The organism is Aquibacillus halophilus, assembly GCF_009649745.1.
In the GTDB taxonomy this organism is placed as follows: Bacteria; Bacillota; Bacilli; order Bacillales; family Amphibacillaceae; genus Aquibacillus; species Aquibacillus halophilus.
In genome coordinates, this window is record NZ_WJNG01000016.1 from 1 (window position 1) to 57671 (window position 57671).

Here is a 57671-nt window from a genome sequence, read left to right on the forward strand (position 1 = left end):
AGGTAAGGCATTGCGTATCTGTCCATTCCGAACTTGCCTGCATTTGCTCCGGCTGCTAGTAAGAATACTGTAAGTAAAATCATTTGTCCGTTGGTGCTAATTGTTCCACTGAACAAGAAAGCAAAGTTCATGGTGATTCCCATTAAGGCTGCAAAATTAGTGAATAGACCTAAAACTAGTGCGATACCAACGAGTAATTCTCCCCACATAACAAGGAAGGTAAATAGTCCTGCATTTGGAAGTGCTACTGTTTCTAAGAATGCTGCCCACCAGCCTTGAACGGCAGGATGCTCACCAGTTGCTTTTCCAATTGCGCCGTGTAAGAATCCTGTTGCATCAAATTCTCCACCAGTAATTTTCNCCCAACCACCTGTGATCCAAGCATAGCCAAGATAGATACGAATAATTGCTAACACTCCAGCTACAATAGTATTTCTTCTTAATAATTCAAACATGTTGATCCACTCCCATTTTTTAATTTTATTTGTTCAACAATTCACATATAATGTTTCAAGAAATCTTGTTTGTTGTCTTTCTATATTTGTATAATAACATGTTTAAAAAGTATAAAAAATACATATGTTCAACACTTCACAATTAAGAAACAAACCTTTGACAAATTAGTGAAAAGTATCAATTAATCTTGACAAATTTGATGCAGTGGTAATTTCCTTATGCAAAAATGGGTCAGGCACTGTAAGAAGACATTTGTCTGTCTACCTCACAGCGCCTTACTTTATTGTTGAATTTTGTAGCTATCCTTAATAATTTATTTAGTAGCGTTGCTTATATCATTCCAAGTGTTGATCATATCCCATGATAAATCTGGTAATAGTCCGGCCCATTGATGTCCTGATAATGCTCCGCTTAAAATTATTCCGCCAAAAAATAGTCCGTAAATAATTAGTGTTACAGAATAAAATTCGAGGGTTTCTTTTAAATAATCTCTGTTTTTCATATAAGAGCTCCTTTTTAGTGGGGATTTTATCATCGAAAATCAGCTGATCTATTATAAAATCACATAATTAACATGCTTCAATCCTGTAGGAGAGAAAATGTATTGTAATTTATTAAATTAGAAAAAGCTTATTTTCACGCTGCTAAATGGAGATTACATGTTAGAGGTGAGATAGTTTGCCTGATTTTGCTCGACACTAATAAAACCAAGAAAGGTTGTTGACGGGATCTCTTGGTGAATAATCCTAAAAACAGGAGATTCATCTTTTAGGAAAAATGTAAAGATAGTGGAAGGAAAAAGGGTTTTGGTTTGCCACTTGTGCGGTAATTTCAAGCCCGACTCAGTTACAGCTTCAAATTCCGAGATTGTATCCATTGTAGAAATAATTGATTCGTTCGTTGAATCATATTGACCTATTTCCTGTGATGGGCTTATTACTGCTGAGTAAGAAACAAACAGTAATAGTAAGCAAGTAAGTAGATTCTGTTTCATGACAAACCCTCCTTTCATTTTTTCCTCTTAGATCATTATATAAGAATTCATTGTTAAAGGATATTTAAATATAGTGGCCGAGTACTTTATATTTTCTAACAGACATGCGTTGGTAATACTTTATAGAATCTGCTGAGCAGTCCATATAGTTCCTCATCAGATTTTAATTAGTAACTGAGTATTTGTTTTAATTATGATGTAATCGATTGCTTCGTTACATTAACTGCTAAGAGAATGAGTTAATAAACTATTATGCCACAGGTCTAATATCAATTGTTTGGATATATGTAGCTTTAACTTTAGAGGGTAATCTTTTTTTAAATTCATCGTATGCATAACTGTTATAATCAAGCAGGGATTTACAGTGATATTTCTCAGCCATGTTTAGAGTGAATTTAATTTTCATTTGATTCTCTTTGTTTTCAGTGTGATGAGAAATAATCTCATATTTTTCGAAGCCTCGTGTTAAATGGTATTTGATATCAGAAAGGAATGTATAATCGCTATTAAAATGAATATCAGTAGTTCCAATGATTTGTATCATTATTATCACCCTCGACTATTGTACCATTTGACAGATTAATTGATAATATTTAATAGAGTTGTATACTAAGAGTTAAGGGTAAATTTATAACAATGAATATTCAAATCAATAACTTCCTTATATACAAAAGAAAAGGTGATTGTGTGAAATCAAATGAAAAGAAGTTGTTTAACTCCTTTAAGGAAGATATCCTAATTAACTATATCCAGGATTACCTTAATTTCCATCTCAATCTAGAAGCGACTGTAGAAAAAGAAACCGATGATTATTTTAGGGCCTACACTTCACAAGGGGTAACGTTAGCTATCCTTTTGGAACTTCCTAGCTACAATTTATTCATAACTAAAAGAGGAAACGAAGTAACATTTCCAGAGAGACCTCTTATATTTGATTTTCATTTATATACAAGAGGCAGAGAGATATATATTAATCGATACATACAGCTCCGATTTAACACATCATTAAACTACATGGTCTCTTCTTCTAAAGAAAATCATGTCACAGTTATAGCCGTTGATGGAAGAAGATTTGAGTTAGTACTTGATTCAAAGGGAATATTTTTGAAGGACGAAGAAACACAAGTTATTCCTAGTCTTAATATACAGAAAACTTTTAAAAAAACGCAAATGGAAGATGAAGTTGAGACAGCTGAACAAACTCATCAAATTAATTCTAAGGAAAAAGGACAGCCTGAACAGAAAAAAACTTATAGGGAATTCTTAGAAAAAGGCTATTATTTTGCTTTTGACACTAACGTCTTAATGGACTATAATCCATTCGAATATCTAAAAAAAGAGAAAATAATTATTAGTAAAATAGTCCTTTTGGAATTAGATGGTTTAAAAAGGGATAGGAATAAACGGAGTAAAGCTAGAAGGGCTCTTCGAAATATAAGAAGATCACAAGAAAATAATAAAAACATTGAAATTGCACCATATAAGCCTGAAATGATTAGTAAGTTCAGACTGAGTTCAACTTCCACAGATGATCAAATTATAGCATCATACTTGGATTTTAATGTTCAAGATAAAGAAGTAGTTTATCTATCTGGAGATAACGGGTCTTTGATCATTGCAGAAAATGCCGGATTATTAGCTAGAAACTGTAACATGCTCTTAAAAGGAAAAGAAGCGGAAAATATCTAACGACACCAGAGTTCGTTTGAATACCTCCTAAGTTAGACATACCAATGGTTAAAGGAGACTTGAATAATGTCGAACCCAAGTAATGAAAAAGAAGAACTGCTGTTACAAGCTGTTAAGACACAGCATTCTATTTTACAACTGTTAGATAGCACTCTACTGGACATTTTTCAATCTGAAAATCGATTACCAAAGGATCAACAAAATAGTGAAGTCCTCAATTTAGCGTATCTTGTTAGAAATATTGTGGCTAAGAAGCCTAAATTAAAGGACCTTTACAGAGAATTGGAAGAGGATTACGGAGTTGAGTTTAAAGGAAGGTGATGAAAAATGGGAGAATGTACGATTGATCACTCACTTGAGGATGTTCAAGTGAAGCTTCAAGCTCAAGAGGAATATTTACCTAATAATCTGAAGGATGGACTGAATCACTTTTTAAAGAGAGAATTGACACAGGTTATATTGAATGATGTCTTTCACTTACTGAAAAAATATGATCTAGCTTCAGAGGAAGAAAGAGAAGAAAGAAACAAGAAGCTAGCAGATCTTATCCAATAACTTTAGTAAATGGTTTGTTAAGCATACCGCAGGTAAATCGATGTTCGTTCATTTGTTCATATGAAAAATGGTTGGATGGAACCCCCCACACAGGCGGATGAAAAGTTAAAGCTAACCAAAAAGAAACATCAATAGCACCTTAAACAAACTAGCTGCTGATGCAGCTAGTTTTACTTTTTCTCCAAGTATGTCAACTAGCTTTAATGTACCACTTAATTGGCCATGAGACAGGGAAGTTACGCAACTTGATTGATAATCATTATCAATATCTTTATAATTGGGATGTTACATACGATAAAGTGATTAGTACAACCTTATACGGAAGGAGCTGTTAGTTTTATGGGGAAATTAAACAATTCGGAGGAAATCAATCAATCCGCTGATAATATTGAGGTTTGGGAAGACCTTGTTAGTATAAAAGATTTAGTTATCTCTTTGCTTGTGTGTAGTTTTACGACATTAGCAGCCTATTTTATTGCTCCAAACGAACCCCCGAAACCGTTATTTTATGGTTTAGTAGGGGCTTTGATTGGGTTTGCAATCTGTAGCTTCGTTGTGAAACCTAAACGAATTATTCAAGAGGAAGAGAGTGAGGGAAACTAGATGGATGTTGTATTAATTATTGAAATGATCACCGCTGCTTTACTAGGTGCAGTAATATATACTGTAATAGGGATTGCACCAGGCACAGATGAAACTGCTGTCTTGACTCCTGTTACCTTGGTATTGGTATTAACTGGAGTTGAACCAATTGTTATTTTAGCATTTTTCATTTCTTCCATTGTTGCCAAAAAAATAACCGACTCTGTTCCTGTTGCAGTAGCAGGAATCCCGGGTGGAGTGATGGCAACTCCTATGGTTGAGCATGCAATGGTCTTAAAAAAACATGGGATGGCTGATATAAGCATTCGGAAAATGGCTTCTGGTTCTGTAATTGGTACGATGGTTGCGGTTCCCGTTAGTTTAGTGTTAGCGAACGCATTAATTCCTTTTGCGGATTTGATTAAAGACTATGCCAACCCACTATTTTTCATTGGTGCAATTTTATTAGCACTCATGACCAAGAATAAATTACTTGCTCTTGCCTCTATCCTTCCCTTTGCACTATTGATTCAAGGGTTACGACATTTATACTGGGGAATAGGGGTCGTTCCTGAGGGGACAAATGTTTTCATATCCTTTTTCTTAGGAATTACGATTGGTCCAGTTATTTTAACGTTATTTGAATTGTTAAACAAAGACAAAAGAATTTCTTTACCTCGATACCGCAAGAAAAATATTACGTTTAGTAAAAAGAATCGCTATAAAGGAATACCTAATCCTTTTAAGATCCTAACGAAAAAAGAACTAGGAACTACTTCATTAACTTCATTGATTGGATCATTTACTTTCATTATGAGTCCAGTCGGAATAACAATATTTTTAGGGGAGTTATTCTCTAGTCGAATCAAAGATCCTGTAAAAAAAGCATCACGTGCGATTTCATCGATGGATGGATTAACAAATGCCGCCTATATATCAGGAACTTTAATTCCTTTGATCGCACTAGGCCTTCCGCTATCACCAATGGCAATCGGTCCTGCTCATGCGTTATTTAATGCGCCACCAGTTTTTACACCTGAGCATAATATGCATCATATTTTATCGACTTCAGATTTTGTTTGGGCAACTTTGATTGGTTCCGTTGTAGCCTTATTGATTACTTATTTTGCTATTGTAAAGTATTCTCAACAGATTTGTGCATTCATTTTTAAACGTATTCCACATGAAGCAATGCTAGGTTTATTCTTTGGACTAGTGTTATTATTGGCATTTATGGATGCTGGATGGATAAATATTGGTGGAGTAATGCTAATCGGTTTGGTGGCAGGTACTCTTCACCGTTGGGGGATTAACTACGGGGTCCAATTCATGGTTCTATATTCGGCACCTTGGATTATTTCTCACCTCGTTGGCTGAAGCGCAATTTATAAATAAAGAAAAGTCAAAGGGAAAGAGGAATCCAAATGATTAAACTTCGAGGGGAAAAAGCCGTAGGTCACTCAACAGGAAAATTAATATTAGTAGGTGAGCACTCTGTTGTTTATCATCAACCAGCCATTGCTTTGTCTTTTCCATTAGTTGAGGTCAAGGCAATTGTAGAAAAAGCACCTGATGGAATTTCACTTGATTCCAGCTATTATGTTGGACCATTAAATAATGTACCAGAGAAGCTACAAGGGATCGTTGCCTGTATTGAAGAGACGTTAAAACACTTGAATCAGCCAGCAACAGGCCTGCGTATTAAGCTAGACTCTACTATTCCACTAGGACGGGGACTAGGGTCTAGTGCTGCGATTGCGATTGCACTGGTGAAAAGCTTGTTCAACTATTTTCTAAGGCAGGTCTCCAAGCAGGAGTTAATGGACTTGGTGCATCTGGCAGAAACCTATGCACACGGTAATCCTAGTGGCATTGACATGGAGGCGGCAATTAGTGACCAGCCACTCTGGTTTGAAAAAGATAAAGGAACAAAACCGTTGGAGCTTGGTGGCGCCTTTCACCTCGTTGTTGCAGACACCGGGAGGATCGGCGATACCCACGCTGCGGTTGCGTCCATTAAAGCAAAATTCAAATCACAACCACAGGTAACGCAAACATCAATAAATAGGCTTGGGGAGATTACGCTCAAGGCTGGACAGGCACTTTCGTCTGGTGATTCAGAATTGCTTGGGGAGTCATTGAATAGTGCCCAAATGGAGTTAGACAGTTTAGGTGTTAGTGATCAGGGAATTAATCAACTTGTGGAAACAGCCCGAAAATTAGGTGCTCTTGGTGCCAAATTAACTGGTGGTGGAAGAGGAGGCTGTGTCCTGGCTCTTGCTAAAAATGGGGCTGATGCAGCTCTTCTCGCCAATGGATTAAAGGATGCGGGAGCCCATCAAACTTGGTTTTTCACCCTTGAAAAGAATTGATAACAAAGATTATGGTCGATTGGAGTGAATGACATGGAGGCAATTGCCAAAGCCCATACAAACATTGCACTAATAAAATATTGGGGAAAACGTGATGAATCGCTTTTTTTACCAATGAATAGTAGTCTATCCATCACCCTGGATCAATTTTATACGACTACCGCGGTTCAATTTTGCTCCTGCTTGAATCAGGATTTGTTTATATTGAATGGCAATCTGGCTGATGATGCTGAAACTACTAAAATTTCAAAATTTCTTGATCGAATTAGAGAGCTTAAAGGCGAAAAAATTTATGCGATTGTAAATTCAAATAACGAAGTTCCAACAGCAGCTGGGTTTGCTTCTTCTGCTTCTGGTTATGCAGCGTTGGCTGCAGCAGCGACAAAATCAATTGGTCTTGATCTAGATAAAAAAGAATTATCAAGAATTGCTCGTCAGGGTTCAGGATCTGCCTGCAGGTCAATCTATGGCGGTTATGTTGAATGGGAAATGGGTGAAAAAACCGATGGAAGTGATTCCTATGCTAAGCCAGTTATGGATGGCCAGGAATGGGATTTAAGCATCCTATCTGTTCTTGTTGGTTCGAAACAGAAGAAAGTGTTAAGTAGAGAAGGAATGAAACGTACTGTTGAGACATCTCCTTTTTATCCTGGTTGGTTAGATACAGTTGAAAAAGATTTGAATCTTGCTAAACAAGCAATCCAACAACGTGATTTTGACTTGCTAGGGAATGTTGTAGAAGCAAATGCATTAAAAATGCATGCGACGACTTTAGGAGCAAACCCACCATTTATGTATTGGCAAAGTGGAACAATAGAAGTGATGGAGCATGTGCAGGAACTAAGGGAAGCGGGTATTCCAGCATATTTTACAATTGATGCTGGTCCTAATGTGAAAGTAATCTGTCAACAAAAGGATGAAGCAGCTGTTCGTCAAGCGCTGCTAAATGTCAAAGCAGTACAAGATGTTTATCTTTGTCATTCAGGTCCAGGTGTTACTTATTTACCTGTTTCTGCGGTTGATAATAGCAACAGATTATTATTTAAAAAGTTTCATGCTGCCGGATGTGACAGTAATTAATTTTATTTATATTTATTAGACAGGGGTGAAAAGCATTGCCCAACGAGTATCAGGTTCGTGTTCCTGGAAAATTATTTATTGCTGGGGAATATGCTGTACTTGATCCTGGTCAATTGGCTATTGTTGTGGCTGTCGACCGATACATGACAGCTACGATTAAAGAAAGTAATGACAATTTGCTTTCTCTTCCACAGCTAAACTTGAGTTTAGTGACATGGACAGGCTCTGGGGAAAACGTAACCTACAATGTTTCTGATTCGCGCTTACGTTTTATTCAGCATACGATTTCAGTGGTTGAGCAGTATTTACAGGGAAAGGAAATCAAGCTACAACCACTTCATCTCGAGATAACTAGTGAACTGGATGATCAGTCAGGAAGCAAGTACGGGTTAGGCTCCAGTGCAGCAGTTGTCGTCAGTGTAGTAACATCTATGTTAAACTTTTATAAAAGTGAATCGTTCCAAATCTCTCATGAACTCATCTTTAAGCTTTCCGCAATCGCTCATGTTAAAACACAAGGGAATGGTTCTGGTGCTGACATTGCAGCATCTACTTTTGGTGGCTGGATTTGTTACACTGCTTTCCAAGCCGACTGGTTAATCGAAGAACTAGAAGACGGAAAGACAATTGAAAACCTCATTAAAGAGGATTGGCCGAATCTTATGATCGAAGCTATTATCCCTCCTACAGACCTACGTTTGTGTGTCGGTTGGACAGGGTCTGAAGCATCTACTGCACCGATGATTACAAAGGTTCAAGCATTACGAGAAAACCAACCAACAATCTATCAGAATTTTTTGAAGGAAAGTTCTAGTGCTGTAGCAAACCTAGTAGAAAGTTTTAAACATGAGGATGTGGTAGGTGCTATTTTGAGTATGAAGCAAAACAGAAATGCATTAACAAAGCTAAGTAGGCAAGCCAATTCGATAATTGAGACACCAATGCTAACTAAATTAGCAGAGATTGCTGAAAATTTTGGTAGTGGAAAAACATCTGGAGCAGGTGGTGGTGATTGTGGAATCGCCTTTGTTCAAGGAGCCGAACAAGAAGAGTATTTACGACATGCGTGGCAGGTAGAAAAAATTTTGCCACTGGAGTTAAAGGTTTCAAAAGAGGGTATCTCGGTAAAGAAGTTATGATTCAAAAATAACGAAAATATAAATAGTAATGCCCCTTATAAATGGTGGCTTAAGGAGTTTTTCTTATGGTTGATTCTATTGATAAGCGTAAAGCCCAGCATATTGATATTACATTGAATAAAAAAGTAACAGGAAATAACATATCAACGGGGTTTGAGTCAGTACGATTTATTCATAATGCACTACCAGAAATTGACTTTGAAGAGATTGATATTTCACAGGAATTTTTGGGGAAAATCCAAAAAACTCCGTTTCTAATCAGTTCAATGACAGGTGGTGCTGAGCTTGCAGAAACAATCAATCGCAATATTGCAATTACAGCAGAGGATAGAGGATGGGCGATTGGACTCGGTTCGACTCGGGCTTTAATCGAGAATAAGAAATATAGGTCTTCATTCCAAGTTAGAAAATACGCACCAACTATTCCTATTATCGCAAATCTTGGAGCGGTTCAGCTTAATTACGGTTTCAATCTGGACAAGTGTGAGCAAATAATTGAAATAACTGAAGCCGATGCACTAGTGCTTCACCTTAATAGTATTCAAGAAGTAATACAGCAAGGTGGAGATACGAACTTCAAAGACTTGTTAACTAAAATCGATAAGCTATGTAGTAAGCTAAGTGTTCCGATCGGAGTCAAAGAAGTTGGTTGGGGAATTGACGGAGCTGTTGCTAAAAAACTGTACGATGTTGGTGTGTCATTTGTTGACGTGGCAGGTGCAGGCGGCACGTCCTGGAGTCAGGTCGAAAAATATCGTTCCAATGAACCGGTCAAAAAGCTAGCAGCCGAAGCATTTAGTGAATGGGGCATTCCAACGATTGATTGTATTGCATCTGTTCGAAAGCAAAACGAACAACAGCCACTTATTGCAAGTGGTGGAATGCATACGGGCTTGGACGGAGCAAAAGCGATTGCACTAGGAGCGGACATGGTTGGTTTTGGAAGATCCGTATTGCAAGCTGCAACGCAATCAGCCGATCAATTGCTTGAAATGATGCAAACAAGAGAACTAGAATTACAAATGGCTATGTTTGGAATTGGTGCAACAACATTAAAAGAATTGCAACAAACAGACCGATTAGGTAAGGTAACCGGGACAGAGGGACAGGCACCTTGTCCCAGTGATTTTTAAACAGAAAGAAAAGGAGCTGAGCATGTTATCGTGCTTAGCTCCTTTTCATAGCTATAATGGTTTTACTATTTTTAAATCATCATATAGCTTGATTATCGTTTGTTAATTAATTAACTAATTTTATTAAACTCATTTTTTTAAGAAAGAATTCAAACTTTCGTCTTTCAACATACTAGTATTTGTTTCTATTCTGTTTTCTAAAGAAGAGGTTATGATACAATAGTAGTAATTTTAAAAAATAAAGTTTGTACTAATAAATTGGACTGAATTATATAAACGGATAATTACCTAATTCACCTCATGATTTTAAAGGAGGAAAAAAGTTGAATGAATCAAAGAAGTTGTATAAAGAGGCAATGCTCGTACTAAAGGATACAAGTAGAACATTTTACATACCAATTAATCTCTTGGAACCCACTTTGAAGAAAACAGTAGCTTCTGCGTATTTATGTATGCGGGCGATTGATGAAATTGAAGACCATGAAATGATCGAAAATGAAACGAAACAAAGCTTATTGCAAGATATTAGTGCACTTTTGAAGAGTAAGTTTGATGATGTTAAATATCGAGAGCTGCTTCAACAATATGAATCTATTTTACCAGAAGTTACATTACGACTTGGCGATTGGATTACTCTTTGTCCTGAGGGGATAGTTGAGAAAGTAAAAGAGTCAACAGGTATAATGGCAGATGGAATGGCTGAATGGGTAAAAAAAGATTGGTGTATTAGAAGCAAGGAAGAATTGGACGATTACACTTATTATGTAGCTGGACTAGTCGGTGTCATGCTTTCAGATATATGGAAATGGTATGATAATACGGAGACAGATAGGGACCTTGCCATCGCTTTTGGAAGGGGACTACAGTCAGTAAATATATTGCGTAATCAACAAGAAGACCACGAACGTGGTGTAAGTTTCATGCCAGATAATTGGAATCGCGATGATATGTTTGATTATGCTACAGCAAATTTAAGCTTGGCAGATGAATACATGAAGGATATAAATAACCGAAGCATCAAATTGTTTTGTAAAATTCCCTTAGCACTTGCAAATAAAACACTTAAGGCGTTAAAGAATGGTAGAGAAAAAATTTCCCGAAACGAAGTAGAAGAAATCGTCGAACAGATCACCAAATAGTGGGGACAGAGGGACAGGCACCATGTCCCATTCCCTTTGTCCCAGCTTCCAAACTCTTTGCCAAGCATTTGTCCGTGGATAGTTATCCATATGATGATACTTGGTATTTTTTTATGAATCCTTAGGTAATTGAAGGACGTCAGAATGCAAGAATGCTGGATAAAAGACTAATCAATCTGGCATATAATTAGAGGGGTTTTGTGAAGGGAAATTGTGCTCATCTATTTCTACAAACCCAGATTGATTGAGATATGCCAGTGTTAGCTCTGGTATATCTGATTTTTCCTTGCCGTAACTATTCAGTTGTTGGACTAACCAATTGATATCTTTTTTTAAAAAATCCAAATTTTCCTTTATTATTTTCCCATCCATAACTAATGGGATTGGTATGAATTCTGGGCGCGGTGTTAGGTTAATATCAGTGGCTTCAAGCGGTCGCTTTGAAGATTTTGGTATGACACTTAACTTCCCATTTGATTCAAGAGCTGCAAAATCAATATCTTTAGGGTTTGTGTACCCTTTTGTTCTTAAATCACCTAACAAGGTTTCCGTTGTCATCTTCATCTTTTGAAGTCCTTTTTCATCGATATCGCCATTTCGAATCAAAACTGTCGGGCCAGGAATGATAAATCGGTGAATCTTCTTATTTAGGGATAAGTAGGACATTCCTAAATAAAAAGCAGTTATGAGTACCCCATAGTATGAAGATTTCAATGGTTTATCTTGGATTAACGGTTCACTTAGTAAATTTGAAATTAGACCGACAAATAACAAATCTAATGGTGTCATTTCCGCTACTGCTTTCTTTCCAGATATTCTTATAACGATAAATCCAACAACAAATAAAAGTAGGGGATTAAAAAAATACTCTAACAAAAGTATCACCTCAACCCCATTATTTCCATATTAAAGATGTTTACTACTTTAAATACCAAAAAGGGACAAGGAGAGGCTTCTTGTCCCTACTTTCTAGAAGAAAAATCCCATATCCCGTGTCCCATGTCCATACTAATTTACATTTAGGTATTCGCTTAGGACACTTGTAATCATCCTATGATCTTCTTCCCCAGTTAGGCCCGATACAGTAATAGTACCTATAATTCCAGTATCCTTGATAATTAGAGGGAAAGCTCCACCTTCAGCAGCATAATCTTTTGGATCTAGAGAATGTGATTCTACATTGGAATTAATAGATTTAAGATAGACATGCATATAGTAGGAACTGTGCTTGAAATGGGATAAAACATTATTTTTTCGAGTTACCCATTCATCGTTGTTGGTGGTTGTTCCATTCATTTTGGTGTAAAACAACGGTTCTCCATCTCTTTGAATATTAACAACGATAGATTTATTTTCCTTTAGTGCCTTTTCTATGATTCTTGAACCAATTTGATATGCCGTAATGTTAGTAAACTCTGAAAACTGGAAATCAGTCTCTTCTTTAAGTAGATCATCCAATATAGCATTATAATTTTCCATAGAAGCACGTCCCTTTTTAAGAATATCTTGTCAATAATAATTATATATGTTTTGGAGTTTAATTCACAGTAAAGTAGGAAGTTTCATTGAGAATGATGGTTTTTACAGGAAACTAACGATAATTCTATTAATCATCGAATAATATGAGTAAAATCAATAAGGAATAGGGTCCCAAAACCAAGAAGGACACATTAAATAACTAATTTATTAAGTTTATTTTTTTTTAGTCTTAAATAGGTGTACACAATAAATTACCACTATTAATCCCAAGTATAGGTCTTAATCCCCAACCTTGTTGTCCCATTTGGCGCAACCATTGTTCTTCATCATCCTACCATGCCCAAAAGTGTTTAAATCTTTTTTTAACCACTTTCAGTACCTCCTAACTTCTTTATATAATCCTTACTCATATGAACTAGTTCTTCTAAACGAATGTATTCCAGTTTAACTAATTCACGACCAAATTCAGTTAATTGGTAGCTTTTTTTTCGATCTCCAGTATTTTCATCTAACTTAACAATAATGAATTGCTTTTCTAATTTACTTAACGCACCATACAATGTCCCAGGGCCTATCCTAACAGTTCCTTCACTCATCTCCTGTACTTTTTGCATAATTCCATACCCATGTAAGGGCTCAATCAACGATAGCAAAATGTAATAGGTTGTATGAGTCAAAGGGAGAAAGCTTTCTGCACTTTTTTTCTTCAACTTAAATTCCTCCAATGCGTAGATAATATAATATAATGTCTAATGATATATCGACTGGCGATATATATCGGTTGACGATATAATAACTCTATATTCAAAATTTGTCAAGGGACAAGGTGCCTGTCCCTCTGTCCCATGAAATAAACATTAATGATTGGCTCTATGTTTAAATAAATAACGATAAGTTAAAAGAACCAATAGCCGATAGAGAGCATAGGCTATTTTGTTAAGTGAAAATTAAAGGAGTGAATAGGATGTCCAATCACTACCAGCAACTACAGTTCATATCGCCAACTGGAACATTGGCGCCCCATGAGGCCATAGGATTAGATGAACTTATAGCATTCAAAGCAGTAGCCCTTACCAGACTAAAAGATTTTGTATGCGAGGTGCGAGATCCTGAGCTAAGACAACTGTATTTCGAAGCAATTCAAGTAATGGAAAAGCACATTATTGAAACTGCTAACATGCTTAACTACAGGCCAATCCTTCCATAGGATAGAAAGGTGGAAAAGAAAAATGAAAGATGATCGTTTTTACGCACTTGAGCTCTTACTTGCTGCAAAACATATAGTAAAAGATGCTTCTTCAGTTATTACAGAAACATCAACACCACTTGTCAGAGAAGCACTACTTAAACAGCTAAATGAGATGGTCCATTTACATGCTAAAACTTTTCACTATGCACATGACAAAGGGATATTCCCGTCTTATAAAAGGGATCTTCTCATTCAAATGGATATTCATCAAGGTTTTAAAGCTGTACATTCTTCTATTGATACCACCCAAGTCTAGAGTAGACAAACTGGTTAAGAAGAACGAAGAGAGATAATTTAAGAATATCTTTCGCAATCGATCTATGGGTCACTTTTTATGATTAAAGGTTGGTTATAGTAAAAACAATTTAAATTTAAAACAGTGGGAAACTAATGCTTCCCGCTGTTTTAACGTTCAAGCTGATATATAGGCAATGGTTATAAGGTAGGAATTGAAACTGACATTAATGTCACACAGATAAAAAACCGATTTTTCAGGTAGATCATTAGGAATAAGTATTATTATCTGGTCTGGGATAAACATAGAAAATAGTAAAGTGAATTATGTAAAAGATTTACACCACTATGTTTTTAAAAGTTTAAACTGTGAAGTTTCGTCAGAATTATGGTAATATTGAGATAATTTGAAGGAGTGATTAAAATGGGTAATTCCATACCTGAAATAACACTTAACGATGGTATTACAATACCGGTAATCGGGTTAGGTACATATAAACTTAATGGTAATCAGGGTGCCAATTCTATACAGAATGCTATTGATGATATTGGCTATCGACTAATTGACTCTGCTTATAATTATGAAAATGAAGGAACAGTGGGGGAAGCCGTTAAACGGAGCTCTGTTTCAAGAGAAGAGTTAAGAATTACATCGAAATTGCCAGGACGATATCAAGCGTACGAAAAAGCTATTACTACCGTTGAAGAATCATTGTATCGGGCAAATTTAGATTATTATGATTTGTATCTAATTCATTGGCCTAATCCTATACAGGATCACTACGTGGAAGCTTGGCAGGCATTAATTGATGCTAAAAAACAAGGGCTTATTCGGTCGATTGGTGTCTGCAATTTCTTACCAGAGCATCTAGCGCGGTTAGAAAAAGAAACGGGCGTAAAGCCGAGCATAAACCAAATTGAATTACATCCATTTTTTAATCAAGCCCAACAAAGAGATTGGCATGAAAAAAATGCGATTAAAACACAATCCTGGAGTCCATTAGCTCGGGCAAATGACATTTTACTAAATAAGATAATTAAACAGATCGCCGACAATCATAATAAGTCTATTACACAAGTTATCTTACGGTGGCACTATCAACTCGGTGCCATATCTATTCCTAAATCTTCCTCTCCTGATAGACAGCTTGAAAACATTTCAATATTTGATTTTTCTTTAAATGAAGCGGAAATGGGTCATATTTCAGGATTAACTAAAGCTGACGGTAGACTTAATAATCTAGATCCTGCCACATACGAGGAATTTTAAATTATAATTCTTATATCTTATAACTGAAGTTAAGTGTAGATTCCTCGGTTCGGATATTTGTCTATGCCACGAACTGAATTTTCTTTCAGAATAAAATAGCCCTTAAAATTTAAGTAAGGGCTATTTAACTACAATAATTATTGTATTCAATTGTTTTCTTGTGTTGGTCCCATGATTCCAGGAACAGTCAACCCTGCTTGTCGAAGTAGAACTGTCATTTGACCACGGTGATGTGTTTGGTGATCAATTAGTTGTCTTAGTAATACACCTCGAGGCGTTAATCTCCCAAAAAAATCGACTTCTTCAATCATTTGTTTATCTGTTAGATATTGTTCTGCTTCCTGCAGAAGTTCCTCGGAAACTTTTTTATACGTATGGAGAATGGTACTAGCATCTTTCGGTACTTCTTTAGATTCTGAAGATGGTTTTAGATTAAGTCCAACCAGTTCAGCGTAGAAAGCGGGAACGGTTGCCAGATGCCAACCAAGCCAGCCAAGTGAATTATGTCCTTCTACGATAACTTGATCTAATGTCTCATCCGTCATAGATTCAAAAACTTGAGTTGTCCCCTTTGATGCGTTTGCCCAATCTGTTATAAAATCAGTTACTTTTCGATAGATAATTATCATCTCCATTTTTATACAGTCTTATTGTAAGTATTGTAAACATATGATTTTCTAAAACGAAGAGACATGGGTGAAAACTCATGTCTCTTCGTTAAGAATTCCTAATGATCTTATATTCGATTTTGTTTCCTCTGTACCCAGTTCATAAACCTTTCTGTATAACTCTTCTAAAGTTTTTTGAAAGGAATCTCGTTTATTATCAATACTTTTCTCCGAAAGAGGTTTTTCGACCATTGATTTAGCTGCGTCTTTGTCCATCGCTGAAGCCTGGTATAAAAGGTACTCCAAATCATATAATTCCTTTCCATCTACAATAACTTCAAAGTATGTGTGATCCACACCTATTTTTTCTTTGTCTATTCTACCAGCTTCTATTGAAATATAGTATGTTTCTTTCATTATATCCAACTCCTATTAATTTAGTTATTTTTAAATTTCCCGTCATATCTTAAGTTAAACATGGGACCCGGTTATTTAGCCGAAATTATTAGAGACTTTCATTTTAACCTACATTAACTAAGAATCATTAAATCACCAAAAAAACAGGATATTCGCCCTTCCAATTTAACTATTTATTCATAGGTTAGTAATGTAGCAGTTGAAAGGAGGCTAAATTGATGAGTGCAGGATACGGTTATGGTGGAGGTTTTGCGTTAATCGTAGTATTGTTTATCCTTCTAATCATTATTGGAACATCTTATGGATATTAATACAATTTAACAATTGTGATTTTTTGAAAAGAGAAAGGTATGGCAGTACTAACTTCTGTCATACCTTTTTGTATTTTGTGGGTCGATGATGGATAGAATTTTTGAAAAAACAATCAAAAAAACCGCTGTCTTACCAACAACCTTTAATTTTTATTATAGTATTCTAAAAGATCATGATATTCCTTCATTTCTTCTTTGCCTTTTTCACTAAGAACATAAATGCCCCTTTGAACTCGACAAAACCAACCATAGTAGTTTTTTGTTAAAATGGAAGACGTTTTTTTGCCGGTTCCCATTTCTTTTAGCGCTTTTGGTGATAGCTCACCGGCTCGTTCAAGATAATATGCGATTTGAATACAATTCTCTCTATATGCAGTCATGATTTGGGTTTGGTTTGAGCCGCCAATATTGAAGTCGGCACTTCGACCATCAATTTCTTTTAGTATTTCTTGGCGCTTCCGTTTGTTTTGACTCATACTTTTCTGACGGTTGAACGGTGCTGGTTCAAAGATAATTTCCATATTTTTTCGGTTTCCTGAAAATGATACGAGAATCAAACCTAGTTCTAACCTTCTGACTAGTTGGCAGATATCCCTCCAACGTTTTGAACGTGGGTTGTATTTTGCCGGTTTTGGTACGGCAATGTAAACATGATCCGATAATCGTTGCCGCTTTGTTGCTTGAATTAGAAGCTCGACACTTAAGTTAAGTTTTAATTCAATGATAATTAACTCATCATCTTTCACTACTGCTATATCACAGTCTTTTACTTCCCCGTAGACCTCATAGCCTTCTCGTATAAAGTGGGATTGAATGGGTTTATATAAATCTGACTCTTGAAGCTTTATTTTTTCCTTCATATGTAGGCACCGTCCAATTTTTGAATTCACCTTCAATTTTATCATAATTGGACTGTTATGGAGCTGTTGAAATACAACCTAATTGGGTTGGAGATGGGAAGAACTAAGCAAGGAAAGCCGAAGCGCTTCCTTACTTAGTTTAACTGCCACCTAGGCCTATTAATCTTGATCTGTTTCCGCCTCATCAAAGATTGCATCAAATGCTTCGGATACTTTATTGAATTCCTCATCAGACTCGATAGCTGATAGGTCGCGATTATCGTCGATCTTAAGTGGGAAGATATCAATTCCTTCTTCATTTTCCTCACTTAAATCCTCTAAAAAGCTAACTGCCACATAGCTTGAACCTTCCACTGTAACTTTTGCTAAAACTTCAACTGTTTGTTCCGTTTCATTTTCATCAATAATAGTAAAAACTTCACCAACTTCAATATTATCCATTTGTAATGACCTCCTCTAATTTGAACATAATGTAATTATAATGTCCTTACACTATCTTTTCATTAAGTATGAAAATAATGCAAATTTTTTCACCCTTTTGTTACTATTTACCGTAAGGGGAACAAAAAGATTTGTGTCCTTTTGATAAAAAGAATCTTCCTTGAGCTTTTGAAGAAACATGTCCCCTTCCCTTTTGTTATAATCATGTCATACGAGGTGATTATAATGAAACGTTGTGATTGGGTTAATAATGATCCATTATATATTGATTATCATGATAACGAGTGGGGTATTCCAGAATATAATGATCAAAAACTATTCGAACTTCTGATATTAGAAGGTGCTCAAGCGGGACTTAGCTGGTACACAGTGCTAAAAAAAAGAGAACATTATCGATTGGTATTTGATAACTTTGACCCGGAGAAGATTGCGAAATACGATGAAAAGAAAATAGAGGAATTGTTAAACGACCCAGGAATTATTAGAAACAAATTGAAAATACAGGCTACTATAACAAATGCGAATGTCTACTTCAATGTAACATCGGAATACGGAAGTTTTTCCAGCTATATATGGACATTTGTCGATGGGGAACCAATTAATAACAATTGGGAACAAGTAAGTGATGTACCTGCCACAACCGAAATAAGTGAAAAAATGAGTAGAGATTTAAAAAAGAAAGGTTTCAAATTTGTTGGACCAACTATTTGTTATGCTTTCATGCAAGCAAGCGGGATGGTAGATGATCATATTCAATCATGTATCTGCAGTAAATAATTAACTGATTTTTAAACTTTTAGGTGAGAATATCTAAAGAGAGAAAGTAGTAAGGTAATGCTAAAGTTTGAATTTATCACTATTGCAGCAAGAATGTTTAATGAGGAGGGGTTAAACTATGAAGGTTGTAGGAGTTTCAGGATCATTGGCGGGTTGGAAGACAAACGTAGCTGTCCATCACGTGTTGAAGGCAATCGAGGATCTCGATGCTAATATACAAAAAGAATTGATTGACCTAAGGGACTATGATGTTGAATTTGTTAATGGTAGCCCGTTAGCCTACTATAATGAAGACACGATGAACGTTGTAAACAAAGTTCTATCTGCAGATTTCTTAGTGGTAGGTTCACCAATTTATCAAGCATCAATCTCAGGTGCTTTAAAAAATCTTCTTGATCATCTACCCGTAGATGCCTTCAATCGTAAAGTGACTGGAATGGTAACTACAGGCGAAATTGAAAAACATTTTCTTGTGTCCGAGTACCAGTTGAAGCCTATCCTTTCTTATTTAAAAGGACTAATACCATCTAGCAACGTTTTTATTCATAACGATTCTTTTAGTGAAGAAAATGAAATCATTGAAAGCGAAGTATTAGAACGGATTAACCTGTTTGCTAAGGAAATGATATCTTTGCAGAACAGTATTGAACAAAGAAACTAACTTCATTTGATAAAGTTAGATACCGGCATGGAGTCTATAACACTTCATCCGTCGTTTAATATTACAATACAAATAATTGACAAAGCAAAAAGGAAGGGGGTGCATCCCTTCCTTTTAATCCGTTCGATAAGAGGAGTAATGTTGATGAGCACATATGGCGGTTATGGCTAATCGTTGTTTATTCTTAACATTTAACTGTTGTAATAATCTCCACCAGTTGGGTAGTTATTACCAACAATTATCAATAGAACAAAGAGAACTACTAACAAAATAAAGCTGTTATTTCCTCCAAATCCCGCGTAACCCATTATCTCACCTCCTTAGTGAGAAGTTAAGTCACAATAGTTGTTCATGAATTTACTACTTAGTATCCATAGCCGTTACCACCACCAGTTGGGTAGTTGTTACCAACTATAATCAATAGAACGAAAAGAACTACTAACAAAATAAAACTGTTGTTTCCACCGAAATATCCTCCGCTCATTTTGTTCACCTCCTTGTCATACTTTATATTATGGTTTGGAATCGTATTAGGAAGGGCATTTCTACTATTTGTTATAAAAATACATAGATGCCATGGTAGATTTATCACGAAATAGGGTCATAAATACTAGATTTCTTCTACTTTCCGATAGGTATCGTTGTAAGTATAATCCACTTTTTTAAAAGAAATACAGCTTAAAAGGAATTTGGAAAATAGAAAAGTTGGAATGATTCAAATAAATCCATTTAATCTTTGAACAGAAAACCCTGATCATCCCTCAAATTATTGAAAATCTTGTTAATATTAGTTAATGAAAAATACCCGCTTCCTGAACTGAAAGTGGGTGTTTTTCAAAAAATATTTCATACTTTAAAATTACAACAACCGTCTAAATAATTTTTTATATAAACTAAAAAGTAATGAAAGCGCCCAGACAAAGTTAATCAGAAAACATACACTGGGTGTAGAGGTTCTGTTCCTAGTAGTTTTTATAAGAGGCAGTAAGTACCTGGCGGCTAGTGGTTATGGATATGACTACTAAAGAAGGACTATTAACAAAATGAAACAGTTATTTCCACCGAATAACTTAAGTTTGTTTCCAAGTTAGTTCTACAAAGTTTGAATAATTCTTATGTTTAACGATGATAGGAAGTAAGAACCTCCCCCACTATGGGGTACAACGCAAAACTAGAATGGTATCTCAAGTGAAATTATCTGTAGGATGATGAATAAATTGCTTTACATGATGAAAAAAGATAGTAAGAAAGGAAGGGATGCATCCCTTCCTTTTTTGATTGGATTTTGTCCTATACCAACTAACATCGAAGTTTTACTCCAATAAAATCTTCTAAATAAGATCCAGTAACAAAATGAAATGCAGCAGTGTCTCTATTCTGAAAATTACTAACATAACTACTGCAAATAGATAATAGCCCCTACAATAATTAGTAAAATAAATAGAACAACGATTAAAATAAAAGAGTTTCCAGATGAATAAGATATCGGATAACCATAGCCACTATTCCCATAGCCTTCGTAAGCATTGAAGTAACCCATTCAATCACCTCCTAATCTTATATATGGTAACAACGTATGTTGCTTATTAAGGTTTGTAACTTTAATGGAGTAAGAAATTCAGTTAAGTAAATGAGGGACATTTTCACCTCGATAATTCTATAGGTGTGAAACTCAATCGAAAAACAAAAAAGCGGTGCAAAGTAAAACCTTGCACCGCTTTTTGTTTTCAAAATATTAATAAGTTGGTGTGAAATATCCTGATGATCCTACAATGATTAATAGGATAAACAGAACTACAATTAAAGCAAAACCGCCACCAGCATAGCCTGCTACTGCACTCATTAGAACACCTCCATTACGACATAGTATGTTTTATCGCTTAAGGTGGTTGGACTTATGCTTAAAAAAATAAAAATAGGGTGAAAGTCTAAAAAATGAAAAGAAAATGGATTAAGAACGATACAGAATTAATGTTTAGATTTTTATACTAATTTCGATTAGCTTAATACTCAGAAAGTAACTAATGCTTTATGTTAAAATTAAAAAAAGTTATACTACTATGTTAATAGGTTGTTTGTCTGAAGCTGAAAATGATACTTTTGCAACTTACATTGGATTGTTGACGAAATAAAGGAAAATGATGGCTTGCAAATATCTGGGGGGAAGAACATGTAATGAGGATCAAACAAAAAGATTTTTATGTTAATGGTTTAAGCTATATCGTACGATCTGCAGTAGAAAAAGATGCCATAAACTTATCAAAAGTAAGATTACAAGTAGATGGCGAAACGGAGAATTTAGATAGAGAAAAAGGTGAGGCGTACATAGATGAATCGGGTTTTAAACAGTTGATTAAAGAAGATTCAGAAATACATAACAACCTATTTTTAGTTGCAGAAGCTAATGAAAAAATAGTAGGTTTTTCAAGGTGTGAAGGAAATAAACTGAAGAGAATGTCTCATAAAATTGAATTTGGAATTTGTGTATTAAAAGAATATTGGGGTAATGGTATTGGAAAGAATCTATTAAAGGAATCCATAAATTTTGCTGACTCAAATGGAATCAAGAAAATCACTTTAAAAGTTCTTGAGACAAATATTCAAGCGATAAAGCTTTATGAAGAAAATGGATTTGAAGTGGAAGGTATTTTAAAAAGAGATAAAATTCTTTCTGATGGAAATTTCTATAACACTATCTTGATGGGTAGATTTAATGGATAGGTTTATGTGACAAGGACTAAAAAAGGAGAAGGTTGTATGAATAAGGACAGCGTGGCTGTTGTTACAGGTGCAAATTCTGGGATGGGAAAGGCTACGTCAATTGCGATTGCCAAAACTGGAGCAACTGTTGTTATGGTATGCAGACATAGAGAACGAGGAGAGGAAGCGAGGAAGGAAGTACAGGAAATGAGTGGGAATTCAGCAGTTGTCTTAATGCAGTGTGATTTAGGTTCTAAGGATAGCATTAGGAGTTTTTGTACAACTTTTAAAGATAGCTACCAACGTCTTGATGTACTGGTTAATAATGCAGGTGTGATTCTTCCTGGACGACATGAGACATCTGATGGCTTTGAGCTTCAATTTGGCGTGAATCATCTCGGCCATTTCCTTCTAACAAAACTTCTCCTTGAACAGATTATTGCCAGCGCACCTGCTAGAATTATAAATGTCTCCTCCGGTGCACATAAAATTGGCAAGATACATTTTGAAAATATAAATTTAACAAAAAACTATCGATTGTGGAGAGCATATGGGCAGTCAAAATTAGCAAACATTCTTTTTACATATGAATTAGCCGATAGACTAAAAGAAAAGGGTGTGACAGTAAATTGTTTGAATCCAGGTGCTGTGGCTACCAACATGGGCATTAATCGAAATACTGGTTTTGGTACATTTATTACACGGATATTAAAACCATATTTTCAGACGGCTGAACAAGGTGCAGAAACAGCAATTTACTTAGCGACTGCTGATGAAGTGGCTGGAGTAACTGGCCATTACTTTTACCGTAAAAAACAAATCAAATCTTCTAAGAAATCATATGATAAAAATCTTGCGAAAAGGTTATGGAGTCTGAGTGAAACATTAACTGATTAGACTTCTCTAATTCCATTTAACCCCACAAAACAAGTTCCTAATGCCTGCTCAAAATTAAACTAGTATCTAGTAAAAAGAGGAGATTTCTACTATGAATCGAATAACAATATCAAATCCCTTCACATTAAAAAATAACAATATCACCTTTAAAAATCGCATTGTAAAATCGGCGATGAGTGAAGCCTTGGCTTCAAAAAACCATCTGCCAACTCCTAAACTTTTCAGGCTTTATGAAGAATGGGCAAAGGGTGGTGCGGGATTGGTCATTACAGGAAATGTGATGGTCGATCACAAGGCTTTAGGGGAAACAAGAAATATAGTATTAGAAAATAATGAGAACATTGATTTATTTAAAAAATGGGCGGAAGCAGGTAGAAAGAATGATACCCATTTATGGATGCAAATCAACCATCCTGGAAAACAAGTTCTCAAAGGAGTTGTTGGTGAAGCAGTTGCTCCTTCCGCTATTCCATTTGAACCAGATCTACAGCGTTTCTTCCCAAAAAGTCGTGCTCTTTCCATCGAAGAAATTAGAGGGATTATTCAACGTTTTGCTAATACGGCTGAGCTTGCAAAATTGGCAGGCTTTTCAGGAGTTCAAATTCACGCTGCGCATGGATACTTAATCAGCCAGTTTCTTTCACCAAGGCATAATCAGAGAGAAGATGAATGGGGAGGCTCAATTGAAAACCGCTTTAAATTTTTAGCAGAAATCTACCATGCCATCCGTACAAAAGTTGGGGATAATTTCGCAGTTGGGGTTAAAATAAATAGTTCTGATTTCATGAAAGCTGGTTTTTCTGAAGAAGACTCTCAGTTTGTAATCTCGGAACTAGACAGGCTCGGCATCGACCTTATAGAAATTTCTGGTGGTACTTATGAAAGGGCGGCCTTGTTTGGAAAAGACGCTAAACCTTCAACTGTTAAACGTGAAGCTTACTTCTTAGAATATGCAGAAAAACTAAAAGAGAAAGCAGATATTCCTCTCGTATTGACAGGAGGTTTTCGAACTCCTTCAGCTATGAACGAGGCGCTACAAACAGGAGCAACCGACTTCATCGGGTTAGCTAGACCAATGGCTCTTTATCCAGATTATGCTAACAATTTACTGCTAAACAATGCTTCGGATCTTTCTATAAAGACAATTAAGACGGGGTTTTCCTTTATAGACGACAAAGCATTAATGGAACTAACCTGGTATAGTCAACAATTAGGGCGGATAGCTAGAGGGAAATCAACTAAACCAAATTTCTCTCCCTTCCTTTCACTTATCCTTACTCTCTTTAAGAATGGAAAAGAGGTATTTCAAAAGAGGAGAGTATAGTCAAATACTGGGGAGAGACAGGGTCCTTTGTCATACATCATAACCTTATTTGGATATACACTTTCTTACTTTATTTGATAAACTGATAATAAAATTACTAACTATAGACTAAATAAAATTCTTGACACTACTACTGTAAAGGGGATGTTAACAAGTGTTTAAGAAACGTAAAAATCAAGATAGCAATTTAGATATACCAAAAGAAGATGTGCAAAAGCCTGATGTTGAAGATAAGCTGAAAGAAAAAAACGAAGAAGCCACCAATAAAGCAAAAGAGTATTTAAATGATAAAGACAAATTACAAGATTTAATTAATAATGCAGAAGAAAAAGCCCAGAAAAAAGAAGATAAAAAAGGTTTTGTGCAGGAAACATGGGATAGTCTAAAAACTATGGTGGAACTTGTAAAGTCATACATCAAGGGGGACTATAAGAATATTCCTTATGGATCACTAATTTTAATAGTTGCTGCTATTGTCTATTTTGTGATGCCAGCAGATGCAGTTCCTGATTTTATAGCGGGCTTAGGTTTTGTGGATGATGCTGCCGTTGTCGCATTTACACTTAAGAAAGTCAAAGAGGATCTTGATAAGTTTGTTGAATGGAAAAATGGACGAGACGAAGATGAAAGTAAATCAACTAATGAGAAACAATAACCTTGTTTGATAGCTTTGGTTAGTAGTGTAATCTCCTTATTTTGAAGAGGGATTAGTAACTTTTGGGGTGAAAAACCCTCACTTAAATAGTCCACAAGGATGGTTAAGTGGGTAGTTCGATAAAGTAAATACATGACTAATCCTTTTTACTTTAGAAACTTTTCAAAAAGTGACTACAATATAAACTGGAATAGCTAATTATACTATTGTTTTTCCTATCCTCTATTTTTCAGAGTACAGAACTAAATCGATGGAACTAAAAACGGGGCAGTAATACTGCCCCGTTTTTTTTGACCTTAATATTGTCGAGTAATTTTTCAAAACAAAACTGTAATCCTCACAAATTCCTCACAATTAAATGTTAAAATGTAGTTTCCGCTAAAGTAAGTGACTTCCTTTGGAAAACACGCGATAGAATAAAAGGAGGCATTCTATGTACCAATTCTTCAGTAATATTAGTAATCTACTAAGTGATCCCTTTTTTACGTTAGCCAATCAATGGGAGGGCATTCCGCTTCTATCAGCTTTTTTACTGGGAATCGTTGGTGCTGTAGCCCCTTGTCAATTTACCGGAAATATCGGTGCAATAACCATCTACGGAAACCGTTCTCTGCAAAAGAAGATACCATGGACTCATATAATTATTTTTATACTAGGTAAACTTGTTGTTTTTTCAATTTTAGGTTTGATTGTATGGATCCTTGGTAAGGAGTTTCATGCGAATTTCACACAAGTGATTCCGCCAATCAGAAAGGCAATGGGCCCGCTGTTAATACTAATAGGTTTATTTATGATTGGGCTGCTAAAAATCCGTTGGGTTACGACTATTTGGAAAATTCCAGATCGGTATCTAAAAGATAGTAAACTTGGTAGTTTCTTAATGGGGGTAAGCTTCACGTTAGCTTTCTGTCCTACGATGTTTATTTTATTTTTCGTGACTTTAATGCCTATAGTATTGTCTTCATCATATGGAGCAGTATTACCGTTAGTCTTTGGAATAGGAACATCGATTCCACTCCTATTAGCGATATTTTTATTATGGTATTTTGAATTAGGTGGAAAAATAATGAAACAAGGAAGAAAGATTGGCTTGGTAATTCAACGGGGCGCCGGCTGGGTGTTGATTATACTCGGTCTATTCGACACTCTTACGTATTGGTAGTATTGGCTGGTTATAGATTTATACAAAATGAAACACTTAATTACGATAAAATAATTTAATTGAGGGATAAGATGGAAGAAGTTAATTTTATATTAGCCTTTACTGCAGGAGTACTTTCTTTTATATCACCTTGTTGTTTGCCTTTATATCCAGCATTCTTGTCCTATATAACGGGCGTGTCAGTGGATGAGTTGCAAAATGAAAAAGGAATACTCCGAAAACGGGCACTATTACACACTACTTTTTTTCTAATTGGATTTTCAATTATTTTTATAGCATTAGGATTCTCTACGTCCTTATTGGGTGGAATATTCACTTCTTATGGAGATTTAGTAAGGCAACTAGGAGCTATATTAATAGTATTATTAGGGTTAGTAATACTAGGTGTATTCAAACCAGCCGTTATGATGAAAGAAAAGAGAATGTTGATTAAAGATAGACCAACAGGTTATCTAGGATCTAGTGTCATTGGATTTGCATTTGCAGCAGGATGGACACCATGCACAGGTCCAATACTAGCTGGCGTTATTGCCTTAGGTGTTTCAAATCCTGATCAAGCCTTGCTATATATGCTTGCCTATGTGTTTGGATTTTCTCTTCCCTTCTTTTTGATGTCTTTTTACATTGGGAAAATGAAGTGGATAAAAAAGTATAATCGGCTTATTATGAAAATTGGGGGAGTCACGATGATTATTATGGGAATCTTTTTGTATTTTGATTGGATGACGAAACTAATATCAATTGTATCTAACAGTTTTTTTAATGGCTTCACTGGCTTTTAGTTTGTCACTTAAGTCGAAGTATACAGATAGATAAATTAAATAAAAAAATAAGTATTATTATAAAACTATTTAGGAGTGTAACTATATATCATGAAAAAAACATCCTTATCTTTACTTACAAGTTTCATCCTATTCTTTCCACTAGATGTATTTGCTCACGGTGAAGAGGAACATGCTAGTGAAGCAACAATCAATTATTGGAGTTATGGATTAGCAATATCATTGATTTTACTAATTATTTTTCTTGCGTTGTATGTATTAGCTAAAAGAAAAGTTGGAAACTTAAGTTTAAAAAATCAAGCAGATCGACAAAATCATAAATCTTTATTAAAAAGAAGTAACATTTATAAATGGATCACTATTCTAACTGGCGTATTAAGTATTTTCTTTATCATCATGGTGAATGTAGACAGTGACAATATAGAGGAAAAGCAAATATCATTCCAACACATTCATGGACTTGGATATACCAGTGACGGAGAAGAACTATATGTCCCGTCACATGATGGATTAAAAGTCTACACACATGGTTCATGGACCACCCATACAGTTGGTGAAAAACATGATTATATGGGTTTTTCAATGTACAAAAATGGATTCTATAGTAGTGGACATCCAGCCCCAAATTCAGACTTAGCTGACCCTCTAGGTATTGTTAAAAGTACAGACAGTGGTGAAACTATCGAGATTCTTGATTTATATGAAGAAATCGATTTCCATTGGATGACTGTAGGTTATGAAACAAAAGATATTTATGTGTTTAACCCATCAGAAAATTCACGAATGGAACAACCAGGATTTTATTATTCCACTGATGAAACAAAGACCTGGAACCAAGCCGCGTTAAATGGGATAGAAGGGCAAGCCACTTCTCTAGCAGCTCATCCAACAGAAAAAGGAACTGTAGTATTAGGAACAGTTGAAGGAGTTTTCTTATCCACCGATTACGGAAATAACTTTGAAAAATTATCTCTCGAAGAAGCCGTGTCGGCAGTATCGTTTGGACATGAAAGCAACTTACTTGTTGGAACACAGACGAACAGAAATCTTTACCAAATAAATATATCAACAAATGAAGTAAGTCAACTAACTATTCCAAATTTGGATGAAGATTTTATTCGTTTCGTGAAACAAAACCCTATAAATAAAGAAGAACTAGTATTCTCCACTGATAAGAGAGATATTTACTTTTCTAACGATGGTGGAAAGACGTGGAGTCTTAGCGTAGATGATGGTGTTGCTAAATAACCAGTGCAACTCTAATGTCCCTATAGCAAAGAATTGACTTAGTTAAGATTTCACTATAGGGTTCGTGTGCAAGCATGAATATTTTTAACTATAGATTAAATTGAAACTTGTCAGAATGAGGGCTTATGATGAATAGTAGGATTTTAATTGTTGATGATGAATGGAACATGAGGAATTTGCTTAAAATTTATTTATCTAAAGAGAACTTTCAATTGGATGAGGCTAAGGATGGTAAAGAGGCAATTCGAATGGCTCTTCAAACTTCCTATGATGTAATGATTCTAGACATTATGCTACCCGATATTGATGGATGGAATGTTTGTGAAACTATTAGACAGACGAAACAACTACCTATCTTGATGCTAACCGCACGAAATGACCTGAAAGATAAAGTTTATGGTTTAGAAATTGGTGCTGATGACTATTTAGTCAAACCATTTGAACCGGAAGAGTTAGTCGCACGGGTCAAAGCATTATTAAGACGAAACAAGATAGTGGTTGAAGATACGAATAGTCCTCTTTTTAGTGAGGGTTTGTCGATTAATAGTGAAAGTAGAGAAGTAAGGGTAAACAAACAAGTAATTGAATTTACACCAAAGGAATTTGATATTCTCAATTTAATAGCAAGTCAACCAAAAATAGTATTTACTAGAGACATTTTACTAGACAACATTTGGAATTCAACTGAGCTTCGTGATGTCCGCGCAGTTGATACACATGTTAAAAACATACGAGAAAAACTTCGACAAGGTGGCTTATCCTTTATTCCAATTCAAACCGTATGGGGCGTCGGGTATAAATTTAATACTTCAGAGGGTCGTGCTTAAGATGAACAAAATTGTTCTTAAGCTTGGTGGCACCATTATGGTGTTGTTTTTAGTCGTACTACTTCCGTTAGGGTTTGTAGCTAATCAAATTTTTACAAATTTTTATTATAGCCAAGTTCAAGAAGAGATAGAAGAACTTGCTCAAAAATATGCTAATACAATAATTTCGCTTGATGATGAATCAATTGTCAATATGTTTAAAACTCTAGCGGATTTAACTAATAAAGAAATATATATTACCGATGCGATTGGAAATGTCGTAGCAGATTCTGGTGTCCGGATTACCAATCTATCTAATCAGGATATCAGTCAATTATCAGAAGGCGAACCAGTTCAAAAAAGGTTCGATGATTCAAGAACAGAAAGTAGCTATCTAGGGTCAGGTTATCCAATTATCCAATCGGATACATTTGTGGGAGGCTTTTTTGTATTGGCTTCGGTAAGTGACGTTGAAGAGCCTGTTGAAAAGGTTCAAGATTTGCTAATTCTTTCGGCAGTAGGTGCATTATTTTTGGCATTAGGCTTTACTTTTGTTCTATCAAAAAAAATGTCAGACCCACTGTTGGAAATGGAACAAGCAACACGAGAAATAGCGAAGGGGAATCTAGATATTCGTGTGAATATTCGATCAGATGATGAGGTAGGTTCTTTAGGAAGAGCAATAAATGATCTCGCAGTAGAAACAAATAGGTACCGTTCCAACCGAAGAGAATTTTTTGCTAATATATCTCATGAATTACGTACTCCAATATCGTATTTAAAGGGATACACTCAAGTTCTAAAAGAGGGCCTTTATCGTTCTGACAATGAAAGAATTCAGTATTTAACTATTCTTGAGGGTGAATCGGAACGTATGGTTCGATTAATTGATGATCTATTTGATTTATCAAAAATGGAAGAAGGAAAAATAGACCTCCAAATGAAAGCCATCAACCTCACAGAGGTATTGGAAACAGCCTTGTTAAAAGTCAGTATGGAGGTTGAAAACAAAGAACTAGCTTTGAATAAAGACATAGAAGGGAATATCCCTTTCATCAAAGCCGATTCTGTCCGCTTGGAACAAATATTCACAAATTTATTAGGCAATGCAGTTCGATATACAGAAAGAGGATCAATTACTGTTCGAGCATGGTCGGAAGAGAAAAGAATGTGGGTAAGTATTGAGGATACAGGAATTGGAATCCCTAAAGAAGATCTTCCTCTCATTTTTGAGCGATTCCATCGTGTTGAAAAATCACGATCAAGGGAACTTGGAGGAACGGGATTGGGATTGGCTATTGTAAAAAACTTAATAGAACTGCAAAATGGATCAATTACGGTGAGTAGCGAGTTAGGCAAAGGGACGAGATTTGAACTAAGATTTCCGGTTGCGAGTAAGGAGGAAACATGAACAAAATAGAATGGTTGCTAGCAAGCTTGTTGATTATTATCGGTTTATCTTGTTTAACAGTTTCTGCAACAACGATGTTGGGGACTGAATCAATGGGGAGTTATCTTAAAACATTTATTGAGCTTTGTTTCTGGCTAGGATTGCCAATCGTGATCATGGTGTTTGCATATATTGTGTTTATTAAGAGGAGAAAAAACAAGTGAAACTCTTGAGGACTCAATGTTGATACAAAGTGTATTAATAGTAGATATTACTTTCATATTGGAACAAAGGGGTAATACGTTATGATTCGAAAAAATCTAAAAACAATCACAATGATGCTGGCATTTCTAACCATACTGATTTCTGTTGTAATTTTGTCTAGTACCATAGCCGTAGCACATTCCTCTATGAAGGAAACATCTCCTCGAGGTAATACAACCTTAGATAAGTCACCATCAACAATAGAAATTTGGTTTCAGGACCCGGTTGTCATTCATGCGGATTCAATTAAAGTATTGGGTATAAATGGGAACGAATTGCCCACAGGAAAGACTCAGCTAGACCCCAATGATGCAGGGCATGTCATTTCAAGGCTGGGTCAGGAATTGGCTCCAGGTAAATATAAAGTGAAAATAAACGTTGTTGCTCAAGATGGATTTGTAATAGAAGAGGAATTTAGTTTTTCGATAAACAAATCAGAACAAGCAGAAATTGAAGAATTAACATTAGAAAAATCAAATATCTCAGATGGAAAAATACTTCAGGAATCTCCTAAGCAAATAGAGTTATGGTTTAATCAACCTGCTGAGGTGACGGCATTTGGGATTTTCGATGATAATTACCGACCTGTTACCACAGAATTACCTGTGATTGATTCAGAAAATCCAAAGCATATTGTAATTCCACTCACTGAAAGGCTTTCTTCAGGAACTCATCAAATTACTTGGTATGCTTCACCTATTACCCAGAGCACTACTCCCATACAGAGTGATCGTGTAGGGGTATTTTATTTTGCCGTTGATGAGTTTTCATCAATGACACCAATTGGAAATAATAGACAAGCAATTGATACAAGTACCTTCGATTTTTCGCTGGGTCTTAAACAAGTGGCCTATTGGTTCACATTTATTGGTTATTCTGTAATATTTGGAGTGGCTTGGTTTGACTTCATTATCCTTAAGAAACATATGAAAAAGCCTCAAAGGTACAGATTACTTGGGTTGTTTTCCCTGTTGAGTTTGATAGGAACTATATTGCTAATTATCGACCACAGGCAAGATTTATCTGGGCTATCTGCCAAAAACTTTGTATCCATTAAATTCGTTTGGATACCGCTTGTACAACTTTTACTTGTGTCGATAGGTATTGGAATTAAAAAAATACGTCCATTGTTGTTTGGTTTAGCACTGATTCTTTGGCCATTTATAATCGGCCATGCTTCTTATCCGCGTTATGGTGGTTATCTTACTATGATTATAGCTGCAATTCATGTCTTAGCTGTAGGTATTTGGATGGGTGGTCTAGTTGCATTAATTGCAAAACCTAAATTTCAAGATTCTAAGCAATGGTTTAAAAGTATCGGGCCTTCATTCTCTAGATGGGCTTTTGTGAGTGTTTTGCTCATTGTTTTCTCTGGGACTTGGATGACTGTTGAATTCCTCCCCTCTTATTCTTTCCAAAGCTTGATTGAAAGTGAATGGGGAAGATCTTTATTAATAAAAATACTGATGTTTTTAGTTATTGTTACCTTAGGGTTTTTTCAACGAAAAGCTATTAAAAAAATGAGTTCAGAATATACTCACTCTTTCTTTAAAAGAGTAAGAACGGAAATAATTTATGGTATGATCATCCTCTTCCTAGCTGCAAGTTTAGTTGCGGCAAATCCTAGTGCAGCTGAACAAGGAGTGTATAGAGAAACAACAAAACAGGAGTTAGATTTAAATGTAAAAATAAGCCCATTGGAGATGGGATTAAACACCATTACTTTAAAATTTGAAAATAACCTTAAAATCACTAATGTTAAAGTTGAACTGAGCATGCCACCAAACTGGAGAATTGAGAATAACGCATTTAGAGTGAATGAAAATACATATAAGCTAACGGGAAATCTACTTCATGCTTCAGGAACTATTAATATGAAAGTTAAGGTTATGATGGCAAACGGAAAAGAGATTCTAATACCTTATAGAGTTGTGGTTCCTGGTGAAGTACGATTTAATGAGTAAATATTGGTTTAAAATAAGGTTTAATACAATTTCCCCTGCGATAAAGTGTGGGGATTTTTTTGCACATCGCTTTGCTCTATATGAATTTGGAATTGTGGTTATCCTTTGTCCGACTAATCTATAAAAAAAAACAAGGTAAGAAATCATATTCATTGATTAATGAAGGTTTTGGCACAATTTATCTTTCAAAAACCGGACTATATAAGTTCATTTCAATTACTTATGCGGAAGTGGATCATAGTAATTTACTTATTGTTGCAACCTTTTTTCGATTTGGGGCAAGTGGTGGTTGCTCAAGACACTTATTCTTAGTCATTAAATCAAACCAATTTTTGTAATCGTTAAATTTTTTAATATAATCCTTCCATAAGTTGTAACAAGATCCAGGCGCATTACAGAAGCAAGTCCTGCCCCGTGATAGGACTTAAAAATTTTCTAACCTCTTTTGATTGTGCCCTTGGCTAAAGCCAAGTGAAAGAGCCGCCTTGCCTAATATTTTCTTTTTCATATTTAAAGAAACCCAATTAATATATGTATGTATAATCTACCTCCAATACCAAAAACTATAAAAAAAGTGGAGGTTGAAAAATGAAAAAAGTTGTAGTTATATTTTTGGCATTGTTTATTACGTTGTTTACTTATGAGAAGTCTACATATGCTACACCCCCTCAGGACCAGTTAGATTCTTTTTTAGAAGAAATTGACATGACACAAGTAGAACTAGAGGAATATTTAGCATTCTATGAATGGACGCTAGATGAATTTTCGACGATAGAGGAACTTCGAGATGCAACTGGAACAAGAATTACAGAGGGAAATCTAATTGAGATGTTAGCAACCTATGACCTGACTGAAGCAGAATTAGATGAACTGTTAGCAGAGTTTGGTGAGACACAAGAAGATTATATCTTTATTGAAGATCTTGAAATTGCCATTTTATTTTATGGAGACCATGAATCTGAATTAAATGAGCTAGACACCATGCTAGCTGATATTGGATTAACAGAGGATGAAATTGATGCATTATTTACCCACTTAATGGGATTAGATCAAGAGAACCTTGAGCAAAGAATGGAGAGTTTGGAAGATAGAATATTACCATATATGGATATTGAGAATACGCAAGAGCTTACAGAGGCTCAGGAGAATGACTTGATTTCTATATTTGAAGAGACCCTTAATATCATACAGTTAAACCCGGACTTTTATATGGTAAAAGGGGAAGAACAAATTCCAATCTCATACAGTGACCTTATTCGACGCGATACAATGGATGGCTATTCCCTGTTGATTGAACTCTATAATAATCAAAGGACGTTCTTGTCAGATATGCAGATAACTCCGGAGATGTTAGGAACGAACTATATCCTTAATGTGGGTGACAACTTCCTTGGTATTGGTGATATGGCTGGCGAACTAACAACCGAATTACATCAAGAAAAGTTACCAGACACGGCATCACCATATTTATTGAGTTCACTTATTGGTTTGTTAATCGTTTTCGGTGGCTTTGTTCTCCTAAGAAAAAGAAAAACAACTTAGGGGCAATGTCCGATGAGAAAATACACTGCGATTTTTCTTATAACAATTGGTTTACTAGTATTGGGGTCGAATCTGCACAGTTACCTAATTGGTGTTGAAGCGGTAAAGAGCCAAAAGGTATTTCTAAATGAATTTAAAGATCACAGTATTCTTCATAAAAGAGATTTCAGGTTAGATCAAGCATCACCCAAGAAAGGGGAGAGTATGGGTACTCTTTCGATTCCAAAGTTGGGTGTTTCTCTACCAATATTTCATGGAACAAATCCTGACCAACTAAAACGAGGTGTAGGACATTTTGCCAAAAGTGCTCTTCCAGGGGAAAAGAATAATATGGTACTATCTGGTCACCGGGATACCGTATTTCGCCAACTGGGCAAGTTGGTTGAAAGAGATGAACTTATTGTCTCGAATGACATAGGGGACTTTCTCTATAAAATAAGAAAAGTTCGTATTGTAGATGAAGATGACCTAACAGTGATTGTACCTAAGCCAAGAGCTACGTTAACTGTAACTACATGTTATCCGTTTTACTATATTGGTAATGCCCCACAACGATACGTGGTAATAGCAGAATTGATTTCATCTAATTTAAAAAAGTCCAAAAAACAAGAGGATACTTCCTAAAAGGGTTATCCTCTTGTTTAACTTTTGAGGCTTAACTAATCTGTAATTAAAGTAGGAATATGTGAAGTGTTTTAAAGAGTGGAAATTTTAAACCTAGAGTTACGTGAGGATTTCAATGCTAATAACGACATTAGTATGGGAAGAATCACGAAAAACGAATGGAGTAGCATAGTTTCAAAGCATCCCCAACACTTTTATGGACAATAAAAATTCACAATTTAGATATGTTTAATGAAAATGATTAGGTAGCATCTTTAATATAAATAACTAATCATTTATAATAAAGATTGTTTAAAGGCTGAAAAATATAAAAGTTAAGAAAAAAGTATTTCTAATAGAAGAAAAATGCAGGAGGATAAGCTAAGGTGAATAGAAAAATCATTGTTACTATTGGAATAGTTGTCGTTTTACTAGGAGCGTATTTGTTTACCGTGAACGTCGAAAAGGATGGACCAACAACAGTAGATTCAAGAAATATTAAACAGTTGGTGAGTGATTATAGTTTAGGTAGCATAGAGAATCAATCCGCTTCCATCACATCTCAAGAACTTATCGTGACCGATACTGACGATAGTGAATCTATCTATGACTTACCTGAAGACGAGTTTTTTGTTTCCATTGCACCTTATGTCGACAAGACGCACCCTTGCGCTACTCATAGTTTGACTGGTTGCCAAGGAGAAATGATCGATAAAGAGTTTAGTGTGTACATTGAAGATATGGAAGGCAATGTGGTATTGGATCAAACAATGAAATCCCAATCTAACGGATTTATTGATTTATGGCTACCACGTGACAAAGAATATCAGATAACGTTTGCACATGAAGGGAAAACTTCAAAGTCGGATTTTTCAACATTTGAGAATGACAACACGTGCATTACAACTATGCAGTTAACAGAAAATAAAAGTGCTTAGATGCTTTATCTTATCTAATTAAAAATGCATTTCCTTTAAAAATGGGAGATGCATTTTTAATAATTAAGATGTGATTATTTTCTAAGGATAAGCGAGATAAATATTGTTGAACTAGCTTTTTTCGGTGGTTGATATGATCAAAATTTAATTTGTTTTTTATGCGGAAAATATTAGTTGGAATCCCTATTTATTATTAGTCTCCAATTATCTGATAAATCCGTATGTTCTGACAAATGCTTTGACTACCCGTTTTTTCTGAGGATAAAACCTGATTAAGGTCAAGACATAGTTGGAATTGGAACTTTTGACTCAATTTAAAGTACTAACTATTAAAAACTATTCCTACAAATGATATAGTATATAAAGTTAGTCTATTTAGTAAGGGATGATCCACTTGGCGCAAACACATATTTTTTCAAAAGGTGAGGAAATAGCAAATGCGATTACACACGGAATAGGTGCATTGTTAAGTATTGCAGCGTTAGTTGTACTGATCGTTTCTGCTTCGATAGACGGTACAGCTTGGCATATTGTTGGTTTCACAATTTATGGCTCAACGATGGTGATTTTATTTATATCGTCTACCATGGTTCACGCCCTACCTCAAGGGAAAGCAAAGGATTTATTTGAAATATTTGATCACTCGTCTATCTACCTGTTTATTGCCGGTACATATACCCCTTTTACATTTGTTGTTATACAAGGTGCTTTAGGTTGGACGATGTTCGGAATTATATGGGGATTGGCAATTGGGGGAACCGTATTTAAATCATTTTTCGTGAAAAAATATCTATTCACTTCAACGGCTCTCTATGTTGTAATGGGCTGGATGATTGTGATCGGCTGGAATAGAATTACAGAAAATTTAGATAGCAATGCAATTACTCTACTAGTGGTAGGTGGTCTTTGTTATACACTAGGCTCTGTATTTTATGTATGGCGAGGGTTTACTTATCATCACGCTGTATGGCATTTATTTGTAATAGCAGGAACGGCTAGCATTTTTTTCTGTGTGTTGTTTTATTTGTTACCTAGTTAGTAATCAAAAAAGGTTCAGTTCACCAAGAACTGGGCCATTTATTTTAATGAAGATTTGGATCGATTTTTCTTTTACCACTAATGATTTCATCTTCTGTCTTTCTACCTCTTAGTAAATCGAGCATTGCATCCTGAGCATCCTGATGATTATTAAATTTCTTAATTGTCTTTGTCACTTTATATTGATTACCGTCTTTTTGAATACCAAATTCAATACCCTGATTTTTGATAACCTTCATAAGAATCACACCTCATTTTTATAACTAATTATTCCCATTATGTGGTAGAAAATAAACTATTGAAAGCAATATGATTAAGCCATTTACAGTTCTTTGTAAAAACAATTGATAATTTCTTGTTAAGCTAATAATATTTGTAGTCATATAAAGGAACATGGTTTGACCTGTTCCCTATTTTTAATCTAATGTTCACATAGTTTAACTGGGATTTATTGTCGAAACTTCCAATTTATTGTTGTTAAATTTCTGATTATTCTGTATAATCAAATTAACCTTCTTCTTATTCATCTGTGGTCAACTCTAAATTACATGTTTTGTACGAAAAGGCAAACTCATCGAAAGGTGACGTCGCAAAGCTATAGGGGCTAAATTTGAGAGAAAACAAGCCAGCCAGTTATCGAATCACTCCACTAAAAAAAGTGTAAAGGGGGACTGTGATTTGGGTTTACAAAAAAAAGATGATCTAGAAATGGTTAGTAAGGAAATCTTGAATTTGCGAAATTTGATGTATATGGCAAAGGACCGCGCTGGAAATATGGTTGATCCAATGGTAATTGAGATCAGTCAGCTTTTAGATGCAAAATTAAACCAACATCACGAGTTAATTGAATTATACAAAGTGGAAAAACGGAGGAATGGATATGGCTGAGAGTAAATCAAGTGATAATATAACACAATCACAGAGAGACGAAGAAGAAGAGCAGTTACAGTGGCAACGATCAGTAATAAGGGAAGAACACATAGATTCCTAATAAGGACCAGGCGCCTTCTTCCAAACAAATCAAAATCCTGCATCTCATTGAGATGCAGGATTTTTTTCATCATTATTAGTTAAGTGGAATGGCTACTTGAGAGCCAATGTTTAATGAATAAATGTCCACGTTAGGGTTTGCTTCAATTAATTCATCAACGGTTACACCATCATACACACTAGCAATTTCATTGAACGTGTTACCGGGTTGAACGGTGTGATAAACTACATCGGCATCGCTACCAGAGTCGCCAGTATTACCAACAACTGTTACTTCAGATCCAATAGTTAAACCATACGGATCAATGCCTGGATTCAACTCATATAAGTCTTCTAATGTTACACCATCATATACCGCAGCAATTCCTAATAGTGTGTTACCTGGTTGAACCGTGTGTGTTACCATACTACTGTTTCCGCTACTTCCATTGTTTTCATTTGCATCAAGTTGAATTTCTGTTCCAACTGGAATAGCAGTGGGATCTAAATTACTGTTTAAATCTACTAACTCATCTACAGTAACGTCATCATGTTCTTGAGCAATTCCCCAAAGTGTTTCACCTGATTCTACCGTCTCTGTAGCAGCCATAGCTGAAAAGCTAGTTGCGCCAAAGATTGTTCCAACCACTACAGTAGGTATTAGAAGTTTTGACATTTTTCTCATTTCTAATTCCTCCTTTTAGTAAGTTATATTAAATGCATTCCTGCTATTTAAAATGATTAAACATAAAATCTGATAGAAAAAGTTAAAATTTATCACTCGTTGCCGTCATGATAGTAATAAAATTTATTAGATTTTTTTGTAGGTGCTTTCTTTTTTAGAAGAAAGCTAGATATTTTCACTTTTATAAAGATAAATTTAGGTGGGACGAGAAACCTGTCCCTCCGTCCCATTTTTGTGTTTTTGTAAATTTACTCTTGAAAAGCGCTTACAAAAGTAATATAATTTGAAACGAGCCTTTACTAAACCGGTTTATGAAGGGGGTATCACATGAGTGATGTAATTATTCCAGTAAATGCCTTTCAATTCGATGAGGTGTTAAATAAAGGTCAAGCTTGGTTTGTGCAAAGTATAGCCAAGGCAGGAGCTGACGGAATCGAAATTCGTCGTGAACTATTTCCTAATGGTAGTTTTCCACTTAAAGATATCAAAAAAGAGATTGTTAAGTACAAGTTGTTTACGGTCTATTCTGCTCCAATCGAACTTTGGAGTGAGGATGGAAGCTTAAATAAAATAACACTTCAACAGGTTTTTACGGAGGCAGTTGAATTAGGAGCAAGTTGGTTGAAGGTTTCGCTTGGTCATTATCATGAGGGAGTTTCAGATTGTCTTGAATTGAAAAGATTTATAGAAAGATATGAAAGCGTTCAACTAATTGTTGAAAATGATCAGACGATGTATGGGGGAAATATAGAAAAACTAGCATCATTTTTTAAATATTCAAATCATCAATATGTACCCGTGAAAATGACATTTGACATCGGAAACTGGTATTATACCGGCCAGGATGTGGAAAATGCGTTAGTAAAACTATCAAATTATGTTTGTTATATCCATTTAAAACATGTTGTAAGAGATGCAGATGGTTTGAAAACAGTGCCGATTCTAAATGAAGAGAACGCAGAGTGGACTAAGATACTTCGGCGTTTCTCAGTGAATTTAATGATAGCGTTAGAATTCCCATTAAAGTTGAATGATATTCAAAAATACATTGAAATGGTTCGTCTACAACAGTTAATGATTCAAAAAAAATAAAGCGAGCGCGTAGCTCACTGAAATTTTTAATACTGTCGAATCTCTAAGGTGATCTATGAGTTTCATAAACAAAAAGTGAGTATGCTTATTTTGACTATTAAAATGAAGAGGTAGATATTCTATGGGAAAAACAACAATGGCGGATGTTGCCAAAAAAGCCGGTGTTTCGAAAAGTACAGTTTCTCAATTTTTAAACGAGCGTTATGAATATATGAGCCCAGACACTAGAATAAGAATAGAAGCTGCCATTGATGAACTTAATTATCAACCTAATTATTTAGCGAGAAGCCTAAAACAAAAAAGGACATCAACGGTTGGTATTATTGTAGCAAATATTATGCATCAATTTTCAACAGAAGTGAGCCGATCAGTTGAAGATTATTTCAACAAGCATAATATGCATGCCATCGTTTGTAATGCTGATAATGATCCCGAAAAAGAAAAAAAGTACATTGAAATGCTTCGTGCCAAACAAGTGGATGGTTTAATCATTTTCCCAACAGCTCAAAATGCAGATATCTATAAAAATATGATCAAAGAAGAATATCCTGTAGTGTTTATGGATCGTAAAGTGCCAGACTTACAAGCTCCAACTGTTGTTTCTCAAAATATAGAGGCAACTTATTCTGCTATTCAACATTTCATCGATAATGGCCATGAAAGGATAGCCATTGCTACAGAGCCCTTAACCATTTCACCTAGAATAGAAAGACATGAAGGTTATAAAAAGGCTCTACATGCAAATGGAATAAAAATAAATCCGGAATTTCAAATTAGCACTAGTATCGACAAAATAAAAAAAGAGTTAGACAGACTATTTCAGCTTGATGCGCCACCAACAGCTATATTGGCTGGAAATGATATTGTTTTTATAGAAGTTCTCGAATTTGCGAAGGAAAAAAAGCTTGAGGTCGGAGAATCTTTCGCCTTAGTCGTATTCGATAATATTCCATTCGCCCATTTCGTCCATCCTCCTGTAACTACAATCGCTCAGTCCGCTTATATGATGGGGGAAAAGGCTGCCGATCTATTGCTTAAACAAATCAATAAAGAGCAGATTGATAGGCATGAGGTTTCATTTCCATGTGAATTAATCATTAGAGATTCTTCTAAAAGATTGAAAGAAAAGTAATCTGGCTGCCTTTTTTGTCGAAAGAGAAAGCACATAAACAAACAATTGAAAAAAGTTTAAAAAAGGTCTTGTAAAACGCTTACATCTAAATTATACTATTACTAGACCGGTTTACTAAATCGGTTTAGTAAATGAAATATCGTCTGTGAAAATATTACGGATACTGCCACAAATCATGAAAAGGCGTTTAAAAAGGATTAGTAGAGGTGATGTGTAGTGAAGCATGTAACAGATACAATAGCTAATGAAATTCAGGAGGTATTACAAAGTATAAATCCGAATGAATCAAAAGAATTAGCTGATGAACTTAAGCAAGCTAGACGGATTTTTATAGCTGGAACAGGCCGCTCAGGGTTAGTTGGCAAAATATTTGCAATGCGTTTAATGCATAGTGGATATCAAGTTTATGTTGTAGGGGAGACAATAACACCTAGTATTGAAACAGAGGATATATTACTAGTTATCTCAGGGTCTGGAAGCACTCAATCCCTAAAATACTATGCAAATCAAGCGAAGAGTGTTGGGGCTAAATTAACTCTAGTTACTACAAATAAAGATTCTGAAATTGGAAAAATAAGTGATTGTACCGTATTAATTCCTGCTGCGACCAAAAAACGGTTGCCACATGAACCGGATACAATCCAACCATTAGGAAGCCAATTTGACCAATCTGCACACTTGTTATTAGATGCTGTGATCGTTTATCTTCTGCAACAACAAGATGGTAAAGAGGAATCAAGTTTAAATAAAAAACACGCAAATTTAGAATAAGGTTTAAGCAAAGGTAGACTGATAAAATTAGTTAGTAGGAAGCCATTATTTCACTGAAAAACTTTAAAAAAATAATTAATAGATTTTATCTATTAACTATAAAATTAAAAACAAATAGAAAAGGGAGTTGTCAATATGAAAAGGTTTACACTTATATTGTTAGTAGCAGTTATGACAATAATTGCAGGTTGTGGAAATAATGAGTCTGGTGGAGAAGAAGAAGCATCTGTTGAATCTATTAAGCTAATTGCTGCGCATAACCAGACATCAACAGAAAACCCATACCAAGATGGATTAGTTAAATTCAAGGAAGTAGCTGAGGCAGAATCTGATGGAGCAATTGAGGTAGAGGTTCATGCTGGAACTATTGGTACAGAAGAATCAGAACTTGTTGAGAAACTTCAAACAGGTGGAGCTGACGTTGTACTTGTATCACCAGGATTTATGACACAAACAGGTGTGAAAGAGGTTGATTTATTTGCACTTCCATACCTATTTACTAGCTATGAACACTGGGAAAATGTAGTTGATGGAGAAGTAGGACAGCAATTAGCAGATTTGATAAACGAAAAATCTAACAATGATTTCAAACTTGTTGGTTACTGGTCAGCTGGTGTTAGACACTATTATGGTAAAACACCGCTACAAAGCATGGATGATTTAGATGGATTAACGATTAGAACACAAACATCTGGTGTTGTAGCAAATTATTGGGAGCAAACTGGAGCTATCCCTACATCAGTAGCTTGGGGCGAATTATACCAAGCATTACAACAAGGTGTTGTTGATTCAGCAGAAAATGCTTACCCATACTTTGTTCAACAAAATCATCACACTACCGACAACGGTAAATTCATAACTGAAACTGGCCATGATTATACTACTCGTTTTCTATTAGTTAATGGTGAAAAATTCGATTCATATACAGATGAACAAAAAGAAATCATCTTGAAAGCTGCTGACGAATCAGTTAAAGCCGAAAGAGCAGCACTTTATGCTCAAGAAGATGAATATAAGCAAAAAGCTATCGACGAAGGTGCAGAAGTTAATGAAATTGACAGACAGCCATTCATTGATTTAGCTAAACCTATTCAAGATGCTGCTGCTGCTGATATGGGTGTTGAAGATTTACTACAACAAATTAGAGATATGCAGTAATTAATAATTAGGAAAAGAAAACTAAAGAAAAGGACACGTAAAGTGTCCTTTCTGTGGTTTCGTAAGGAGGGTAATCATGAATCGATTTGTTAATATTCTTGAAAAAATTCAATTAACAGCAGGTGCTTTATCATTATTAACATTTTTTGTGGTGATTGTAATACAAATTGTTACCCGACACCTTGGTGTTTCAGTTATATGGACAGAAGAGGTAGCTAACTATTCATTTATTTGGGCAGTTTTTATGGGCGCAGCAGTAATGGTCAATCGTAGAGACCACTTCACTTTTGATTTCTTGCAAAGAAAGTTAACAGGGAAACCAAAATTGTCGCTAAGTATATTTACTGATAGCGTTTTAATTTTGTTTAACATTGCAATTTTCTACTTCGGTTTACAGGTTGTTGAAAGATTTTGGAATTATAATTGGGCTGCTTTACCGGCTATGAAAATGGGATATGTTTGGTTATCGATCCCGATTATGGCGGGAACGATGGTTATTTACTCAACTGTACATTTGATTAATCATGCAAAAATGTTGAAAGTTAAGGAGGTAAACGAATAATGGGATTTTTATTAGTAGGACTATTTATTGTTCTGATGTTTGTAGGTGTACCAATTGCATTTGTAATAGGAATTGTAGCGTTATTAGGAATTTTTAATATTCCTTACATTCCGGAAATGACTGTTCCAATGAAAATGCTAAATGGTCTAGATTCCTTTGTTTTATTAGCGGTCCCATTATTTATTTTAGCTGCTAACTTAATGAATTCAGGTAAAATTTCAATTAAATTGATTGATCTTGCTTTAGCAATAGTAGGACCAATCCGTGGTGGACTTGCTCATGCAAATATTCTAGTATCAATGATGTTTGCAGGTGTTTCTGGCGCGTCTCAGGCTGACACAGCAGGTGTAGGGAAAATCCTTATTCCTAGTATGGTTAAGAACGGCTATGATAAAGAAACAGCAGTAGGTGTTACGGCAGCATCATCAACAGTTGGGGTAGTTATTCCACCTAGTATTCCGATGATTATTTTTGCGGGTATTACTAATGCTTCTGTAGGCGCACTTTTTCTTGGAGGAATTGTACCAGGCGTGTTAATAGGTTTAGGCATGATGATTTTTACTTATATCGTTGCTGTTAAACGAAATTATCCTAAGACTGCTAGAGTTGAGTTTCAAAAATTCATTAAATTATTGTTAGAAACGATTCCTGCATTATTTACAGTCGTAATTATAATTGGCGGAATTATTTCCGGATTTTTCACAGCGACTGAGGCTGCAGCTGTAGCGTCATTATATACATTACTAATAAGTATGTTCTTTTACAAAACCCTTAAACTAAAAGATCTACCGAAGATTTTAGTCGATACACTTGCTCTAAGCTCTCTTTCTCTTTTTGCATTAGCAACTGCAAGTGCATTGGGTGAATTAATGAGTTATTACCAATTAGGTGTACTAGCTCAAGAATTCTTTACGAATAACATCGGTACCAAAGGGTTATTTATTATCATCATTATTTTATTCTTCCTTTTTATCGGAACATTTATGGATGCTATTCCGGCAATGATTTTATTTGTACCGGTTATTTTGCCAACAGCTTTACAGTTTGGAGTGGATCCTGTCCATCTTGGCCTAATTGTTATAATCACTTTAGCAATTGGATTAGTTACACCACCATATGGATTATGTTTACTACTTGCAGCCAAAATTGGCGATCTTTCAATTGAAAGATCATTTAAAGGAGTAATACCTTATATTGCTATCGTAGTAGCTGTATTATTATTTATAGCATTTTTCCCTGACATTGCATTCTATGTACCGAAGATGATAAATCCTGGTCTATTTTAATAGTTGGATTCAATCATTATTCTAAAAAGATAAATAAGGAGCGACATTTCATGTTGACTCAAATTGATATTAACAAAAAAATTGCTGGTGAAGAAGCAGTTAACTATATTAAAGACGGTATGACGATAGGTCTAGGTTCGGGCTCCACTGTTAACTGGATGCTTAAGAAGCTAGCCAATCGGGTGAAAAATGAAGGATTAAATATCAAGGGGATACCAACATCAATAAAAACAGAACTATTAGCCAAGGATCTTGGTATTCCTTTAACGAATTTTACGGATGTTGAGCAAATTGATCTTGCCATTGATGGTGCAGATGAAGTTGACAATAACTTGAACTTGTTAAAGGGTGGAGGAGGATCTTTGGTTAGAGAGAAAATTGTGGATGCAATGGCAAAGAAACTGATCATCATAATTGATGAATCAAAGCTTGTCACACATTTAGGCGCTTTTCCTCTACCCATCGAGATACTACCTTTTGGTTGGAATATAACGGCGAAGCATATTGCTAACTTTGGTTGTGAACCAATACTTCGAAAAAAAGAAGAAGACGTATTTGTATCAGATAATGGAAATTATATTTTGGATTGTAAATTTGATAGAATTCTACATCCTAAAAGTTTACATGAAAATTTAAAATTACTAGTTGGAGTTGTGGAAACTGGATTGTTTGTTGGAATGACTGACAAAGTTATTACTGCGCGTAACGGTGAAATTGTCATGATCCAGCATTGAACACCATGACAATTTAGAGGAGGTATGAAAATGAATGATGTAATCACAATTGGTGAAGCAATGATCGTATTTAATCCCAGTTCAACTGGGCCGATGAAATTTGTAAATAGCTTTGAAAAAAAGGTGGCTGGAGCAGAGCTGAATGTTGCAATTGGTTGTTCTCGTCTTGGGTTGAAATCTGGATTTATTAGTAATCTAGGAAATGATGAGTTTGGTAAACACGTACAGACTTTTGCACGAGGAGAAGGAATCGATGTATCTCAGGTAAAGTTTGTTGACGGCTATCCTACTTCATTGAATTTTAAAGAAATATCAGAAGATGGTAGCGGTAGAACTTTTTATTACCGTGATAAATCTCCAGTATTAGCTATGACCCCAGATGGTTTGGATGAAGAGTATTTTAAAAAAGCAAAAATACTACATCTTACAGGCATATTTCCTGCAATCAACCCTAAAAACATTGAAATAATTGATCGAGCAATCTCTTTAGCAAAAAAACATGGTTTAAAAGTCTCATTTGATCCTAATATTCGATTACGTATGTGGAGTAAGGAAGAAGCAAAGAATACTTTAGCTAAGATATTACCTCATGTTGACATCTTGCTTGCTGGTGATGAGGAGATGGAAATTATTATTGGGGAAAAAGAACCCAAAGTAATAATAGAAAAATTAAAAGAGTTTGACATTTCTTATATCGCTATTAAACAAGGTGATAAAGGCTCAGTTGGTTATCACAATGGTGAGTATGTTGAAGCACCGCCTGTTAAAGCTCCTAAAGTGGTTGATACTGTAGGTGCTGGCGATGGTTTTGATTCAGGTGTGATATATGGTATTTTAAATGATTGGCCATTGAAAAAGACACTTCAATTTGCTAATACAATTGGTTCCATGGTGGTTGGTGTGATTGGTGATAATGAAGGACTTCCATATTATGAGGATGTCCAAGGTCGCCTAGGTGAGATCGAGAGAATTGAGCGATAAGGAGCTTTTAAATGAAATTGCAATTAGCGTTAGACCGGTTAACTAGAGAAGAGTGTATTCAAATTTTAAATGATACTCAAGAAGCCATTGATATAATTGAAATTGGCACAGGTGTCATAAAAGAATATGGTATGCCAATTGTTCGTGAGATACGTGGTCTTTATCCTAGCAAACTAATTATGGCTGATATGAAGACATGTGATGCGGGTAGACATGAAGCAATTCAAGCCTTCGATGCTGGAGCTGATATTATCACGGTTATGGCATTTTCTTCAAAATTGACTATTTTGGAAACATTGAAAGTTGCAAAAGAGTACGGAAAACGCATTATGGTTGATTTATTAGAAGTTGATTCAAGAGACAAAATTGCTGAACTACAAGAATTGGATGTTGATCTTGTTAGTTTGCATGTTGGAAAAGATAAACAACAAGAAAAAGGGGATTTTAATACAGACTTATTCTCTTTAGTAAAAGGATACGATTTCGAAGTTACTGTAGCAGGTGGGATTAATCTAACTACGTTACCTAGTATTGTGAAGGAGAAGCCTGATACTGTTATTGTAGGAAGTGCAATCACAAAAGCTGAAAATCCATATGATGTTGCAACTAAAATGAAACAAATCTTGAATCAGTAAGCTAATTTGATGATATTGGAGCAGTGGATATGAACTTAGGGACAATCGGTACCAATTGGATTACAGATTTGTTTATTGACGCAGCTAAGCAAACGAAAGGATTAAATCTTACCTCTGTTTATTCACGAACCGAACAGAGCGCTAAGAAATTTGCAGGCAAACATGGTATAGATGATTATTTTACTGATTTAGATGTGATGGCCCAAAGTGAATTAATTGATTGTGTGTATATTGCATCTCCTAATTCCTTGCATTATGAACAAGCCCTTTTGTTTTTAAAAAATAAAAAACATGTCATCTGTGAAAAGCCTATATTTTCTAACACAAGAGAACTAGATATAGCCCATAGAGTAGCAGAAGAAAATGATGTATTTTTATTTGAATCAACGAGGAATTTACACTTGCCAAATTTTAAAAGGTTAAAGGAAAGTGTAGAAAAAGTAGGGAAAGTCCGCAATGTTTTTCTTCATAGAATTAAATATTCTTCTAGGTATGACGATGTGTTAAAAGGGGAGGTTCCTAACATCTTCTCACCTGAATATTCAGGCGGGGCATTGGTTGATTTAGGGGTGTATCCAATATCTATAGCTGTTTCTTTGTTTGGATACCCTGAAGATCTGGATTACTCTCCAGTTTTACTAAATACAGGTGTCGATGGCGGTGGAACTCTTGTTTTAAATTATAAGGATTTCACATGCACGATAATTTTTTCTAAAATATCGACCTCTTTCAATGATTCTGAAATTAATGGTGAAAAAGCAACCATCTCGATTGATGATATAGGTTCGCTGACCAATTTAAAGTTAACTAATATACATTCAAAGCAGACCATTCCTATTGGAATAGAACAGTCGGAAAATGACATGGTATATGAGGTTGAAAACTTTGTTAGAATTATAGAATCAAAAAATAAAGATGAATATATCAACCTGAAAAAAGTGAGTAGAGACGTTCTGACCATTACGGAGACGGCTAGACAACAAAATGATATTGTATATTCTTGCGAGAAATAGTAAGAATATATTTATTAAAAGAGCTGTTTTAATTAAGGTCAGACCCCAGGGAAGTCATAGGGTCTGGCCTTTTACAATTCGTGTTTAGTCCTTCTCTTCATAAAAAACCTTTAAAAACCGTTCACGCACTATCATCGATAGCTTTTCGGTATTAAAATATGTCAGTTTCCTAGTCTAGTTGTAAGCTAAATTAAATGAACTTCGTTTTTCATCTTATGCAGAACGTAACTTACTATAGCCAGCCACTGTTAAGACAACCATCCCAACCAAAAAGGCGATGAAATATGGAGAGATTATGTCACGAATAGCTCCGGTAACAAATGAGCTGACTATCATACCTAAGGAAAAAACCGCGGACATGTAACCAAAGGCTCGGCCGTGAGTTTGTTTTGTTGCGCTTTCGGTAATTGCTGTCGCCATTGCCGGCATTACAAGACCAAAGAATAAACCAATAACAAACAACAGGAAAGGTAATGGAAGTAACGAAGTGAATAGACAGAATAAGGCTATCGACATTCCAAACAAACCAAGTCCTAGTCTTTTAAGGGGATCAAATCGATTGATGAAAAATAGTGATAGCGTTATAAATGTTCCAATGCCCATATAGCTAAATAACTGACCTGTATCAAAGGTGGAAAATCCCTTTTCAACAGTTAGGTAAGGTACTTCAAAAATAATCACTCCGTGAGTGTACATAACAGCAAAACCAATTAAATAAACAACTGCTAGATTTGAAACCGAATGAATACGTCGATTATCTATGGGTGCTTGATTTCGTTTGTCGATAATAACAACTTGTCTGTCTTGTAAGAAACGAATGGAATACATACCAGTTAGAATAATTGCAATTCCAATGAAGTAATAAGTGTTGACATAGCCAATAAGGACAACCAATTTCCCTCCAACTAGTGGGGCAATTATACTTGCTATGGTTGATAGGATTCCGTTGATAGCCATGTTTTTGCCTTGTTGCTGACTATTGTTAGCATATCCTGAGAGTAGCGTGAAAGCTGCAGGAATCAAAAAGGCTAAAGCGAATCCATTTAGTCCATGCAATAACAATAAGTCTCCGGAGTCTGACGCTAAACCGTGGGCAATAAAAAGTCCTCCCGAGGCAAATAATGGAACAGTTATGAACATCTTCTTGCCAAAACGATCAACCAATGGTCCTGCTAATAAATTTCCTACCAAATTGGTAAAAGAAGTAACACTAAATATAATGCCAATTAAAATGCTTGAAGCTCCAAGTGATGCTGCATATGGAGTAAACACTGGGACTTGAATCCTCATTATCAGGCTAATAAAGAACATGACAATAAATAAATTCAATTTGTCTAAAGTTGCTTCTTTCATTTTTCTCACCTCGAAAACAATGTATGCCTAGGAGGTGATAATTAGACGAGCACTTGAGGCGCTTGTAATAAATGTTCTTGAATTAGATACAGTGTGGTTCACAAGTGAAATGTGTTAAAATCAAAAAAGATTTTGCTGCACAAGAAAGGAACCTATTAATGAAAAAAAACCTGTTTTTAATTAAACCTACAGTGAAACTAAAGGAGGAATATCTCTCATTTTACAAGGAATGGTTAGATAGTGGGGAGGATATGATTCCTTGGGTTATAGAAAAAGACCCAACAAATTTTGAAGAGATGATTCAGTTTTTACATAATAACGAAAAAGGGATAAATCTTCCTAATGGTTGGGTACCAGATTCGACCTATTGGATGATCAATGAAAACAACAAACTAATTGGAGTAGTTAATATACGACATCAATTAACAGATTTATTATTGAGAAGTGGCGGACATATTGGCTATGGTATTCGTCCTACTGAAAGAAAAAAAGGATTCGCTACTGCGTTGTTGTCATTATCAATAGAAAAATCTCAACAATTAGGGCTAACAAAAATTCTCGTTGTATGTGACGAAAGTAATATAGGTTCTGCCAAAACAATTATCAATAATGGTGGAGTTATAGATAAGGATTTTGTTGAAGAAGATGGAACCATTGTAAAAAGGTATTGGATAGAGTTGTAAGAAAAAAAATCGTTTATAAAAGTGATAAGTAGTATGCATGGAACCTTGTCAGAACGACTAAGGTTCCATGCATTAACTTGATTTCACATTTTTTTCTGTCAAATAACTAATGGTGCCTATAACAATTCCCAGTAAAGCTCCACCCGCAACTTCAATCGGTAAGTGCCCAAGCATTTCTTTTAGTTCCTTTTCTCGTCTTTTATGGTAAATATCTGGGTGACCGTCTGCAATTTGTTCTAATTTCTCATCTATATCGTTCACTGCAATAGCTATTTCACCAGCCTGCCAGCGGATTCCCATGGCATCATACATGACTATTAAACCAAAAATAGTGCTGACTCCAAAATCTATTGATGGAACTCCTTTTCTTAAAGCCACATACGTAGTAAGTGATGTGACAGCGGATGAATGAGAACTTGGCATATCCCCACTACCAAACAATTTTTTCCAATCCCATGTACCAGTCTCAATATAATTTAAAGGTACCTTTAAGAATTGGGCAGTACCGATCCCAAATAATGCTGTAGTAATCGCTCGATTCACCATAAGTCACCTCAAGTATAAGATGAGAAACAATGTCTCTTTTTATTCAACAGAAATAAACAAATATAAGTTTTAGTTGGAACTAGTATCAATAGAAAAAACAATATATGCTGTTAACGTCAAACATTTGTCGGAATTTTTTCATAATAAGTATTGAGTAATTATGAAAAAATTGATAAGCTTACAAAAGATAAAGGGCTATGTGTAACTGGCGAAATGCGGATAACCGTAAGGGAGCACATAGTATCGATAGCCGTTCGCCTGGGCAAAGGTAAGGAATATAATCCTTACCTTTTTCTGTCTATAAATTATTTAGGAGATGCTTACATTGAAAAGAGTTTATAATTTTGCAGCGGGGCCATCTATGCTTCCGCTGACTGTGTTAGAAAAAGTACAACAAGAATTGCTCAGCTACCAGGATTCAGGAATGTCAGTGATGGAATTAAGTCACCGTTCTGGCCTATACACAGAAGTTATCAGGGGAGCAGAACAGCTACTTAGAGATTTGATGAACATTCCAGAAAATTATAAAGTTCTGTTTATTCAAGGTGGCGCATCACAGCAATTTGCGATGATACCAATGAATTTACTTGTTAAAAGCGGAAAAGCAGACTTTGTAAACACAGGATCTTGGTCAAAAAAGGCAATAAAAGAGGCTAAAAAATTTGGTGAAGTACGTGTGATTGCAACTTCAGAGGATGAAAATTTCACGTACATACCAAAAGTTGACTCTACCATGATTGATCCAGAAGCGGATTATGTCCATATCACTACCAATAACACAATCGAAGGAACAGCTTTTAGAGATTTTCCAGATACAGGGAATGTCCCACTAGTTGCCGATATGTCATCTAATATTTTATCTGAAGAGATTGATGTTTCAAAATTCGCCTTAATTTATGCCGGAGCTCAAAAGAATATTGGACCAGCCGGCTTAACGGTTGTAATCATACGTGAAGACCTAATTGGCCATGCGGAAGAAACTTGTCCAACGATGTTGGATTATAAAACACATAGTGAAAGTGGTTCTTTGTACAATACACCGCCTACATTTGCAATCTATATGGCTAAGCTTGTATTCGATTGGTTATCAGATCACGGTGGAATCAAGGCAATGCAGAAGGTCAACGAAGAAAAGGCGAGAGTTCTCTATAACTATATTGATGGCTCTAAGTTTTTTTCATCACCAGTAAGGAAGGATAGCCGTTCGATTATGAACATTCCGTTTGTAATTCCAAACCGTGAACTAGATACAGCATTTGTTAAGCAAGCACAAGCAAAAGGCTTAGAGACGTTAAAAGGACACCGTTCTGTAGGTGGAATGCGTGCAAGCATTTATAATGCAATGCCGCTAGAAGGTGTTCAAGCACTTGTAGATTTTATGAGGGAATTTGAAGAGGAGCATATTTTAAAAAAGTAAGATTTTAAATCAATAATTTTCTCATAGAAAGAAAAAGGAGTAGTTCAATTTTATCATTGGGCTGCTCCATTTTTAGTAATGTAGGTTTTCTATTCCAAAAGACATTACCACAAGTTGTACACATAGAACAAGAAGGTCTTTTTTGGTTTGGGAGAACATTATTTGATAAGGAGAAAGTGGTCTTCAAAACTAAAGATGTAGATAAGCATTTCGATGATGCAATAACTAAATTTGATTTGTATTATAATTGACCATTTTACCCTGTATCCCGACAGGAACAAGATTCTTGTCTTACCCAATAATCAATGACATTTCCGGAAGAATCAATTTCTAGATGACAACAGTCTAAAAGTGCTTCTTTCAGTAATTTTCTTGCTCGTTGAACTCTGGATTTTGCGCCTGGAACAGATATCTGTAGTCTTTCAGCTAAATCTTTTTGAGTCAGTTGCCCCAACTCGCTTAATAGTAATGCTTCCCTGTACTTATCCGGTAATATATCCATTAATTCTCTTAACCAAGAGGAAACTATTTCATTCATATTTTCATTCACATTTTGTTGGTCTTGTTCAATTAAAGAAGATTCTATAATGAATTTCGGATTTTTAGTAATGTCTTTGCTTTTTTTTCTATAATAATCAGTGATGGTATTCCTAGCAATTTGGTAAACCCATGGTTGCAGTTTTTCTTCATCCTTTAACTCACCTAATTTACTGTGGATTTTTAAGAACACATCCTGTAATAGATCGGCAACATCTTCGCTATTAGATACCTTCCCTTTTATAAAATTCTCCAATGAGTATTTGAATTGCTCCAATATCATTGTCATTTCCATAAGGCAACTTCCTTTCTTAGACTTTTGAGAAGTTTATTTTATTATAATCTTTTTATAAATTTAAGATACACTTCATTTATATGATTTAGCTTAAATTATTTACTATTTTTTTAGTCTAATTTTGCATCCATTTAAAAAGTTATCGTCTATATATATGACAACAAAAATGGAGGTTAAAAATTATGATAGAAACTAATAGTAATCTAAATGAAATGCTTCCGGTTGCGGTTATTGGTGCTGGTCCTGTTGGATTGGCTGCTGCATCCCATCTAATTAACAAAGGAGAAAAGGTCATCATTCTTGAATTTGGGAAGAAGGTAGGAGCTAATATTTTGAAATGGGCACATGTTCGATTGTTTTCTCCTTGGAAATATAACATGGACAAAGAAGCAATAAAATTATTAATTGAAAATGGTTGGGTGTCTCCGGACTTAGATGAACTACCTACAGGTAAGGAACTCTTGGATAGTTATTTATACCCTCTAAGTCAAATCCCGCAAATTGAGGAATCTTTATTCTTGAATACAAAGGTTGTTGGAATTACTAGAATGGGCTTGGACAAAGTTAAAGACCGGAACAGAGAAAACCTTCCATTTGAGATATACGTTGAGCAAGATGGCATCTCAAAAATAGTTAGAGCAAGAACGGTGATTGATGCCACTGGCACTTGGTCAAATCCTAATCCAGTATTATCAAGCGGGGTATGGACTTCTAGTGAACAGAGTTTAAGGGACAATATTTATTATGGGATTCCTGATGTATTAGGTAAAAATTTGGAACGTTATGTAGGACAAAAAATAATTGTTGTTGGTAGCGGTCACTCAGCGATAAACTCTATTCTAGATTTAGGCTATTTAAAAGATAGGTATCCTAAGACAGAAATCATATGGGCCATTCGTAAAGAGAAAGTAAATGATGTTTATGGGGGACAGGAAAAGGATAATTTGGCTGCAAGAGGTGAATTAGGTACTAGAATACAAGAGTTAGTTGAGTCCGGAAAAATAAATGTTAAGACTGGTTTTTATATAACTGAACTAGTTAAAGAAAACAACAACATTTTAGTTAGAGGAATTGAAAACGGTGTTCCTGCAAGTATCTCGGGTATTGGCCAAATAATTACCGGGACAGGTGCTAGACCGGATATTTCATTTTTAAGAGAAGTTAGAACTAACCTTGATTCTGCAATAGAAAGTGTTTCCAAGTTAGCTCCTTTAATTGACCCTAATGTTCATAGTTGTGGAACAGTACGCCCGCATGGTGAGGAGGTACTTAGACAACCTGAGGAGAATTTTTATATAATTGGCATGAAAAGTTATGGGAGGGCACCAACCTTCCTAATGGCAACCGGTTATGAACAAGCTCGATCCATAGTATCTTATTTAGTAGGTGATTTTGACGCTGCAAAAGAGGTACACTTAGAATTGCCGGAAACCGGTGTCTGTAGTATTAATAGAGCTCCGTGCTGTCAGCCAGAAACCATGGAAAACAAAGTAATCATTCAAAGTGGACTCGAAGTTGAAAAGCTTAGTATAACGGACTCTTCTAGTTGCTATAATCCTACAAACAAAATAGAAGATGACAATATAGAAAATAAGGAACAAGGTTGCTGTGGTTAGGAAGAAATCTAAGCGACTGAAGTTTAATCAGTCGCTTCCCTATGTAGATGGAAAAGATAAAACTGGTAGCAATCAAATTATTATTATTTCATTAGCCACTGCTGTTTGTCTAATCGGTGATTCGATGCTGTATATTGTTCTACCAATATATTGGAGAGAAATTGGGTTGGAATCATTAATAGAGGTAGGAATTTTATTATCAATAAACAGGTTTATTAGAATTCCGATTAATCCTGTTATTGGTGCGTTTTACAAAAGATATAATTTGAAAAGTGGCCTGATTATCGCGGTCATCATTGCGAGTATTACAACCATATCATATGGTATAGTTGAGGGATTTTGGATTTGGTTAATAATTAGAGCTTGTTGGGGAGTAGGGTGGTCCTTTTTCAAGTTAGGTACGATGTTATTTATTATTGAAAGAGGATCTGAGAATGGAAATAGAGGGCATTTTTTAGGATTATACAATAGTCTCTATCGGATAGGAAGTATTATCGGAATGTTTTTTGGAGCTTTATTTGTTCAAATACATGGACTAACAATAACTTCAATTTTTTTCGGATTGATTGCGTTTTTTGCCATACCATTTATTATTTATTTTGTTCCGGTTGTTAAGGTGTCACAATTAAGTCCTGACTTTAAAACGATAAACAATATATTTAGAATTAAGAATCATTTTACATCTAAACAAGCACTATTGATTTTCGTCTCGGGATTTCTAATTATGCTATCACTTGAAGGAACCTTTACAGCAACCTTAAGTAGTATAATTGAAAGCAAATATGGTTTTGAAGTAACTCTATATTCTTTAATTATTGGTGCCGCCACTATTGGTGGATTCATACAATCATTAAAATGGTTTCTACTACCTTTTTTGTTTCCAATGCTAGGTAAGGTATTAGATCGGGAGAAAGAAAAAAGTAAATTGTTTTTATTTTTCTTGTCATTGACTATAGTATTTCTAATCTTTTTTTCTTTCGATTTAAACATATATTTATGGTTGGTCATTGTTTTTACTCTATTGCTACTGTCCTCAATTTTATTACTAATTGTTGATACGATGGCAACGGAATTTGCAGACCTTTCCTCACATAAAGTTGACATTATAAGTTTTTACACAATTTCTCTTGATTTAGGTGCAGCTGTAGGACCAATAATTGGCTTCATGGTTGGCGGTATTGTTGGAATAGAAAACATTGGTTGGATGTCAGTTGTAATTGTCAGTATTGTAATTACTATGTGGTTTTCTAATAAAACTGACATGGAAGAAAAAAACCAACGATTAGCCTAAATTGAATTTTTAGCGGAAATTTGAGAACTTAAAGATGAAGCTCCAAGTACGTACTGAAATATGATAGATACCTAGCGGTGGAGGTATATTTCAGTATCCTGGAGCTTTTACTTTTCTATTATTCTTAATCTAGTTTATATGCTTAAAGAATATGTTTATTTAACATTTTCTCGAATTCGTTTACAGGTTTCGGCTTGCTAAACAAATATCCTTGGAGTTCATCACATTTAAGTTGACGAAGTATTGTTAGTTGTTCTTCATATTCAACACCTTCTGCAACTACATTCATATTGAGTTGTTTAGACAGGTTAGTGATGAATTGTGTAATTGCAGCACTTTCTTCATTAATATGAACATCTTTAACAAAAAGTTTATCCAATTTTATCGTTGAAAATTTATATTTCCTTAAATAGCCTAAAGAAGAATATCCTGTTCCGAAATCATCTAGTGCAATATGCACTCCAAGTTGTCTTATTGCTTCAATGGTTTTTAATGTTTCTGCTTCCTGCTCTATCAACATACTCTCTGTAATTTCAATTTCCAACCATTTTCCTTCAATTCGATTCTCTTGGAGCACAGTTGAAATGGTTTCAACTATATCCGTTTGCAACAACTGTCGGACCGAAAAATTGAGTGATACTTTGAGAGATTGATAACCTTCTTCCTGCCATAACTTAAGTTGTCGACAAACTGACCGTAATACCCACTCCCCGATCGGTACAATGAGTCCTAATTCTTCTGCTAAATGGATAAAATCATCAGGGGGAACTAGTCCACGGTTTGGATGGTGCCACCGAATAAGTGCTTCAGCACCTACAATTTGATTTGTCTGAGCATCTACTTTAGGTTGATAATATAATTCAAATTGATCCTTAACTAGTGCTTTTCTAAGGTCATTTTGTAAAGAAAAAGTTTTGCTTGTGTTAATGTTCATCGTTGAAGTATACATTTCATGATGATTTTTCCCGTTTTGTTTTGCTAAGTACATCGCCACATCTGAATTTTTCAATAATGTTTTGATATCCTCGCCAGAATCCGGGTAAATACTTATCCCAATACTTGAAGTAGCGAATAGCTCGTAATTATTTATAATAAAGGGAAACTGAAGCTTCTCTTTAATGTTGGTGGCAACATTAATAACACGCTGGTCGTCTGTTAACTCTGAGATGATAATGACAAACTCATCACCAGCAATTCTGGCAACCATATCTTTTTCAGAGACACAGCTTTTTAATACCTTTGATACTTCTTTCAACACTCTGTCGCCTATATCGTGTCCTAATGTATCGTTAATAAATTTAAAACGATCCAAATCAATCAGTAGAACAGCTAATTTTGAATTAGTTTCCTTTGCTTTATTAAGCTCTAGTTCTAATTTGTCTTCGAAGAACCTACGATTTGGTAAACCGGTGAGGAAATCGTGATAAGCCATATGGTGAATTTCCTCGTGCGCTCTTTTAAGAGCAGTAATATCATGATAATTGACAACAATCCCCTTTATATCTTCATTATGTATCAGATTCTTAGCACTTACCTCAACGTGTCTCCATTCACCGTTTTTATGTAATAATCGCAATTCTGTCTTTATAACCTGATTAGGTTTATTAATTATTTCGACATATAGTTGCTTTGATCTTTCTAATTCATCGGGGTGAATTAATGAGTTATATCCGGTTTGAACTTCGTCTGGGGCATAGCCGAATTCACGTTCCATCGACGGGCTCCGGTAAAAGACTTCACCGTCTTCATTTATTAGGCTAACAATGTCATTTGAATTTTCTATTAATGAACGAAACTTCCGATCCTGTTGGTACACAAGTGACTCAAGTTCTTTTTGCTTACTAATGTCCTTACCTATTATGAAAAGACCTAATGTTTCTCCATCATTCGAACTAATAGGAACAGCATCTGTATTAACTGTCCTTACTGTTTCATCCTTACTAATCATTCGAAATTCTCTTCTCGCAATTTCACCATGAATAGACTTATTAAAGTTATTTTTCATACTAGATTTATCATCTTTATGAACGATGCTAAGAAAGCTTTTACCAGTTAATTCTTCACACCTATATCCAGTAAGGTCGGTAAAACCTTGGTTACACTCTACAAAGTTACCATTAAAATCAAGTAGGTAAATAGCATCGGAATGAACCTCG

General features: G+C 35.2%; 67 protein-coding genes, 1 pseudogene and 2 riboswitches (1 of these 70 running past the window's edge). Of the genes and pseudogenes, 46 read left to right on the forward strand and 22 right to left on the reverse strand.

The annotated features are described in order from the left end of the window. The 4 genes from GH741_RS17430 to GH741_RS17445 form a co-directional block, all read right to left on the reverse strand. Nucleotides 1-455: DoxX family protein (locus tag GH741_RS17430; RefSeq protein WP_153738044.1), on the reverse strand; the 455-nt coding region annotated here is incomplete at its 3' end. Between the two features lie 314 nt (nt 456-769). After that, complete coding sequence (locus GH741_RS17435) at nt 770-958, reverse strand: hypothetical protein (protein ID WP_153738045.1); 189 nt, start codon at nt 956-958, stop codon at nt 770-772. A 153-nt stretch (nt 959-1111) separates the two neighbouring features. Then, the gene (locus GH741_RS17440) at nt 1112-1450 is read right to left on the reverse strand and encodes a hypothetical protein (RefSeq protein WP_153738046.1); all 339 of its coding nucleotides are present in this window, start codon (nt 1448-1450) and stop codon (nt 1112-1114) included. Nucleotides 1451-1700: 250 nt separating this feature from the next. After that, a complete protein-coding gene (locus tag GH741_RS17445; RefSeq protein WP_153738047.1) occupies nt 1701-1994 on the reverse strand; it encodes a hypothetical protein in 294 nt (97 codons plus the stop codon). 143 nt (nt 1995-2137) lie between these two features. On the opposite strand from GH741_RS17445, the gene GH741_RS22325 reads away from it, so the two are divergent. From GH741_RS22325 to GH741_RS17495, 10 genes are all read left to right on the forward strand, one after another. After that, nucleotides 2138-3139 carry a PIN domain-containing protein gene (locus GH741_RS22325; protein WP_170287660.1) on the forward strand — a complete coding sequence of 334 codons (1002 nt, stop codon included), beginning with the start codon at nt 2138-2140 and terminating at the stop codon, nt 3137-3139. 66 nt (nt 3140-3205) lie between these two features. Beyond that, the gene (locus tag GH741_RS17455; protein ID WP_153738049.1) at nt 3206-3460 is read left to right on the forward strand and encodes a hypothetical protein; all 255 of its coding nucleotides are present in this window, start codon (nt 3206-3208) and stop codon (nt 3458-3460) included. A 6-nt stretch (nt 3461-3466) separates the two neighbouring features. Then, entirely contained in the window at nt 3467-3694 is a 228-nt protein-coding gene (locus tag GH741_RS17460; protein ID WP_153738050.1) for a group-specific protein, read from the forward strand. Nucleotides 3695-4033: 339 nt separating this feature from the next. Beyond that, complete coding sequence (locus tag GH741_RS17465; RefSeq protein ID WP_153738051.1) at nt 4034-4297, forward strand: hypothetical protein; 264 nt, start codon at nt 4034-4036, stop codon at nt 4295-4297. Next, nucleotides 4298-5653, forward strand: coding sequence for a tripartite tricarboxylate transporter permease (locus GH741_RS17470; RefSeq protein WP_153738052.1), 1356 nt, complete (start codon nt 4298-4300; stop codon nt 5651-5653). A gap of 47 nt (nt 5654-5700) precedes the next feature. Continuing rightward, nucleotides 5701-6648: a mevalonate kinase gene (gene mvk / locus GH741_RS17475; RefSeq protein WP_153738053.1), complete on the forward strand. Its 948-nt coding sequence runs from the start codon at nt 5701-5703 to the stop codon at nt 6646-6648. Nucleotides 6649-6681: 33 nt separating this feature from the next. Continuing rightward, nucleotides 6682-7728 (forward strand): diphosphomevalonate decarboxylase, encoded by a 1047-nt coding sequence (mvaD, locus tag GH741_RS17480; protein WP_153738054.1) that lies wholly within the window; start codon nt 6682-6684, stop codon nt 7726-7728. A gap of 35 nt (nt 7729-7763) precedes the next feature. Then, nucleotides 7764-8867 (forward strand): phosphomevalonate kinase, encoded by a 1104-nt coding sequence (locus GH741_RS17485; RefSeq protein WP_153738055.1) that lies wholly within the window; start codon nt 7764-7766, stop codon nt 8865-8867. A 65-nt stretch (nt 8868-8932) separates the two neighbouring features. After that, complete coding sequence (fni, locus tag GH741_RS17490) at nt 8933-10000, forward strand: type 2 isopentenyl-diphosphate Delta-isomerase (RefSeq protein ID WP_153738056.1); 1068 nt, start codon at nt 8933-8935, stop codon at nt 9998-10000. Between the two features lie 323 nt (nt 10001-10323). Continuing rightward, nucleotides 10324-11139, forward strand: a complete 816-nt coding sequence (locus tag GH741_RS17495) for a squalene/phytoene synthase family protein (protein ID WP_153738057.1) — start codon at nt 10324-10326, stop codon at nt 11137-11139. Between the two features lie 171 nt (nt 11140-11310). Here GH741_RS17495 and GH741_RS17500 read toward each other — a convergent pair whose 3' ends face one another. The 3 genes from GH741_RS17500 to GH741_RS17510 all read right to left on the reverse strand — a co-directional run bounded on the left by GH741_RS17500 (nt 11311) and on the right by GH741_RS17510 (nt 13328). After that, nucleotides 11311-12015, reverse strand: coding sequence for a DUF421 domain-containing protein (locus tag GH741_RS17500; protein ID WP_153738058.1), 705 nt, complete (start codon nt 12013-12015; stop codon nt 11311-11313). A gap of 132 nt (nt 12016-12147) precedes the next feature. Further along, nucleotides 12148-12618 carry a heme-degrading domain-containing protein gene (locus GH741_RS17505; RefSeq protein ID WP_153738059.1) on the reverse strand — a complete coding sequence of 157 codons (471 nt, stop codon included), beginning with the start codon at nt 12616-12618 and terminating at the stop codon, nt 12148-12150. Nucleotides 12619-12980: 362 nt separating this feature from the next. Beyond that, complete coding sequence (locus GH741_RS17510) at nt 12981-13328, reverse strand: PadR family transcriptional regulator (RefSeq protein ID WP_153738060.1); 348 nt, start codon at nt 13326-13328, stop codon at nt 12981-12983. A gap of 254 nt (nt 13329-13582) precedes the next feature. Here GH741_RS17510 and GH741_RS17515 point away from each other — a divergent pair, with 254 nt between their 5' ends. The 3 genes from GH741_RS17515 to GH741_RS17525 all read left to right on the forward strand — a co-directional run bounded on the left by GH741_RS17515 (nt 13583) and on the right by GH741_RS17525 (nt 15371). After that, the gene (locus tag GH741_RS17515) at nt 13583-13825 is read left to right on the forward strand and encodes a coat protein F (RefSeq protein WP_153738061.1); all 243 of its coding nucleotides are present in this window, start codon (nt 13583-13585) and stop codon (nt 13823-13825) included. A 22-nt stretch (nt 13826-13847) separates the two neighbouring features. Continuing rightward, entirely contained in the window at nt 13848-14123 is a 276-nt protein-coding gene (locus GH741_RS17520; RefSeq protein ID WP_153738062.1) for a spore coat protein, read from the forward strand. A gap of 402 nt (nt 14124-14525) precedes the next feature. Then, on the forward strand, nt 14526-15371 hold the full coding sequence (locus tag GH741_RS17525) for an aldo/keto reductase (RefSeq protein ID WP_153738063.1): 846 nt from the start codon (nt 14526-14528) through the stop codon (nt 15369-15371). 146 nt (nt 15372-15517) lie between these two features. On the opposite strand, the gene GH741_RS17530 is transcribed toward GH741_RS17525, so the two are convergent. Further along, complete coding sequence (locus tag GH741_RS17530; RefSeq protein WP_338079552.1) at nt 15518-15991, reverse strand: DinB family protein; 474 nt, start codon at nt 15989-15991, stop codon at nt 15518-15520. 84 nt (nt 15992-16075) lie between these two features. Then, on the reverse strand, nt 16076-16396 hold the full coding sequence (locus GH741_RS17535) for a hypothetical protein (protein ID WP_153738064.1): 321 nt from the start codon (nt 16394-16396) through the stop codon (nt 16076-16078). 218 nt (nt 16397-16614) lie between these two features. On the opposite strand from GH741_RS17535, the gene GH741_RS17540 reads away from it, so the two are divergent. Beyond that, a complete protein-coding gene (locus GH741_RS17540) occupies nt 16615-16707 on the forward strand; it encodes a YjcZ family sporulation protein (protein WP_153738065.1) in 93 nt (30 codons plus the stop codon). A 143-nt stretch (nt 16708-16850) separates the two neighbouring features. On the opposite strand, the gene GH741_RS17545 is transcribed toward GH741_RS17540, so the two are convergent. Next, a complete protein-coding gene (locus tag GH741_RS17545) occupies nt 16851-17567 on the reverse strand; it encodes a DUF2161 domain-containing phosphodiesterase (RefSeq protein WP_153738066.1) in 717 nt (238 codons plus the stop codon). A 159-nt stretch (nt 17568-17726) separates the two neighbouring features. Continuing rightward, nucleotides 17727-18008, reverse strand: coding sequence for a DUF1292 domain-containing protein (locus GH741_RS17550; protein WP_153738067.1), 282 nt, complete (start codon nt 18006-18008; stop codon nt 17727-17729). Between the two features lie 225 nt (nt 18009-18233). On the opposite strand from GH741_RS17550, the gene GH741_RS17555 reads away from it, so the two are divergent. Both GH741_RS17555 and GH741_RS17560 read left to right on the forward strand, forming a co-directional pair. Continuing rightward, nucleotides 18234-18785: a DNA-3-methyladenine glycosylase I gene (locus GH741_RS17555; RefSeq protein WP_153738068.1), complete on the forward strand. Its 552-nt coding sequence runs from the start codon at nt 18234-18236 to the stop codon at nt 18783-18785. A 118-nt stretch (nt 18786-18903) separates the two neighbouring features. Further along, nucleotides 18904-19446 (forward strand): NADPH-dependent FMN reductase, encoded by a 543-nt coding sequence (locus GH741_RS17560; RefSeq protein ID WP_153738069.1) that lies wholly within the window; start codon nt 18904-18906, stop codon nt 19444-19446. Between the two features lie 191 nt (nt 19447-19637). Here the strand turns inward: GH741_RS17560 and GH741_RS17565 are convergent, their stop codons facing one another. From GH741_RS17565 to GH741_RS17580, 4 genes are all read right to left on the reverse strand, one after another. Beyond that, nucleotides 19638-19754, reverse strand: coding sequence for a YjcZ family sporulation protein (locus tag GH741_RS17565; RefSeq protein ID WP_153738070.1), 117 nt, complete (start codon nt 19752-19754; stop codon nt 19638-19640). A 56-nt stretch (nt 19755-19810) separates the two neighbouring features. Then, complete coding sequence (locus GH741_RS17570) at nt 19811-19930, reverse strand: YjcZ family sporulation protein (protein ID WP_153738071.1); 120 nt, start codon at nt 19928-19930, stop codon at nt 19811-19813. A 912-nt stretch (nt 19931-20842) separates the two neighbouring features. Continuing rightward, a complete protein-coding gene (locus GH741_RS17575) occupies nt 20843-20986 on the reverse strand; it encodes a YjcZ family sporulation protein (protein ID WP_153738072.1) in 144 nt (47 codons plus the stop codon). Nucleotides 20987-21181: 195 nt separating this feature from the next. Beyond that, nucleotides 21182-21289, reverse strand: a complete 108-nt coding sequence (locus GH741_RS17580; RefSeq protein WP_153738073.1) for a YjcZ family sporulation protein — start codon at nt 21287-21289, stop codon at nt 21182-21184. A gap of 332 nt (nt 21290-21621) precedes the next feature. Between GH741_RS17580 and GH741_RS17585 the strand changes: the two genes are divergently transcribed. The 11 genes from GH741_RS17585 to GH741_RS17635 all read left to right on the forward strand — a co-directional run bounded on the left by GH741_RS17585 (nt 21622) and on the right by GH741_RS17635 (nt 32638). Then, nucleotides 21622-22167 carry a GNAT family N-acetyltransferase gene (locus GH741_RS17585; protein ID WP_153738074.1) on the forward strand — a complete coding sequence of 182 codons (546 nt, stop codon included), beginning with the start codon at nt 21622-21624 and terminating at the stop codon, nt 22165-22167. 36 nt (nt 22168-22203) lie between these two features. After that, nucleotides 22204-23043, forward strand: a complete 840-nt coding sequence (locus GH741_RS17590) for an SDR family oxidoreductase (protein ID WP_153738075.1) — start codon at nt 22204-22206, stop codon at nt 23041-23043. A 91-nt stretch (nt 23044-23134) separates the two neighbouring features. Further along, on the forward strand, nt 23135-24367 hold the full coding sequence (locus tag GH741_RS17595; protein WP_153738076.1) for an NADH:flavin oxidoreductase/NADH oxidase family protein: 1233 nt from the start codon (nt 23135-23137) through the stop codon (nt 24365-24367). A 154-nt stretch (nt 24368-24521) separates the two neighbouring features. Beyond that, nucleotides 24522-25022: a DUF1232 domain-containing protein gene (locus GH741_RS22330; protein ID WP_153738077.1), complete on the forward strand. Its 501-nt coding sequence runs from the start codon at nt 24522-24524 to the stop codon at nt 25020-25022. A 433-nt stretch (nt 25023-25455) separates the two neighbouring features. Beyond that, entirely contained in the window at nt 25456-26184 is a 729-nt protein-coding gene (locus GH741_RS17605) for an urease accessory protein UreH domain-containing protein (protein ID WP_153738078.1), read from the forward strand. A gap of 71 nt (nt 26185-26255) precedes the next feature. Continuing rightward, entirely contained in the window at nt 26256-26966 is a 711-nt protein-coding gene (locus GH741_RS17610; protein WP_153738079.1) for a cytochrome c biogenesis protein CcdA, read from the forward strand. Nucleotides 26967-27056: 90 nt separating this feature from the next. Next, nucleotides 27057-28214 (forward strand): F510_1955 family glycosylhydrolase, encoded by a 1158-nt coding sequence (locus GH741_RS17615; RefSeq protein WP_153738080.1) that lies wholly within the window; start codon nt 27057-27059, stop codon nt 28212-28214. A 128-nt stretch (nt 28215-28342) separates the two neighbouring features. After that, nucleotides 28343-29041, forward strand: coding sequence for a response regulator transcription factor (locus GH741_RS17620; RefSeq protein WP_153738081.1), 699 nt, complete (start codon nt 28343-28345; stop codon nt 29039-29041). A gap of 1 nt (nt 29042) precedes the next feature. Beyond that, the gene (locus GH741_RS17625; RefSeq protein ID WP_170287661.1) at nt 29043-30431 is read left to right on the forward strand and encodes a sensor histidine kinase; all 1389 of its coding nucleotides are present in this window, start codon (nt 29043-29045) and stop codon (nt 30429-30431) included. Further along, nucleotides 30428-30634, forward strand: a complete 207-nt coding sequence (locus GH741_RS17630) for a hypothetical protein (RefSeq protein WP_153738083.1) — start codon at nt 30428-30430, stop codon at nt 30632-30634. Before GH741_RS17625 ends, GH741_RS17630 begins: the two co-directional genes overlap by 4 nt. 81 nt (nt 30635-30715) lie before the next feature. Continuing rightward, on the forward strand, nt 30716-32638 hold the full coding sequence (locus GH741_RS17635) for a copper resistance protein CopC (protein ID WP_153738084.1): 1923 nt from the start codon (nt 30716-30718) through the stop codon (nt 32636-32638). Between the two features lie 235 nt (nt 32639-32873). Here the strand turns inward: GH741_RS17635 and GH741_RS22000 are convergent. After that, a pseudogene (locus GH741_RS22000) lies at nt 32874-33064 on the reverse strand (DUF3231 family protein); the annotation flags it as partial. A gap of 162 nt (nt 33065-33226) precedes the next feature. Here GH741_RS22000 and GH741_RS17645 point away from each other — a divergent pair. From GH741_RS17645 to trhA, 4 genes are all read left to right on the forward strand, one after another. After that, nucleotides 33227-34180: a processed acidic surface protein gene (locus GH741_RS17645; protein WP_153738086.1), complete on the forward strand. Its 954-nt coding sequence runs from the start codon at nt 33227-33229 to the stop codon at nt 34178-34180. A gap of 12 nt (nt 34181-34192) precedes the next feature. Further along, a complete protein-coding gene (locus tag GH741_RS17650; protein ID WP_153738087.1) occupies nt 34193-34804 on the forward strand; it encodes a class D sortase in 612 nt (203 codons plus the stop codon). Nucleotides 34805-35169: 365 nt separating this feature from the next. After that, nucleotides 35170-35721: a CueP family metal-binding protein gene (locus tag GH741_RS17655; RefSeq protein WP_338079548.1), complete on the forward strand. Its 552-nt coding sequence runs from the start codon at nt 35170-35172 to the stop codon at nt 35719-35721. 394 nt (nt 35722-36115) lie between these two features. Further along, nucleotides 36116-36760 (forward strand): PAQR family membrane homeostasis protein TrhA, encoded by a 645-nt coding sequence (gene trhA / locus GH741_RS17660; protein ID WP_153738088.1) that lies wholly within the window; start codon nt 36116-36118, stop codon nt 36758-36760. A 43-nt stretch (nt 36761-36803) separates the two neighbouring features. Here trhA and GH741_RS17665 read toward each other — a convergent pair whose 3' ends face one another. Continuing rightward, on the reverse strand, nt 36804-36998 hold the full coding sequence (locus GH741_RS17665; protein WP_153738089.1) for a hypothetical protein: 195 nt from the start codon (nt 36996-36998) through the stop codon (nt 36804-36806). 315 nt (nt 36999-37313) lie between these two features. Beyond that, nucleotides 37314-37400: riboswitch (cyclic di-GMP riboswitch) on the forward strand. Nucleotides 37401-37437: 37 nt separating this feature from the next. Here GH741_RS17665 and GH741_RS17670 point away from each other — a divergent pair. Further along, nucleotides 37438-37647, forward strand: a complete 210-nt coding sequence (locus GH741_RS17670) for a Spo0E family sporulation regulatory protein-aspartic acid phosphatase (RefSeq protein ID WP_153738090.1) — start codon at nt 37438-37440, stop codon at nt 37645-37647. Nucleotides 37648-37825: 178 nt separating this feature from the next. On the opposite strand, the gene GH741_RS17675 is transcribed toward GH741_RS17670, so the two are convergent. Beyond that, nucleotides 37826-38413 (reverse strand): LysM peptidoglycan-binding domain-containing protein, encoded by a 588-nt coding sequence (locus GH741_RS17675; RefSeq protein WP_153738091.1) that lies wholly within the window; start codon nt 38411-38413, stop codon nt 37826-37828. A 327-nt stretch (nt 38414-38740) separates the two neighbouring features. On the opposite strand from GH741_RS17675, the gene GH741_RS17680 reads away from it, so the two are divergent. The 10 genes from GH741_RS17680 (at nt 38741) to GH741_RS17725 (ending at nt 47777) form a co-directional block, all read left to right on the forward strand. Next, the gene (locus GH741_RS17680; protein WP_153738092.1) at nt 38741-39505 is read left to right on the forward strand and encodes a sugar phosphate isomerase/epimerase family protein; all 765 of its coding nucleotides are present in this window, start codon (nt 38741-38743) and stop codon (nt 39503-39505) included. A gap of 121 nt (nt 39506-39626) precedes the next feature. Further along, nucleotides 39627-40637 (forward strand): LacI family DNA-binding transcriptional regulator, encoded by a 1011-nt coding sequence (locus tag GH741_RS17685; protein WP_153738093.1) that lies wholly within the window; start codon nt 39627-39629, stop codon nt 40635-40637. Between the two features lie 216 nt (nt 40638-40853). Then, entirely contained in the window at nt 40854-41408 is a 555-nt protein-coding gene (hxlB, locus tag GH741_RS17690; protein ID WP_338079549.1) for a 6-phospho-3-hexuloisomerase, read from the forward strand. A gap of 135 nt (nt 41409-41543) precedes the next feature. Next, entirely contained in the window at nt 41544-42566 is a 1023-nt protein-coding gene (locus GH741_RS17695) for a TRAP transporter substrate-binding protein (RefSeq protein WP_153738094.1), read from the forward strand. Between the two features lie 76 nt (nt 42567-42642). Beyond that, nucleotides 42643-43128 carry a TRAP transporter small permease gene (locus GH741_RS17700; protein ID WP_153738095.1) on the forward strand — a complete coding sequence of 162 codons (486 nt, stop codon included), beginning with the start codon at nt 42643-42645 and terminating at the stop codon, nt 43126-43128. Then, entirely contained in the window at nt 43128-44414 is a 1287-nt protein-coding gene (locus GH741_RS17705) for a TRAP transporter large permease (protein WP_153738096.1), read from the forward strand. The genes GH741_RS17700 and GH741_RS17705 overlap by 1 nt, the downstream gene beginning before the upstream one ends. A gap of 50 nt (nt 44415-44464) precedes the next feature. Further along, a complete protein-coding gene (rpiA, locus tag GH741_RS17710) occupies nt 44465-45148 on the forward strand; it encodes a ribose 5-phosphate isomerase A (protein ID WP_153738097.1) in 684 nt (227 codons plus the stop codon). A 30-nt stretch (nt 45149-45178) separates the two neighbouring features. Further along, nucleotides 45179-46129, forward strand: a complete 951-nt coding sequence (locus GH741_RS17715; RefSeq protein WP_153738098.1) for a sugar kinase — start codon at nt 45179-45181, stop codon at nt 46127-46129. 11 nt (nt 46130-46140) lie between these two features. Further along, the gene (gene hxlA, locus GH741_RS17720) at nt 46141-46764 is read left to right on the forward strand and encodes a 3-hexulose-6-phosphate synthase (protein WP_153738099.1); all 624 of its coding nucleotides are present in this window, start codon (nt 46141-46143) and stop codon (nt 46762-46764) included. A 29-nt stretch (nt 46765-46793) separates the two neighbouring features. After that, nucleotides 46794-47777 (forward strand): Gfo/Idh/MocA family protein, encoded by a 984-nt coding sequence (locus tag GH741_RS17725; protein ID WP_153738100.1) that lies wholly within the window; start codon nt 46794-46796, stop codon nt 47775-47777. A gap of 213 nt (nt 47778-47990) precedes the next feature. On the opposite strand, the gene GH741_RS17730 is transcribed toward GH741_RS17725, so the two are convergent. Next, the gene (locus tag GH741_RS17730) at nt 47991-49130 is read right to left on the reverse strand and encodes an MFS transporter (RefSeq protein WP_153738101.1); all 1140 of its coding nucleotides are present in this window, start codon (nt 49128-49130) and stop codon (nt 47991-47993) included. 158 nt (nt 49131-49288) lie between these two features. Between GH741_RS17730 and GH741_RS17735 the strand changes: the two genes are divergently transcribed. Continuing rightward, on the forward strand, nt 49289-49813 hold the full coding sequence (locus GH741_RS17735) for a GNAT family N-acetyltransferase (protein WP_153738102.1): 525 nt from the start codon (nt 49289-49291) through the stop codon (nt 49811-49813). A gap of 72 nt (nt 49814-49885) precedes the next feature. On the opposite strand, the gene GH741_RS17740 is transcribed toward GH741_RS17735, so the two are convergent. Further along, nucleotides 49886-50356: a divergent PAP2 family protein gene (locus GH741_RS17740; RefSeq protein ID WP_338079550.1), complete on the reverse strand. Its 471-nt coding sequence runs from the start codon at nt 50354-50356 to the stop codon at nt 49886-49888. Nucleotides 50357-50550: 194 nt separating this feature from the next. Beyond that, nucleotides 50551-50630, forward strand: a riboswitch (ZMP/ZTP riboswitch). A gap of 54 nt (nt 50631-50684) precedes the next feature. Between GH741_RS17740 and serC the strand changes: the two genes are divergently transcribed. After that, nucleotides 50685-51776, forward strand: coding sequence for a 3-phosphoserine/phosphohydroxythreonine transaminase (gene serC / locus GH741_RS17745; RefSeq protein ID WP_153738104.1), 1092 nt, complete (start codon nt 50685-50687; stop codon nt 51774-51776). Between the two features lie 256 nt (nt 51777-52032). Here serC and sigZ read toward each other — a convergent pair whose 3' ends face one another. Continuing rightward, on the reverse strand, nt 52033-52608 hold the full coding sequence (sigZ, locus tag GH741_RS17750; protein ID WP_153738105.1) for an RNA polymerase sigma factor SigZ: 576 nt from the start codon (nt 52606-52608) through the stop codon (nt 52033-52035). 182 nt (nt 52609-52790) lie between these two features. Between sigZ and GH741_RS17755 the strand changes: the two genes are divergently transcribed. Beyond that, entirely contained in the window at nt 52791-54224 is a 1434-nt protein-coding gene (locus GH741_RS17755; RefSeq protein WP_153738106.1) for an NAD(P)-binding domain-containing protein, read from the forward strand. Beyond that, on the forward strand, nt 54217-55515 hold the full coding sequence (locus GH741_RS17760; RefSeq protein WP_153738107.1) for an MFS transporter: 1299 nt from the start codon (nt 54217-54219) through the stop codon (nt 55513-55515). The genes GH741_RS17755 and GH741_RS17760 overlap by 8 nt, the downstream gene beginning before the upstream one ends. 142 nt (nt 55516-55657) lie before the next feature. Here the strand turns inward: GH741_RS17760 and GH741_RS17765 are convergent, their stop codons facing one another. Next, nucleotides 55658-57671, reverse strand: partial view of a sensor domain-containing protein gene (locus GH741_RS17765; RefSeq protein ID WP_153738108.1) — the 3' portion only. 74 nt of this gene lie beyond the right edge of the window; the window shows 2014 of its 2088 coding nt (coding positions 75-2088); its start codon lies off the right edge, out of view; the stop codon is at nt 55658-55660.

What these genes read in the sequence shown, in the direction of transcription:
- GH741_RS17435 (WP_153738045.1), bottom strand. Translation starts at nt 958, where the DNA reads ATGAAAAACAGAGATTATTTAAAAGAAACCCTCGAATTTTATTCTGTA.
- GH741_RS17440 (WP_153738046.1), bottom strand. Translation starts at nt 1,450, where the DNA reads ATGAAACAGAATCTACTTACTTGCTTACTATTACTGTTTGTTTCTTAC.
- GH741_RS17445 (WP_153738047.1), bottom strand. Translation starts at nt 1,994, where the DNA reads ATGATACAAATCATTGGAACTACTGATATTCATTTTAATAGCGATTAT.
- GH741_RS17455 (WP_153738049.1), top strand. Translation starts at nt 3,206, where the DNA reads ATGTCGAACCCAAGTAATGAAAAAGAAGAACTGCTGTTACAAGCTGTT.
- GH741_RS17460 (WP_153738050.1), top strand. Translation starts at nt 3,467, where the DNA reads ATGGGAGAATGTACGATTGATCACTCACTTGAGGATGTTCAAGTGAAG.
- GH741_RS17465 (WP_153738051.1), top strand. Translation starts at nt 4,034, where the DNA reads ATGGGGAAATTAAACAATTCGGAGGAAATCAATCAATCCGCTGATAAT.
- GH741_RS17470 (WP_153738052.1), top strand. Translation starts at nt 4,298, where the DNA reads ATGGATGTTGTATTAATTATTGAAATGATCACCGCTGCTTTACTAGGT.
- mvk (WP_153738053.1), top strand. Translation starts at nt 5,701, where the DNA reads ATGATTAAACTTCGAGGGGAAAAAGCCGTAGGTCACTCAACAGGAAAA.
- mvaD (WP_153738054.1), top strand. Translation starts at nt 6,682, where the DNA reads ATGGAGGCAATTGCCAAAGCCCATACAAACATTGCACTAATAAAATAT.
- fni (WP_153738056.1), top strand. Translation starts at nt 8,933, where the DNA reads ATGGTTGATTCTATTGATAAGCGTAAAGCCCAGCATATTGATATTACA.
- GH741_RS17505 (WP_153738059.1), bottom strand. Translation starts at nt 12,618, where the DNA reads ATGGAAAATTATAATGCTATATTGGATGATCTACTTAAAGAAGAGACT.
- GH741_RS17515 (WP_153738061.1), top strand. Translation starts at nt 13,583, where the DNA reads ATGTCCAATCACTACCAGCAACTACAGTTCATATCGCCAACTGGAACA.
- GH741_RS17520 (WP_153738062.1), top strand. Translation starts at nt 13,848, where the DNA reads ATGAAAGATGATCGTTTTTACGCACTTGAGCTCTTACTTGCTGCAAAA.
- GH741_RS17525 (WP_153738063.1), top strand. Translation starts at nt 14,526, where the DNA reads ATGGGTAATTCCATACCTGAAATAACACTTAACGATGGTATTACAATA.
- GH741_RS17535 (WP_153738064.1), bottom strand. Translation starts at nt 16,396, where the DNA reads ATGAAAGAAACATACTATATTTCAATAGAAGCTGGTAGAATAGACAAA.
- GH741_RS17540 (WP_153738065.1), top strand. Translation starts at nt 16,615, where the DNA reads ATGAGTGCAGGATACGGTTATGGTGGAGGTTTTGCGTTAATCGTAGTA.
- GH741_RS17545 (WP_153738066.1), bottom strand. Translation starts at nt 17,567, where the DNA reads ATGAAGGAAAAAATAAAGCTTCAAGAGTCAGATTTATATAAACCCATT.
- GH741_RS17550 (WP_153738067.1), bottom strand. Translation starts at nt 18,008, where the DNA reads ATGGATAATATTGAAGTTGGTGAAGTTTTTACTATTATTGATGAAAAT.
- GH741_RS17555 (WP_153738068.1), top strand. Translation starts at nt 18,234, where the DNA reads ATGAAACGTTGTGATTGGGTTAATAATGATCCATTATATATTGATTAT.
- GH741_RS17560 (WP_153738069.1), top strand. Translation starts at nt 18,904, where the DNA reads ATGAAGGTTGTAGGAGTTTCAGGATCATTGGCGGGTTGGAAGACAAAC.
- GH741_RS17565 (WP_153738070.1), bottom strand. Translation starts at nt 19,754, where the DNA reads ATGGGTTACGCGGGATTTGGAGGAAATAACAGCTTTATTTTGTTAGTA.
- GH741_RS17570 (WP_153738071.1), bottom strand. Translation starts at nt 19,930, where the DNA reads ATGAGCGGAGGATATTTCGGTGGAAACAACAGTTTTATTTTGTTAGTA.
- GH741_RS17575 (WP_153738072.1), bottom strand. Translation starts at nt 20,986, where the DNA reads ATGGGTTACTTCAATGCTTACGAAGGCTATGGGAATAGTGGCTATGGT.
- GH741_RS17580 (WP_153738073.1), bottom strand. Translation starts at nt 21,289, where the DNA reads ATGAGTGCAGTAGCAGGCTATGCTGGTGGCGGTTTTGCTTTAATTGTA.
- GH741_RS17585 (WP_153738074.1), top strand. Translation starts at nt 21,622, where the DNA reads ATGAGGATCAAACAAAAAGATTTTTATGTTAATGGTTTAAGCTATATC.
- GH741_RS17590 (WP_153738075.1), top strand. Translation starts at nt 22,204, where the DNA reads ATGAATAAGGACAGCGTGGCTGTTGTTACAGGTGCAAATTCTGGGATG.
- GH741_RS17595 (WP_153738076.1), top strand. Translation starts at nt 23,135, where the DNA reads ATGAATCGAATAACAATATCAAATCCCTTCACATTAAAAAATAACAAT.
- GH741_RS17605 (WP_153738078.1), top strand. Translation starts at nt 25,456, where the DNA reads ATGTACCAATTCTTCAGTAATATTAGTAATCTACTAAGTGATCCCTTT.
- GH741_RS17610 (WP_153738079.1), top strand. Translation starts at nt 26,256, where the DNA reads ATGGAAGAAGTTAATTTTATATTAGCCTTTACTGCAGGAGTACTTTCT.
- GH741_RS17615 (WP_153738080.1), top strand. Translation starts at nt 27,057, where the DNA reads ATGAAAAAAACATCCTTATCTTTACTTACAAGTTTCATCCTATTCTTT.
- GH741_RS17620 (WP_153738081.1), top strand. Translation starts at nt 28,343, where the DNA reads ATGAATAGTAGGATTTTAATTGTTGATGATGAATGGAACATGAGGAAT.
- GH741_RS17625 (WP_170287661.1), top strand. Translation starts at nt 29,043, where the DNA reads ATGAACAAAATTGTTCTTAAGCTTGGTGGCACCATTATGGTGTTGTTT.
- GH741_RS17630 (WP_153738083.1), top strand. Translation starts at nt 30,428, where the DNA reads ATGAACAAAATAGAATGGTTGCTAGCAAGCTTGTTGATTATTATCGGT.
- GH741_RS17635 (WP_153738084.1), top strand. Translation starts at nt 30,716, where the DNA reads ATGATTCGAAAAAATCTAAAAACAATCACAATGATGCTGGCATTTCTA.
- GH741_RS17645 (WP_153738086.1), top strand. Translation starts at nt 33,227, where the DNA reads ATGAAAAAAGTTGTAGTTATATTTTTGGCATTGTTTATTACGTTGTTT.
- GH741_RS17650 (WP_153738087.1), top strand. Translation starts at nt 34,193, where the DNA reads ATGAGAAAATACACTGCGATTTTTCTTATAACAATTGGTTTACTAGTA.
- GH741_RS17665 (WP_153738089.1), bottom strand. Translation starts at nt 36,998, where the DNA reads ATGAAGGTTATCAAAAATCAGGGTATTGAATTTGGTATTCAAAAAGAC.
- GH741_RS17675 (WP_153738091.1), bottom strand. Translation starts at nt 38,413, where the DNA reads ATGAGAAAAATGTCAAAACTTCTAATACCTACTGTAGTGGTTGGAACA.
- GH741_RS17680 (WP_153738092.1), top strand. Translation starts at nt 38,741, where the DNA reads ATGAGTGATGTAATTATTCCAGTAAATGCCTTTCAATTCGATGAGGTG.
- GH741_RS17685 (WP_153738093.1), top strand. Translation starts at nt 39,627, where the DNA reads ATGGGAAAAACAACAATGGCGGATGTTGCCAAAAAAGCCGGTGTTTCG.
- GH741_RS17695 (WP_153738094.1), top strand. Translation starts at nt 41,544, where the DNA reads ATGAAAAGGTTTACACTTATATTGTTAGTAGCAGTTATGACAATAATT.
- GH741_RS17700 (WP_153738095.1), top strand. Translation starts at nt 42,643, where the DNA reads ATGAATCGATTTGTTAATATTCTTGAAAAAATTCAATTAACAGCAGGT.
- GH741_RS17705 (WP_153738096.1), top strand. Translation starts at nt 43,128, where the DNA reads ATGGGATTTTTATTAGTAGGACTATTTATTGTTCTGATGTTTGTAGGT.
- rpiA (WP_153738097.1), top strand. Translation starts at nt 44,465, where the DNA reads ATGTTGACTCAAATTGATATTAACAAAAAAATTGCTGGTGAAGAAGCA.
- GH741_RS17715 (WP_153738098.1), top strand. Translation starts at nt 45,179, where the DNA reads ATGAATGATGTAATCACAATTGGTGAAGCAATGATCGTATTTAATCCC.
- hxlA (WP_153738099.1), top strand. Translation starts at nt 46,141, where the DNA reads ATGAAATTGCAATTAGCGTTAGACCGGTTAACTAGAGAAGAGTGTATT.
- GH741_RS17725 (WP_153738100.1), top strand. Translation starts at nt 46,794, where the DNA reads ATGAACTTAGGGACAATCGGTACCAATTGGATTACAGATTTGTTTATT.
- GH741_RS17730 (WP_153738101.1), bottom strand. Translation starts at nt 49,130, where the DNA reads ATGAAAGAAGCAACTTTAGACAAATTGAATTTATTTATTGTCATGTTC.
- GH741_RS17735 (WP_153738102.1), top strand. Translation starts at nt 49,289, where the DNA reads ATGAAAAAAAACCTGTTTTTAATTAAACCTACAGTGAAACTAAAGGAG.
- sigZ (WP_153738105.1), bottom strand. Translation starts at nt 52,608, where the DNA reads ATGGAAATGACAATGATATTGGAGCAATTCAAATACTCATTGGAGAAT.
- GH741_RS17755 (WP_153738106.1), top strand. Translation starts at nt 52,791, where the DNA reads ATGATAGAAACTAATAGTAATCTAAATGAAATGCTTCCGGTTGCGGTT.